Below are 40967 nucleotides of genomic sequence, written 5' to 3' on the forward strand. Positions count from 1 at the left end.
GGCAAGGACTTTGAGGAGTTCGTCAACCATCGGGGAAAACATCTGAACGCCCGAAGCGCGCGCCGTATCGGTGACACTGACATTCACCTGCCTTCTGTCAGCGTCGCTGCGCTCACGCACCAGATGCCCCATCTTCCCCAAGCGTTCCAGGACCGCGGTGGTCGCTGCTGAACTTATCGCCAATTCGGCCCCCAGGACCCCCGGCGTGATCCTCCGCCCTTCCCTTTGGGCGTCAATCAGCGCCGTCAGCGCCTCCAAATCCGTCCGATGCAAACCGTGAAGACGCCCGACCGCTCCGGCGTAACGCTCGCTTTCCCTCGTGAAGCCCTGCAACACCAGCATCAGTTCCCTGCCGGGATAGTCGGCCCCGGGGACACGGGGCATCGGATCACCGCTCGCAGCGTTGTGCCCCTGCCCTGTGGCGGCAACTGCACCAGAGGGCGGACGGAAGGACCCGGAACTTGACATACCGCCATCGTAAACCTCGAACAACCCGTCCCCGGAAGGCCGCCGCCGATCCCCTGGCTGGCATGACCCCGCTCTGCAGGCCACAAAGTGGTCAAATGCCGTGGGTAAAATAGGGCCCTCTGACAAGTGAAGGAACAACGTGATCAAAGAGCAAACGCTGGATCAAGCCCATGACCCGTCGCACGAACTGGCCGATGCTGTGGTGCAGCGCGTGTTCTACACAGTCAACACTGGAAAGTTCCCGTCATCCCCTGAATTCAGTGGCCGAAACCAAGCCTTGGCCTACGCGCTGGAACGCAGTACTGCCGGAGAATTCGGCAGCATCGTCCCGGCGCCCGTTGAGGTGGAGATCCGTGTTGAATACCTGCTTGCCTCCGGCAGGGTCACTCAAGGCATCGCGGAAGCATTCACCGTTACCGCATAAGGCACTGCTGGCCACTCCCGGCCATGGGGAGGATAATGCGGAACCACCGGACACCCTCCACCAGCGGATCAGAAGGAGCATCGTGACCACAACCAGCGAGTCTTCCGAAGCCAAAGACGACCCCCAACCGGCGGTGAAGTGGTCGGACAGACCACAACCACACGACTACCCGGCCGCCGCCTCCTACCTTTCCCTCATCGCGGGCCCCAAAGCCGTCAGCAGGGCGGTCAAGGCCCTTGAGCAGGCGGACACGGTGTCATTCAAGGCCAAAGACCTTCTGCGTGCCGCCGGCCTCCCGCTCCTGCCGGCCGATGACCCCGACGTTGCCAAGGAACTGGACCGGGCCAAGGCAGGTACGGCCCTCTCACCCTGCCTGATCATCCGCGGGAGCAAGAAAACCGGGACCACCGCCCGGATCGCCGACGGCTACCATCGCGTCTGCGCGTCATATCACCTGAGCGAAGACACCGGCGTTTCCGCGCGCATCGTCGGATTCTAGGCGCACCGATGCCGGCACGAGGCGCAACAAGACCGTCCGGACGGCGGAGGCACCCCGGGCTCTCGCTCGAGGACCATCGCATGATGCGGGACTTCAACCACCCCGGCAACGCCTCACGCCGCCTTATCAGTGAATTCCTCGGGACCTACCTCCTGGTGCTCGCCGCGGCCGGGTCCGACGTGGTGAACACGGCCACACACGGAGGGCTCGGGCACACGGCCATGGCGATGACCCCGGCGCTGACGATCATCGCCGTCGTTCTATTCATAGGCCCCATTTCCGGGGCTCACCTGAACCCCGTGGTGACTATGGCGTTCGCGCTGCGCCGGGACTTCCCTTGGCCTAGAGTTCCCGCCTATGTCCTCGTTCAGGCCGCCGGCTCAATACTGGCCTCTGCCACGCTCCTGGCCGTGTTCGGCCACCACGGCAAGGACGGGATGACCGTTCCAGGCCCGGAATTCACCGATCTTCAGGCATTGACCCTGGAGGTCCTGCTGACCGCGGGACTCGTCAGCACCGTCCTCGCCGTCGCCTCCGGGGCGCAGAACGTGGGCGCCCTGTCCGCCTTCGGAATCGCCGCATATATCGTCATGGCCAGCCTGTGGGCGGGCCCCGTCAGCGGAGCGTCAATGAACCCGGCACGGTCACTCGGTCCTGACCTGGTCGCCGGTGACTTCAACCGGTTCTGGATCTACGCCACCGGCCCCGTCGCCGGGTCCCTCCTCGCCGTCGCCATCGCGTGGGTACTGCGAGGCCGCGGTGGACAGGCCGCCGCCGAAAAAGCCGCCCAGGGTTCCCTGCCCGGCTGAGCCAGAGGTCCAGTCCTTCTTCGCTTGGTCCCGGCCCCGCTCGCACCAACGAGGACCGTTGTCATTTGACGCAAGGGATGGTGCCGCCTTGAAGGGCTCCGGTCGAATCGGCGTAAGTGCTGGTAGTGGGAGCCGGATTGCCCTGTGCAGGGCCGGCCGGTGCGGGGTTGTCCTGTGCTGGGCCGGCCGGTGCGGGCGCCGCCGGTGCAGGGCCGGCCGGTGCGGGGGTCGCGTTATCCGCGGCAGGACCGGAGGCCGCGGTGCTCGTACCGGACGCTGGCTGCGTCGCCGGCGGGGCGGGCGTGAGGAGCTCCTTAACGGTGGCTTGAACCTCGTCGATGTCAATGGTGTTGATCGAGGCGCCGTCGGGTGAGACGCCGAACCCGGTAATCGGCAGCGTGGTGAACGCGATGTTACCGCCGGTCAGGGCCGTGGCCTGCTGGGCAAGTTCAATGAGGTTGAGGTCTGCGTCGACGACGATGTTCTTACTGACCGCCTCCAGGACACCTTGCATTTTCCCGATGTCGGTGAAGGTACCGGCCTGTTTGAGCTGGTGGGAGACGGAGGTGATGAAGGCTTGCTGGCGGCGTTCGCGGTCCAGGTCGGAGAACTGGTAGTTCGGGTCGGTGGTGTCCCGGCGCTGCCGGACGAATGCCATGGCCTGCTTCGCGTCGATCTGCTGGATACCGGCTTTGAAGTCCGCACCTGAGAAGGTGTCCTGGGTGGCACGGTTGACGCATACGGTGATCGGCGCAATGGCCTGGGCCGTCTGGTAGAACGCTGCCATGGTCACTTCGATGAAGTGGTCGATGTGGACGTTGTTGCCCAGGAACTTACTCACCGTGGCGATTTCCGCCTTGCGACCAGCGTCACGGGCCGCCTGGTAGGTGCTGTCGTCGTCTGGCTTTCCGGAGTTGATGAGCGACGTTTTTTCCGCGTCAAAGCCGTAACCGTAAGCCTCCTTGATTTTCGCTTTGCCGGGACCGCCGTCCGGGATGCCCGCCACATCGACGTAGTCATCGCGCGGGATGGAAATTCCCGTTGCCTTGGACCCATCCGCCGGGATGTGGATAAGCATCAGCACGTTGGAGTTGTAACCGCCGATGCTTGCGTCCCCGGCATGAAGCGCGTCGTACATTTCGGCAGGCAGGGGGTGGCCCTGCTCATCAACGCGTGTATCGAGCCCCATCACGAGGATGTTCGTGTCCTGGGTGAGCTTGGGAACCTCCTGCCCGTTCAGCGCATCGGAACGATGAAGGTTCGCGTTGAAGTTCAGGGCTGTCCCGCCCACAAAGACAATGACCCCGACAACCAACAGGACAACTGCGAGGGCAGAGAAAAAGACGATCCGCCGACGCCGGAACTTGCGTTCCCGGTCACGCTTCAGGAGCTGCTCATACAACGAGAGCGGCCGCGGGTTGTTGGTTTCGGTCACCTGGGGTCCTTTGCTTATTGTTCTTCGGTACTTACGCTCTACGGCGTAATCATTCAGAATCCGGGACCTCGTCCGAGGTGTCCAGAATCAGGTCGTAGGCCTCACCGTCGATGAGACCTTAGTCGTATGCCTGGTCGATCTCTTCAAAGGAACCCCTGGTGTCCGCATACGGTGTGGAGTCCCACTCCGCCTGTGCTGCGGCCAATCCTTCGTTCGTCACGCCAGGCCACGCGGACAGTTCCGGGACCATCGTTGCACGGTCAATGTAACCGGCCGCGTGGCGCTCGGCAATTTCGTACGGGCCGGCACTGCTGAATCCCTCAGGGATCGGCTCCACTCCCCTGCCCTCCGCCTGGGAAAGCTGGCGCTCCGTGGGCTGCTGATCGCCATGCCCGGACCTCTTTCCGTATAACTACTGTCGTTAGCACTGCCGTCCATCACGCTTATTCTGCGAGTTCGGGCCGCAAGAGCACGTCATTATGTTGTCATTTTGACAGGACAAATAAAACCATCATAGTGTTGACAATGAGAAGTCCGCTGGCCCCCCAACCGGCGGACTTCTCTTTTGCTGGTGTCGCAGCTCAAATGAGCGGCACCGACGTGCCGTGCGCAAACAGATCGAGACCCAGATGCCAAACCTAGCCACCGTTACCTTCGGCGCCTCTCGAGGCCCCCGCGGTGGGCGCCTTGATCAACGAGGGCAAACTCGATCTCAGCACCGAAGATGAACATTTCGGAAAAGGACGAGCAGAGTCACAGCGTATGGGCGCATTCGCACATAGTCTCGATGGTGACCGAGAAGGCGTCCGGGTGGTCCGGCCGAGGAAACGGGGATGTCATGGCTGACAGAAGAGTCAAGCGCGTTGTGGTGATGATCCAGGAAAACCACACTACTGACAATTACTTCCGGGGCCTGGCCCCCTATGGGGCTAACGTTGCCTCCGACTGGCCGATTCAGGCGAACCCCCCTGTCTCGGATCAGCCGCATGACCGGCACGCGTACTACAAATGGCTCACCGGGGGGCACAAGGCGACCCACTCCCAGTTCGATACTGCCGCGGACCTTCCGTTCTACGCCTACCTGGCCCTGACCGGGGCGTTCCTGGAGAACCATTGCAGCGGCTTCGGCACGAACTCCACGCCGAACCATCTGCTGCTTGTTGGCGGCCAGTCACCGACGCTGCGCAACCCGTCCCGGACCCAACCGCCGCCTTTGTGGGACATGCCCTCGGTACCAGGGCTGGCGGACGACGCGGGCATTGGATGGGCGTGCTACACCGGCACCAGCAACTATCCCGCCGGGTTCTACAAACAGCTCAACGGCTCCAAAAACCTCATATCCAACACACACTTCGTCGCTGACGCTGCCGCCGGGAAACTGCCCGCCCTGGCCTATCTGTGGCACAACTCCCCCGAAGACGAACACCCGACCGCTGACGTCACGATAGGGATGAAAAAGATATGGGAGTCCGTTGACGCCGTCGTTAAAGCAGGCGGTTGGGACGAGACGGTGTTCCTGCTGACCTGGGATGACTGGGGCGGCTGGGATGACCACGTAGACACCCCAAACGTGGAACACACCGCGGATGGCGTGCAGCTCGCTTACGGTCCCCGCGTCCCGCTCATCATGTTCGGCGGCCCGGTCAAGCCCGGTATCGACAGTCGATGGTCCAACCATGCCAGCATTCCGAAGACCGTCATGCAGCTGCTCGGACTGGCAAAACTCGGCGTGGACAGGGTCGACAACGACCCCGGACTGGCGGACCTGATTGACCCTGCCCTACACAACGCAGCCCCGCCCGGGTATGGATCACAAATCAAGCTGCCCCCTCCGCCGCAAGCGCCGCCAAAACCTAAGCCGCTGCCCGCTCCCCCGGTGGCGACATCTTCTCCTGTCGGTCCCGTGGTGCTGCGCGACGGAGGAACACTCCCACCACCTAATGACGTCCCACTGGTGACTACAAAGCCCTGAGCGACAACTGTTGAGCAAGCAAAGCAGGATCTGAAGCCCGGTACTGGGTATGGCTCGGGGTTCCAGTCGGCAGGCTCGAAAGTGGATCTTTGTCCCCGCGGCCCTTCGGTTCCGCTCGTCGTACTTTGCCGCTTTCAATAGCCACCGTAGCCTTGGGACGCCTACCTGGCGTAGCACTCGGCCCGTTTAGCTCCGCCGGCCGTGATCAGACGCGCGGACCCAAGCCTGCAAGGGTTCGTCTCAGGCTTTGATCACGGCGCCAATGCTGGTCTCTTTGATAGGTGATCGGACGCCTTGACTGGATGAACGGTTGTCATCACTATGGGTGTCTAACCGCACCTAATTTCCGATATGGAAGGCCGCTGATGTCATCGCTCAGCTACGCACGCCGTTCTTCCCGTTTTCGTTTGCTGCTGGCGGTATTGGCTGTCGCGGTGCTTATGCTTGTTGCCGCACCGGCGGAGGCAGCCTCCACCGCGGGTCCTGGCAACGACGTGTCGTGGCCCCAGTGTGGCAAGCGGCTGCCTAAAGCCCAGACCTTCGCCATCGTTGGTGTGAACAATGGGTTGGCGAATACGACCAACCCGTGTTTGGCCGCTGAACTGTCATGGGCGGTCACTTCAAAGGGCGGGACAGGCCAGCCGCTGGTAGCCCTGTACGTGAACACCGCTAACCCCGGTACGGCCGGGTCCTGGTGGCCCAGCAGCAACTCCTATGGCGGGACAACCGTGGCCAACCCATATGGGACCTGCACCGGTTCTGCCGGGGCGGCCTGTTCATACATGTACGGTTACGCCAAAGCCTATGACGACGCGAACATCCGCGGCGTGAGCAACCCGGGCTCCTACCTCTGGTGGCTTGATGTGGAGACCAGCAACAGCTGGTCGACCGACACTACCGCGAACAGGGCCGACCTGGAGGGCATGACGGCATACTTCTCTGGCATCGGAGCCAGAACCGGCATCTACTCCACAAGTGCCCAGTGGACCCAGATCGCCGGGGCCGTGCCCACCACGAGCAGCCTTTACGCCCTGCCGAACTGGCTGGCAGGTGCGAGCTCGCTGTCGTCGGCAAAAACCAAATGCTCCGATGCCCCGCTGACAGGTGGAGGGAAAGTCACCCTCACCCAATACATCTCAGGCAGTTTCGACTACGACAATTCCTGCATCTGAGACGCACTGCCGGCCAAAATATCAGCCCGGTTGTTCCAACGGGATCTGAATATTCCCAGCGGACCGTGGCGACCTATTATCTGCACAGCAGCGTGCTCGCCATGACCGGCTGCACGCCGGCAACTATCCAGGCATTGCGGTTGGCGCTGTAGGATCGCCACCGCTGACCTGATCGCAGAAGACCCTAAACCAGCCATGGCGGCACGGGGCGCAACTAGTACCAGTACCGTCTTCCGGCGAGAGGGCGTCCGATAGCACCAAGCGCGAAAAGCACGAGGCCGATAACGGCCAGGATCCACCCGATGGTAATCAGGATTCCAATGTTGAAGATATAACCAAGGATTAGTAGAACAACTCCGAGTGAAAGCACTTTAGTCCTTACCTTTCGAAATATTCCGAGCAACCCCAAGTTGCAAGCCGGTTCCCTGCGCTCGTCCCATTCGTACCACAACGGGTTGTGGAGTGGAACAGGAAGGTTCTCAAACCACGCCGCAGCGGCACCGTGCGCGGGCTACGGGCATTCCCACAGCCGCATCCCCCGGACGGCTCGATGGCCTTTCCAGGGGATGCGGTGGTGAGCGAAAAGCTTATGAGGCCTTCACCGTGCCATGCGCTAACTCGTCCGCCTTCGCGGTCTCGATTGTCTTGGTCCTTCGCGGCCCGATCCAAACGGCGATGATCGTGATGAGTGCCTGACTGATCATGTACAGCGCTACAGGCCAGTACTGGTGGGTCGTGGCGAGCAGGAGCGTGGCCAGGACCGGTCCGATGCCCCCGGAGATTGCACTGCCGACTTCCCGTGCGGAGGCGAGTCCGGTGAAGCGGATGTGGGTCGGGAAGAGGTTGGACAGGTAGGCGCCCTGGGTTGCGGACATTCCGCGGACGGCGAATGCGTAAATGACGACGATGGCTGTGATGATGAGCGGGACTGATTTGGTGTCGATCATCCAGAAGAGCGGGAAGATGAACGCCGCGACGAAGACGGCCGAGCCGAGGTAGACCCGGGCGATGCCGATGCGGTCCGCAAGGACGCCGAATAGCGGGTAGGTGAAGAGGCTGATGAACGAGGCGAGGAAGAGGGCGTTGAGTCCGATGCTCGAATCGAGGTGCAGGAAGGTTGCGATGTAGGCCAGGACGAAGGTCTTAACGAGGTTGGTGGTGGAGTTCTCCGCGAAGCAGGCGAACATGGCCACGAACCAGCTGCGTTTGTGGGAGGCGAAGACTTCCTTGATCGGGCTCTTGGGCTTGGCCTTGGCGCGTGTGACGGCGAGGAACTCCGGGGACTCCACCACGCGCATCCGGATATAGAGGCCGATGCCGATGCCGATAACGCTGGCCAGGAACGGCAGGCGCCAGCCCCAGGCCATGAAGTCGTTCTTCGGCATGAAGTTCAGCACGGAGTAGAAGGAGGTGCCGAGCATGATGCCCAGGGCCAGGCCGGCGCCGGGGAGGCTGGTGAGCAGGGCCTGGTTCTTCTTGCTGGCGTGCTCGGAGACCATGACCTGGGCGCCGCCGAATTCCGCTCCGGCGCCCATGCCCTGGAAGATCCGCAGGATGAGCATCAGGACCGGGGCCCAAATCCCAATTTGGTCATAGGTGGGGAGCGCGCCGATGAGTGCGGTGGACACGCCCATGAGAACCAGGGTGGCCGCAAGGACGTTCTTGCGGCCGAATTTGTCGCCGAGGGCGCCGAACACGAACCCGCCCAGCGGACGGAAGAAGTAGCCGATTGCGGTGGTGGTCAGTGCGGCGACGGTTCCCAGGAGCGGGTCGAACTTGGGAAAGAACAAGGTGTTGAACACAAGCGCGGACGCGGTACCAAACAGGACGAAGTCGTACCACTCAATGGTGGTGCCGATGACTCCGGCGAGGATGGCGCGGCGGACCCATTTGGCCCGCTGTTCCGGGGTGGGTGTGACGAGGTTGGACATGGTGGTTCCTTCTACTCCGTTGTAGTGAAGAGGTGCCGGGTGGGTTATTGCTGGAGGGCCAGGCGGGGTGCCATTTCGGTGGCCTGGCGCAGGGCTTCGATCATGCTGCGAACATCGGCGATGCCTTTGCCTGCGATGTCGAACGCGGTGCCGTGGTCGACCGAGGTGCGGATCACCGGAAGTCCGACCGTGATGTTCACACCTGCTTCGATACCCAGGACCTTGACCGGGCCGTGGCCCTGGTCGTGGTACATGGCCACGATGAGGTCGTAATCGCCGCGGCCGGCGAGGAAGAAGGCTGTGTCTGCCGGGAGCGGGCCCCGTGCATCGATCCCGTCGGCCTGGAGCCGCTCGATGGCGGGGGTGATCTTCTCGGCCTCTTCGCCGTAGCCGAAGAGGCCGTTCTCACCCGCGTGGGGGTTGATGGCGCAGACACCGATTCTTGGTTGGGTCACTCCTGCGCGCTTCATGGCTTCGTCGCCGCGACGGACAGTGCGTTCCACGAGTCCGGGTTCGATCTTGCGGATCGCGTCGATGAGGCCGACGTGGGTAGTGACGTGGATGACCTTGACCTTGGGGGTGGAAAGCATCATGGAGACTTCCTTGACGCCCATGAAGTGGGCCAGGAGTTCGGTGTGGCCGGGGTAGATGTGCCCGGCCTGGTGCAGGGTGGCCTTGTTGAGCGGGGCGGTGCAGATGGCCTGGACCTGGCCGGACATGGCCAGCTCGCAGGCGATCCGGACGTAGTGGTAGGCGGCGTTCCCGGCTTCTTTGGATTCCTTGCCCCACGGCAGATCTTCGGGCAGGAGCCCGGGATCGATGACGTTCACCCGCGCGGGGGTGAAAACAGCGTCGGCGATTGCCTCGACGGTGACGACGTCGGCGCTCACGCCCAGTGCCTTGGCAGCCAGGCGCAAGCGGTGCGCGTCCCCGATCATCACGGGGCGGCTGCCGGCGTAGGCGTCCGGGTGGACCAGGGCGCCGACGCTCACTTCGGGTCCGATGCCGGCGCCGTCGCCCATGGTGACCGCGATGAAGGGCCGGTCGTCGTATTCGGTGTTCATGTGGTTCTCCGCTTGTCTTTGGTGGTTCGAATTGTCTTTGGTGGTTCGGGTGGGTCAGTGTGCCGGCAGGCCGGCGGGTCAGGAATGGTGGGATCGGATCGCCCGGTAAAGCTGGGCCAGGACGTGTTCGTCTCCGAAGCTGCCGGGTTTGGTGGCGACGAGCCTGCCATCGTCGGCCTCGCTCACGACGGCCCCGTGCTGTACGGCGGTCAGGGGCACGAGGGAGCGGATGCCCAGGGCATCAAGGACCGCCCGGGCGGTCTCGCCACCGGTGAGGATCAAATCCGCCCGGAGACCTTCCTGGCCGTCCCGGGCTTGATCCGCCTGCTGGGCCAGGAGCGCTAGGCGGGCGACGATGCCGGCCGATCGTTGGGGCTCTACCGGCGAGTCTGTGAGGGTCAGGGCGACCCGGCGTCGGTCGGCAAGGGCCGCGCGGAGCCGGGCACCGGAGTTGCCGTCGGACTCCGGGCCGTTCCCGCCCGGGTTGATAGCGATGACCTCAAAGTTCTCGGCGCTGAGGTCTTCCAGCTGCCGGCGCGCTGCCGGGGAGGCTGAGCCGATGACGGCCAGGACGGGCGCGGCGTCGAGGGCGGGCCCAGCGGCGTCGGCAGCATCCCGGGGAGAGTGCGCGGTGTGCGCAGCTTCCCGTCCAAGGTGCCGGGCGAGCACCCCGGCGATCTGGCCCGTCCCCGCGAGGGCGACCGGACGGCCGGCGGCCGCGAACTCCAGGGCGGCGAGAGCCTTGACGACGGCGTCAAGGTCGGCGTCCGTCTCGCCATCGGCAACAACAATGGCTGGGGTACTGAGCCGCAGCGTGGCCTCGAGCCAGGCGGTGAAGTCCGCGGACCTGACGTCGTCGAGCCCTGCGATGCGGACTTCGGTGTTCTTGGTGACGAGGCCGGTGATGTCGGCCGGGGGCAGGGTGGCTTCGGCTCCCCAAAGGTTCGTGGAGCCGAGGGCGGCCCCGTCGACGAACGGCTTCGCGCCGACGACCGTTCGCCCCATGACTGGCATGGCACCGGCCAGGACGACGTGGTAGCCAAGGTCCGTCAATGCCGAGAGTTCGGCTCCGATGTTCCCGCGCCACAGTGAGTCGGTCTTCTTGAACACGAGCCGATCGTCCCCCGCACCCGGCTCCCCGCAGGAGGCCTTTACTGCGGCAGCTGCCGCCGTCACGGACATGCCGCGGGAGTGCGTGTCAACGACAAGGACCTGCGCGCCTTTGTAGCCGGAACCCTGAAAGTCCGAGTCGGCCGCAAGCGCGATTCGCGCAGCGAGGCCGTGGGCGGCAAACTGCTGCCCCACTTCGGCTGCGCCGGAGAAGTCATCCGCCTGTACGAGGACTTTGGTCATGCCCTTCCTCCTTTCGACGATAGTGATGAGAGCTGTGTCACGAACAATCATGACACGACTGCGCGAAATGCGCTAGACCTATTGCTCATTTCGCGCAGAAGTGGAATAGTGAAAGACATCGAAAGGCGGATCGTCGGCGAAGTGGGCGGCAAACACTGCACATTTCGCGCGAAACGCGCAGTCTTTGGGCGGTCAGTACCCCCGCCCACCATCGGCAGGAAGTATTCATGAGTCATCACCCGGGCGACGTTGCCCCAGTGCACCTTCCCATCTCGAAGCTGGTCCTCGGGACCATGACCTTCGGCGACACTGCGGACGAGGCCACGGCCGGCCGTCTTTTCGATGAAGCCCTCGACGCCGGCCTGACGACGGTCGATACCGCCAACGGCTACGCCGGCGGGGCGAGCGAAGAGATCCTTTCCCGGCTGCTCAAGGGCCGCCGGGACGACGTCGTCCTGGCCACGAAGGCGGGCATGCCCCACCCTGACCACGGAAGCAACTCACCGCTTTCAGCCCCCGGATTGCGCCAGTGCCTTGAGGGCAGCCTCAAGCGCCTGGACGTTGAGAGCGTCGATCTGTTCTATCTCCACCAGCCGGACCGTTCGGTGCCCCTGGAGGAAACCCTCGGCGCCGTCGCCGAACTGGTCGCAGAGGGCAAGATCAAGGCCCTGGGTGTGTCGAACTTCGCCGCATGGCAAATTTCCGAACTGATCCACACCGCAGACCGGGTCGGGGCGCCCCGCCCGGTGGTGGCCCAGCAGCTCTACAACCTCCTCGCCCGGCGCGTCGAGGAAGAATACCTCGAGTTCGCCGCCACCCACGGCCTTCACACCATGGTGTACAACCCACTCGGCGGCGGGCTCCTCACCGGCAAGCACCGGTTCGAAGCCAAACCCGCAGAGGGACGCTTCGGCGATTCGCGCCTTGCCGCAATGTACACCGAACGCTACTGGGACCCGCAGATGTTCGAAGCAGTCCAAGCGCTGTCCGCGGTCGCGGAGGAGGCCGGCATCCCGCTCGTGGAGCTTTCGCTGCGCTGGCTGGCCCACCGTGACGGTGTCGGATCCATGTTGCTGGGCGGCTCAAAGGTAGAACAACTGCGTGCCAACATCGCCGCCGTCGCCAACGGTCCCCTCCCGGCTGACATCCTTGAGGCCTGCGATAAGGTCGGCACCAAGTTGCGCGGCCCGATGCCCGCCTACAACCGCTGACCCTGGCAACCCGATCGAAACGAGAGTAAAGAAGATGACAACCTCACCACAGGTCTTGGAATTCGTCAGGAAGATCCGGGCACGCGAACGCGTCGTCGGGTACTGGTCCGTGCTGGACGCACCGGCCGCCACCGAGCGCGTCGCACGCCTTGGCTACGACTACGTGGCCTTGGACGCCCAACACGGCCTGCTCGGGTACTCGGGCGTGCTCAACGGACTCATGGCCATCGACGCCAGCCAGCGCGCCGTCGGACTGGTCAGGGTCGACAGCAACAACCCGACCTCCATTGGCCGCGCGCTGGACGCCGGCGCGGCCGGGATCATCGTGCCGCTTATCGACACCGCAGCCGACGCCGCCGCAGCGGTTACAGCCGCGAAATACCCGCCCCTCGGACGCCGTTCCTACGGTCCCATGCGCTCTGCCCTGCGCGTCGGTCCCGTCCCGGCAGAGGCCAACGCCTCCACACTGGTCTTCGCCATGATCGAAACACCCGACGGCCTGGCCAACGTCAAAGAAATATGCGCCACGCCGGGCCTCGACGGCATCTATGTCGGGCCCTCCGACCTCGCCCTCGCCGTCGGCGGCGCTTTCCCCGGAGACCCCGCGATCGAAGCCGAATTCAACGAAGCACTCACCACTGTCGCTGACGCCGCGGCAGCCGCCGGCATCGCCGCCGGGATCCACACCGCCGCCGGCACCATCGCCGCGCAGCGCCTGGGGCAGGGCTACACCTTCGTCACCATCGCCTCGGACCTGACGCACCTGGAACTGGCAGCCAAGGCCCACCTTGACGCCGCAACAGCACAAGACTGAAAGACGACCATGCCCAACACCCTCGACAGCGCGTACGGGACCATCACCCGCGACGGCGTCATCCGCCACACCGACGACGCGGACTTCGCGTACCTGCCCGCCGCCACGATCCAATCACACGCCGCGAATCTGCAGACCCTTCCGGACGGGCGTCTGGGCTGTGTCTGGTTCGGTGGAACCCAGGAAGGCGTCAGCGACATCTACGTCTGGTTTTCTGCGCTCACCCCGGGTACCGGCCAGTGGTCAGATCCCGAACAGCTTTCCGACGACGCCGCCCGGTCCGAACAAAACCCGATCCTCTTCGCGCCAGGCGGCGACACGGTCTGGCTCCTGTACACGGCCCAGAAAGCCGGCAACCAGGACACCGCCGAAGTCCGCCGCCGCATCTCCACCGACAGCGGCCACACCTGGGGCCCCGCCGAAACCCTGTTCGCGGCCAACGAGGCCGGCGGGATCTTCGTCCGCCACCAGCCCCTCATCCTTCCGTCCGGCCGGTGGATCGTCCCGATCTTCCGCTGCCTCACCACCCCCGGCGAAAAATGGTCCGGCAATAACGACGACAGCGCCGTCATGATCTCCGACGACAACGGCAATACCTGGGCCGAACACCTCGTCCCCGGCAGCACCGGCTGTGTCCACATGGACATCCAGCCCCTGCCCGACGGATCGCTTCTGGCCCTCTACCGCAGCCGCTGGGCCGACCACATCTACGAATCCCGCTCCACCGACGACGGCACCACCTGGACCGAACCCGTCCCCACCGAACTACCCAACAACAACTCCTCCATCCAGTTCACGGCCTTGGCTGACGGGCGGCTCGCCCTCGTCTACAACCACCGCCGCGCCGAAGAGACCACCGAGCGTCGCCTCTCGCTCTACGACGAAATCGACGACAACGGCCTGATCGAAGCCGGATCCGAACCCACCGCCGTCGACCCCGCACCCTCTTCGTCCACAGGCCGGACCGCCTTCTGGGGCACGCCCCGTGCGCCCATGACCCTGGCCATCTCCGAGGACGGTGGCCGCACCTGGCCTATCCGCCGGAACCTGGAAGTCGGCGACGGGTACTGCCTGTCCAACAACTCCCGCGACGGGCTCAACCGCGAATTCTCCTACCCCTCCATCCACCAGGGCCCGGACGGCGAGCTGAACATCGCCTACACGTACTTCCGCCAAGCCATCAAGTACGTCAAGGTCAGCCCCCAATGGGCCTACGCCGGAACGACCACTCCCGGCGGTGACAGCGATGCCTGAGGCCAGGCACGCCGTCGTCACCGGATGCAGCTCCGGCATCGGCAAAGCCGTCGCGCTGCGCCTGCTCGACGACGGTTGGCACGTCACTGGCCTGAGCCGCACCGAAACCTCCCTCGGCGACGGGTTCTCCTGGTGGCAGGCCGACCTCGCGGATCCGGATGCCCTCGCCGAGGTAACCTCCGACCTGCCAACAGCAGACGCGTTTGTCCACGCGGCCGGGATCCAGCAGACAGGGCGCCTAGGCGAGCTGGATCCCGCTTCGCTCTCCGCCATGTTTACGGTGCACGTCGCAGCAGCCAGCATCCTTGCCGATGCCCTCGTCCCTGAGATGCCCGACGGCGGCAGGATCGTCCTCATCGGAAGCCGGACGGCAGCCGGCGCGGCGGGCAAAAGCCATTACGCCGCAACCAAGGCAGCGCTTTTAGGACTCAGCCGGTCCTGGGCCAAAGAACTCGCCCCACGCCGGATCACCGTCAACGTCGTCTCCCCCGGCCCGACGGACACACCCATGCTCTCCGATCCGGCACGGGCGCAGGTGCCTCCGGTCGCTCCTGCCCTCGGGCACCTCGTTGACCCGGACGACGTCGCCGCCCTCGTCGGCTTCCTCACTGGCCCGCACGGCCGCTCGATCACGGGCCAGGACTACATCGTCTGCGCCGGAGCCTCGCTATAGTGCACAGGCCACGGGCGCGGGACATGCACCGCTACGATGAAAGCAGGCACCAACGCGCTGCCGATGGAGTGCTTCCACTTAGACCGAAGGGGGTCCGCGTGACAACCGCGAAGGCCAGACGCGAGGAGATCTACCAGCTCGCCACCACCGCGGGGTTGACCTCGGTCGACGAGCTTGCCCAGCGGTTCCAGGTCACCGCATCGACCATCCGCAGGGACCTCGCGCTGCTGAACGACCAAGGAAAGCTCGCCCGCACCTACGGCGGCGCCCTCGCCATCGGTACACACCCCGAAGCCTCCCTGCGCCAGCGGCTCGGCGAAGCCTACGAGGAAAAACAAGCCATCGCCCGCTGGTCAGCGGCCCAGGTCCAGCCCGGCGAATCGATCCTCCTCGACGGCGGCTCCACGGTCGGTGCCGTCGCCCACGCGCTGCGCGGCCACACCAACCTCACCGTCACCACGCCCGCGCTGAACACCGTCCAGGAACTCGCCGACTCCCCCGGCATCCAGGTCGATTGCCTGGGCGGACGGTTCCGTAGCGTCAGCCAGACCTTCGTCGGCCCGCTGGCTGAGGCAGCACTGGAGCGTGTGACCTTCGACCGTGTCTTCCTCGGGGCCGACGCCGTCACGGCCGATGACGGAATCTGCGAGGCTGACCAGGCCCAGACCAGGCTCAAGGAGCTCATGGCCCGCCGCGGCACAACCGTCTACGTGCTCGCGGACTCAAGCAAACTCGGACAACGGCCTTTCCACGCATGGGTTCGCCTGCCACTCCCATGGACCCTCGTCACCGACGAAGCCGCAGATCCCCGCCAAATCGATCTCTTCCGCAATGCGGGCATCCACGTCCAAACTGTGCCCCTCGAAGACAGACTCGCCGACAACCTCGCGGTCGAACAGGCAAGCTGACCACGTTAGGGCCGCGCCCTGTCAGTGGCCGTGTGATCCACCCTCAGCATCCCGGCGCGCCTGAGCGATTCCCTGCCAGTACACCCATCGACCGGGACTCCCTCAGGAGCGGCCGACCATGGTCGGATGGATGACGAAAGTTGAGCTGCAACCAGAGAGAAACTCATGGCATCTGATACTTCCGTCATCCCTCATCGCCGAGCCCAAGATCCGAGTGGCGGCGAGCGCCACTCCGCGCACTGGGCAGGGGTCTTCGCCCTGTCGTTCGGGGCCTTCGCACTCGTCGCCTCCGAATTCATGCCGGTAAGCCTCCTCACGCCCATGGCAGCGGACTTCCAAGTCTCGGAGGGTATGGTCGGGCAAGGCATTGCGATCTCAGGGCTGTTCGCCGTATTGACGAGCTTGTCGATCTCCACCCTGGCCGGCGGTACGAACCGCAAGACGCTGCTGATCGGCCTCACAGCGCTCATGGGAGTGTCCGGCGCGCTAATCGCACTGGCCCCTGGCTTCCTGCCGTTCATGATCGGCCGGGCGCTCATCGGAGTGGTCATCGGCGGCTTCTGGTCCATGTCGGCAGCCACCGCCATGCGCCTCGTGCCGACCGCCCGGGTACCGCGCGCGCTGGCGATCGTCAACGGCGGCAACGCCCTCGCCACCGTGATGGCAGCACCCTTGGGCAGCTACCTAGGTTCCCTGATCGGCTGGCGTGGCGCATTCTTCTGCCTGGTACCGGTGTCCGCCCTCTGCCTGGTCTGGTTGTGGATCAGCCTGCCTTCCTTGCCGGTCACCCGGCGGTCGACGACGGCCCGCGACCTCGTCACGATCTTCACCGCCCTGCGTAACCGCTCCGTTGCTTGGGGCATGGCCGCCTGTGGCACCTTCTTCATGGGCCAATTCATCCTGTTCACCTATATCCGGCCATTCCTTGAGACAGTGACCCGTCTCGACGTCACCACGATTTCCCTCGTGCTGCTCGTCCTTGGGGTTACTGGATTCCTCGGCACCGTGCTGATCGGCGGATTCCTCGGACCGGGCCTGCACCGGACCTTGATCACCATCCCCGCCCTCATGGCCCTCGTCGCCGCCTCCCTGGTCCCCTTCGGCGCCTGGTTCGCCGCCGTCGTCGGCCTATTGGGCCTGTGGGGGCTGCTGGGGACCTCGGCGCCCGTCGGCTGGTGGAGCTGGGTGGCCGAAGCCATGCCCCACAACGCCGAACAAGGCGGCGGCTTGATGGTCGCGGTCGTCCAGACCTGCATTGCCCTTGGTTCGACCTTGGGCGGCCTTCTGTTCGATTCCCTCGGCTACCAAAGCACCTTCCTGGCCAGCACCGCCGTGCTACTGCTTGCTTCCCTCCTGGCAGTCGTGACCACTCGGGTCACCCCTCGAGGAACGAGCCGTTAAGCCAGCCCAGCAGAAGGTTCGCATGAGAGGTGTACCCACAGGGAATCCCTCATCTGCTCCGCCGGACGTACGGTTGACTGCATGGACAACAGATCCGAGGTCCGCGAGTACCTCATGTCACGCAGGGCGAAGCTCTCCCCCGAGCTCGCCGGGATCCCCGCCGGACCGAACCGGCGCGTGAGCGGCTTGCGCCGCTCCGAGGTCGCCATGCTCGCCGGGGTCAGCGTCGAGTACTACTCCAAGCTTGAACGCGGCGCGATTGCCGGCGCGTCGGCGTCGGTCCTCGACGCAATCTCCAGCGCCCTGCAACTCGACGACACCGAACGGGCCCACCTCCTCGACCTCGCCCGCGCAGCGGACGGAATCCCGACCTCCGGCCGTCCCCGCCGTCGCACCACCGCCAACCCGGCGACACGCCCCAGCCTTCAGTGGGCGCTGAACGCCATCACCGACGGCATCGCGTTCGTCCGCAACGCCCACCAGGACCTGCTGGCAACCAATGAGCTCGGCCGCGCCTTCTACTCCCCAGTCATCGGCGACGGCGGACGCACCCCCAACCTCGCCCGCTTCCAGTTCCTGGACCCCGCTTCACGCGAGTTCTATCCCGACTGGGAGCTCTTCGCCGAAATGTGCGTCGGAATCATGCGCGCCGAAGCTGGACGCGACCCCCACGACAAATACCTCCAAGACCTCGTCGGCGAACTCTCCACCCGGAGCGAATTGTTCCGGCGTCTCTGGGGAGCACACGACGTACGCACCCACGGGACCGGAACCAAACGCTTCAACCATCCGGTCGTCGGCGAAGTAACGGTCGCCTACGAAGAACTCGCCATTACCGCCGAGCCCGGCCACCTGCTCCTGGTCTACACAGCAGAACCCGGATCACCTTCCGCTGAGAGGCTCCGCCTTCTCGCTTCCTGGGCAGCCTCGCACAGCCCGGCAGCCCTGAGCAACGACTGACACTGTAGGGCCGTCCGCCGGGCAACGCTTCTCCCACAACTCCATGCTCCTCGGACAAAATGGAGGAAGTTAGCCCTCCCGGCCCGTGGGGTCCGCGTTTGTCCCGCTCGCAACCGCCGACGCCCCCGGCCTCGGCGGCCGACGCTTCAAGGCTTGATCGACGGTGACAGAACCAAAGTAGAAAGCCACAACGACGGAGGTAAGCGACGTGAAGCTCTTCAGCAGTTCTTCGGACGTTGTATTCACTCCTGACGCAGGACCCCAAAACACAGCCCACGATGTCAGGACGAGGTACAAAAGAACAACCGTGGCCGCGATGGCGTCGCGCATGGCGACCGCACCCGACTCCTGCCGATACGCCCGTTCATAACCCCAGATGCCGTAAAACGTGAAAACGACGAGGCAACCGAGTCCGATGATGTACCCGAGATCCTTGAAGGACCCCAAACCCGTGAAGGTGTTAAGTTCCACGATGGGCGCTGCGATAACTACCAGGATTCCGGGGACGACAACGATAACCCACATCCAAGGGAATTGCCTTGGATCCTGAACTCTTTCCGTCCGAGCGTCCCTAGCCATATGAGCCTCCGCCTGAGTATTGCAACCCGGCTGAGCGAAAGTTTCGACCCCCACTTTCAGCCTGTCAACCCCCGCGTTGACTCATCAAAATGCCCGCGTAGCTGTAGGCGAAGCATCGTCTGAGAATGCCCATGCAGCGACGTGTCTGTGGTCTCGCTTCAAAAAGGGTGACGGTCAGGCATCATGTACCCCCGTCCAAGTACCTGACCAGGTTGGGTGGACGATAGTCCGAGTCGATGTCATAGCGCTTCAAAGCGGCGTCTGCCACGCGTTCATGGTCCGGATCCTGCGGCCCGATTGGTCGTACATAGGCCGGAAGGAGCCGCCAAAACCCGCTCCGGGACTCGTGGATACGACCGGTGACATCTGGATCGACGTCGATGGTGTAGCCAGCTCCGGGTTCGATGGCTCCTTGGAAAGCTTTGGGTCGGAACGCCAGCCCGCAGGACTGGACGCGGTCGGCTATCCACATCAAGGCGAAGTCAGACAAGGAGGAATCCCGGTTCCCTCCCCCAACATCTCCATGAGTGCCTGCGAACCAGACCTGCTCGAGCTGCTGTTCACCGGCGTCATCCTGCCGGCGCCAGATACACGGAACAAACGGCTTGCGTCTTTCGTCGATGGCGAGGGCTTGGAAGGCGTGATCCACGGTGGTGGAGAGGTCCGTGTCGTGGAATTGCCAGCGGCGGTTGAATACATCGACTCCTGGGAGACCAGTAAGGGGAATCCCGAGGGCACCCACGGTATCCCAGACCGCTATGCAGCGAATGCGGGTCTCGTGGGAGTAAGAACGGCGAAACAAGGTGGCTTCGATGGCCCGGGGATTGGTGGTAGGGGTGCGATCCCTGTAGAGGGCATAGGCCTCTTGGAGGCGGCTTCGGAAACGACGGCGAAGGATGCCCGCGTTCCTGATAAGGCCTGCCGCGCTGCGTGCGGTGTAAGCGCCTCGGCTGAAGCCGAGGAGGAACAGCTCGTCCCCCGGTTGGTAGTTCTCGAGGATGAACCGGTAAGCCGCGAGAACGTCGCGGGAGAGACCTGCGCCAAAGGCGCCCCCGCCGAGGCGTTCCCTGCGGCCGGTGCCAACGCCTCTGTGGTAAAAGACCCTCTGCTCGATCTCATCGCCGGTTTGGTTGGCACCCTTGCTGTCGATCCCTAGTGCGAGTTTCGTGACGTTGGTGGGGCACGGGCGCCCGTCATCGGTTTGGTCTGGAGTCGCCCAGGTACCGTCGCAGCACACAATGAGACGTTTGTGCATTATTCCTCCTTGGGGTGAAAAATCCGACTTACCTCAATTGGATTCGACACCGCAGCCAACTCAATGGACATGCTTGCATTGAGTCGCAAGGCCCCCTGCCCCCGTCTTCCTGCCCTTCAGCCACCAAGGAGGCCTTTTCCCGGTTGCTGGTGAAACGGGTTCCGCGCGCAAAAGATCTGCCCGTGTACGTCCGTCCCGAAGACCGCTCGAAAACTTTGCGCGCAGCCTTGTCCCACGACGAAGCGTCTGCATAGCCTAGATTCCTAGATTCTCGCATCCCATCAGAATCGAAGACGCATTGCCGTCTACCGGGAACCGGGGCCCGGGACCTGCGCACCACCGCCGCGCACCACACACTCAGTAGCTCCCTCCAAGGAGTCCCCCTTGACCAGCACCAAGACCACTGCCAGAAGCGCCGTCGCCCTCATGACGGCCCTGCTGATCCTCCTCAGCCTCGTTTCGCCGCCAGCGGCGAACGCGGCGGACCCTTCCGTGAAAGTCCTAGACACCGCAAGCACTATCACCGATCCCGCATGGTTCTCAAGGGCATACCGCGCCGGATTCCGACTGTATATCATGCACTCGACAGCCTGGGGTACCTGCGACCCTTGGTCACGGACCCAGACCCAGCTCAAAATGGCCCTCGACGCCGGCCTAAAAATTGCCGTATACACGCGGGATCCCAATTGTTGGCAAGGCGGGATCAACGCGGCCGGCCCCTACGCATCCCAGCTCCAGTTCTTCGCCCCCGACGCCGAAACGGGCGGCCCACAAGTCACCCGCGCCATGGTCGACGGCGTTAAGGCCACGGGCGTGCGGCCCGTCATCTATTCCGGGTCGGGGATGTGGCCGCAACTGATGAACAACAGCACTGCCTTCTCGGACGTCCCGCTCTGGGACACCGACACCCGCAACATCAACTACAACACATGGAGAGCCAACTACCTTTCCCCTGCCCCGGTCCAATATGGGGGCTGGAACACACCTGCCACGATGCGCGTCGGCGTGCAGCAGAAATTCAACCAAAACCTCAACGGCGTCATGGTGGACCTGGACTCCTTCAACGCAACCTTCCTGAACTAAAGCCCGCCACCGCAGCCCGGATCCTTTGCCGTGCCGTCCACGGAGGAAACCCGACCCGTGTACTGCTCGTACAGCTTCACGGCCTCGTTCAAATTGATGTGGCCGGCTGCGTCGCGCCTGTTGGGCAACCGGCGGAGCCCTACCTCGCCCGAAATGGGCACCCCTGGCGGTAGGCAGCACAGTGTCCGTCATCAACGGGACCACGATGACCGGCACCATCATTGGGAGCAATTCGGCTATTGGTTCGTACGACGTTGCAGTTGCCCCGGGGAGTCACGCGGTCTACGTGACCAATAGGAGTGGCACCGTGTCCGTGATAAACGGGACCTGGCCACCGGATGGGCCATCGGTGTACCCCCGGCCAGCTCCGCGGTCACGCGGGAAAATCCCCGCGGATTCGTTCCCGATGACCGTCGGTCTGGCCGGAAGCGTCTTCGACAACCCCGCGTACGGGCTGACCGATCAAAAACCGGTCGGACTGACCCCGATGAAAGTTTTCCCCACGACGTCTTAGACCCGGCTTGGACCGGAGGGACCGGATCCCGCAACTCTGCGCCGACTCAAACGACATGGTTGTCGATAACCACCCGGCAGCGGGGCCAACCCGAATCATGTCCATGCACCCAGTTTTGCAACAGTCACGGCCATGCAAAGCGGTGGTTTTCATTCACCGGAGGCCGAGGGTCCTCGGGACGACCGCGCTGGGCTTCGGCTTTGCACGGGCGCAGACCGCCGCCCACGACTCCCTCTTATCCACTTGCACTGCTGCCAGTGTCCGCCGACGTTGCGCAGGTACCAGATGATACCGTCGACGCCGAGTTCGTCGGTGAAGTTCGCGAGGCGGATCGCCTCGCTCAGGATCGGGCTGTCCAGCTCCACTCTCCTCAACACGAACATCGCAAACTCACGCGCAAACCGAAACTCATCCAGCGCGAAGCACCCTGGTACCTGGATGACCAAGACCCGAAGAAGACGGCCGGCGGTCGCTCCAAGTGTGAGGTGATGCGTGCTTGCGTACGCTAGTCAGCCGTCGCATGTCTTTGCCCATATCGATGACCCGGTGGACGCGACCTTACTCCAGCGCGCACGCCCGTGGCGTGCACAGAACAGCAGGTTCCCAAGCTAGCGGGTCAATGGATAGTCCGCTCGAAGCTGGAGGTGCTGGTGGAGTCCTGTCGAGCGCAGCATCGGAGTTTTCTTTCCGTCTGCCCATCCTGCGAAGGGAAGAACTTTTGGCGGCACGGCCTAGCGACGTGGAAGCCGGGCAGCCAACTCCCCCGCGGCGACCTGCATCACTGGCAGTTGCGCAGTTAGTTCCTCAACACTCATCCGGACAGTTGGGGCTGTGCAGGAAATGGCTGCAACCGCTCGCCTTGCTTCATCCAGGACCGGGACCGCAACGGCTCGCGTGCCGATGTCGTTTTCTTCGTCCGTGACCGCATAACCTTGCCAGCGGACTTGGTGGATCTCCTCGCGCAGTGCCTCGCGGCTGATGATTGTTTTGGGCGTGAGGGCTGGGAGATCGATTACCTCGATGAGCCCCTCTCGGACGTCGTCGCTGGCGAAGGCCAACAGCGCCTTGCCGACGGCCGAGCAATGCAGGTAGCCGCGAAGACCAGGATTACCGGCAACCCTGAAGTTTTTGGGTCCATCGATTTTTGCAACCGTGAGAAAGCGATCAGCATCAAGAACCCCGGGACTGGACCCTTCGTGCGTCTTATCAGTCAGGGCCGACAAGATGGGCGATGCGGTCCCCTCGAAGCCCAATGCATTGGAGACGCTCAGTCCAAGCTGGAACACCCGCAGCCCCAGGCTGTATTTCTTGTTCTTCGGATCAAAGTCGCCGAACCCGGTCAGCTGCAGTGACTGCAGAATCCGGTACGTCGTACTGAACGGCAGGCCCCCCGGCGTGCCAGATCCGCTGCCGTAGTCGGGCCTGGAGGCTCACCAAGCATCACGACAAGACCCAGAGCCTTTCCTATCATGTCCGGCTTTCCGCGCCTGTGGTCGGCCACCTGCCAGTTCTGTCGATTGGTCAAGGCCATGCTGAATGCTTTCACGGCTCTCGTGATGCGGCAACGGGATCGCCCTCGTACGTGGACTAATGCCTGGAGGCTGGGCCGCTGTAGTCGAGTGCTATTTTCCCGGCCGTCTGTTTCAGTTGAGGAAGGACAGTTTTCTCGACCTCAGTTGATGATGCCCGGTGCGTCTGCAGGGAAACGTTGGCGGCCGCCACAATCTCACTTCCCCGCCGCACGGGTACTGCGACGCCGCGCAACCCTTCCTCCAGCTCCTCCGCCACCATGGACCAGCCCTTATCCTGGGCCGCTTTTACTTCGGCGCGGAGCTGTTCGACGTCACTCAGGGATCGGTTGGTGTAGCGGTGTATCTGAACGGTCTGCAAATATTTTTCGAGATCGGGTTCGGGCAACCCCCCAAGGAGCACCCGGCCCATCGACGTGGCCCAGGCAGGAAATCTCGTCCCCACCGTTATTGAGATGCGTAGCAAGCGTGGCGAGGGAACACAGGCCACGTAGACAACATCTGGGCCGTCCAGGATACACAAGGCCGTAGTCTCATTCAGCGTCGATGCAAGGGCCTTCAAATGCGGCTCGGCTACTCCCGGCAGCGTCAATCCAGTCAGGTAGGACCGGCCGATGTCCAGTGACCGGGCGGTCAGCTCGAAGGTCGGACCGTCGGCCCGAAGGTAGCCGAGATCCGCCAATGTCATCAGGAACCGCCGGGCAGAAGCTCTGGTCATATCGGTCCGGGCTGCAATTTGCGAAACGGTTAGCTGCGGGTGCTCAGGACTGAAGGCGAGCAGAACGTCGAACGCCTTCTCAACCGACTTCACAAAATAGGCTGCCTGCTCCTCCATGAGCTGTGTCGTTGTCCTCTCCGAACTTTTGGCTGGCCCGTACGGGCGCGCTGGTTTTCAGAGCCGCTCCGATCCTATCGGGCGTGCGGCGGGAGGGCTGCAAACCTCCGCTCCTTTCCCGTCTAATGTCCTCGAACGAGCTCCAAAGATTCCTGCAGCAACGCGTAAGCGCGCTTTTCCAGTCCGAGTAGGGCGACCATCGCTACTGCCTGTTCGCGGAGATGGTCCCATCCATCTATGCGTCGAACCCCAAACTCGCGCGCTCTGGCAATGCTCGCGGTCACATGCGGCGCATAAACGAAGTCGTAGACGAGCGCGCCAGGGGCGAGCCTCCCCTCACCCCAAACGGGCGCGTCCGAGGCGTTTTTTCCGATCGGGGTTGCATTAACAACGAGTGAGGCCCCGGCAGCCAGCCCCTGTGCCTCTTCCCAGCACACGGCGCGGGCATCGATCCCCAACTTCTTGGCCACCGCGAGCAACTCGTCCGTGGCGTGGGAGTCCCTGTCGGTGATTGTGACAGCGCCGACTTGCTCTCTGATAGCGACCAGAACGGCCCTGGCCGCCCCACCGGCCCCCATCAAGAGAACGTGCCGCTGGAAGCCTTCACCAACCAGCGCACGGACCGCACTGATGTCCGTGTTGTGCGCGTGGAGGGCCGAATCCCTACGAAGCAGGAGGTTGCAGGCTCCACTCATGAGGACTTCCGGAGTGGCATGGTCGGCGGTCTCGGCGGCCCAGTGCTTGTGGGGCATGGTCACGTTCGCGCCAACTACGTCCGGCTCCAGCAATCGGTTCCGAACGCAAAGGAGGTCACCGTTGAGCGGCACATCCCACGGCTCGTATGCCCAGTCCGTACCGAGGCGTTGTAGAACCGGATTCCATAGACCCGGCGACTTCGCCTGGGATGCCGCCGAGCCGATGAGGAACAGCCTGCTGAGTGCCATGGAGTTGGTCATGAGACGCCTTTCGTGGCCGAGCATTTGACAATGCATCAAGGAGAGGTTGCGAAGCGTTGTGGTACACCTCACCACCTAGTATGCTCTTCCCAACGCATTACGCACAGTTGTTCGTTATGCGAACAAACTTTGAAAAACCATCAAAGACTCCGCCTTCAGCGTGGAAGGATCCCAACACATGACAAATCTCGCAGCCGGGTCAGAGGCCCTGAAGCCCACCGGAGCCGAGCGGCAACTCAAGCGCGCCAAAAAGGCCGCCTTTGCCGCGTTCCTCGGGGGCGCCCTGGAGTACTACGACTTCTTCATCTATGCCACGGCAGCATCGCTGGTCTTCTCGAAGATCTTCTTCCCCGCCGGCGACGCCACCGTGGCGCTGATCGCCTCCTTCGCCACGTTCGGTGTCGCCTATGTCGCACGTCCGTTCGGTGCGGTCTTTTTCGGCCACCTGGGAGACAAGATCGGCCGCAAGAACACCCTCGTTCTCACCCTGGTGCTCATGGGCAGCGCAACCTTCCTGATCGGCGCCCTTCCCGACTTCAACGCCGCAGGCTACTGGGCCCCTGCGCTGCTGGTGGTGCTACGCCTGATGCAGGGCCTGTCCGCAGGGGCCGAAACGGCAGGCGCCTCGGCCCTCTCCACGGAAGAAGCACCCATGGGCCGCCGCGGCTTCTTCGCCAGCTTCTCCATGAGCGGCATCTCCGCCGGCATCGTCCTGGCATCCCTGGCCTTCCTCCCCGTCGCCGCCATGAGCGAGTCCGACCGCCTCGCCTGGGGCTGGCGCATCCCGTTCTGGCTCTCCCTCGTCGTGCTGATCGTCGCCTACCTGGTGCGGCGTTCGCTTGAGGAACCGGAGGTCTTCGAAGAAAAGCACGACCATGGTGAACTAGTGAAGCTCCCGTTCGCCAAGATGTTCCAGACGCACCCGGCACAGTTCTTCCAGGTGGCGCTGATGTCATTCGAAACAGTTACCAACACCTTCATGCAGTCCTTCGGCCTGGCGTACGCGGTCTCAGTGGGTGTCCCGGCCTCCACCATGCTGTGGGTCAGCATCCTGGGCAACGTCCTGGCGATCGCAACCCAGCCGTTGATGGCGCGAATGTCAGACACGTTCGGCCGCCGCCCGATCTTCATCGGCGGCGTGCTTGGCTCCGGAGCCATGATCTTCATCTACTTCTCGGTGATCTCCACGGCGAACGTCCCCATGATCTTCCTGACCAGTACCCTGATCACCGCAGGAACCTACGCCATGTCCAACGCCATCTACCCCGCCTGGTTCTCCGAACTCTTCAATGTCAAGGTCCGCTACTCGGGCATGGCGATCGGACTCCAAATCGGCATCCTCTGCGCCGGCTTCACCCCGCTGCTCGGCACCGCCCTGGTGGGTGCCGACAAGGCCAACTGGGGACCGGCCGCCTGGATCGTGGCCGGGTCCTCGATCCTTGCGGTGGCAGGCGCCTGGTGGGCCCGCGAAACCGCCAAAACACCGCTCCGGGAGCTGGGGAACCACGTAAACTAGCTTTTATTCGCACGGACAATGTGAACAGCGTGGCAGATGTAAAGGGCGAGGGCCTCCGGTATCGATTTGGGCTACCACATTCCTCTTGATACCCAGGAGGCCCTCGTGCTCTCCGTTACCCATGCCAACGCCGACCTCACACCGAAGGCCAGGGGAAAGCTCGCGTATTTGGCCATCGAGCTGGGATGGACGCTCCACCGGGCATCTGAGCGGTTCCGATGCTCGCCGGTGACGGCCAAGATATGGGTAGACCGGCATCGGGCCCTGGGTCAAAACGGCATGATATCAATTGCCTTGAAGTGTCTGCCAATCGCTACTCCCGGCATATGAATACCCGCGCATGCCAGTTAATGAATGGGACTGGAAGTAGGCGCGACAACCTCGCCGAAGGAGCGATTCGATTCCATCCATCGGTGCCACCGATGTGACACCGAAGCACGGTCCGAATGGTGCAGAGATCACTATCCTGGAGATCGGACTGAGCACCTGGGATCGAATTCGGAGGCGTCGCGGCGACCGACGTCGTCGTGACGGAAACAAAGCTGACAGCCCATGTGCCCAACTTGCCGCCAGGCCAGCAAGTAGGCGTGCGTGATTAGCCCTGCCGAGACGGTCACATGGTCTGGAAATTTCACCACGGGAAATTGTGCGAGGAGTCCGTGGCTGGTTTCGATTGCCACGCGGATCGGGATATCCAGTCGCCGGGCTCTGCGAGCAGACCCCAAGAAGGGAATCGCGGAACGGGCTATTTTGCCCGGTGACCGATCAGGCTAGGGTTCGAGCTCGGCGACGACCTGCTTAAGGAGATCGCGCAGAACTTGTGAACGCGGTACGAGAGTCTGCCGCCATCGACTGGACAGGTCGTCCGTTCAAGGGGATCCGGCTCTTGTTGCGCGCAAGTCATGTCGCCCGGGCTCTCTGCCGCCATGAAAGACCAGGAGCCAACACAACCAGAACCCCAACTGAGTACGGAGAGAGCCGAAGACAGATAGACACCCCAATGGGGCAGGCCAAGAGAATACCGTTCGCCCCACGCTCAGAGGCCCAAAAAGGGCCCCTGAGCTGGGAAAACGTGCCGAGGTGGGACTCGAACCGGGTTCCAGACCCCGGAAAAACTGGGAAGTATTGAAAACATGCCGAGTACGGCCCGGTCCGGCACCGGTAAGGCCGAGTCCGACGGCGAGGGTGTGCACATTGTGCACACCCTCTTTTCTATGCCCTTGCATGCTCCGGACAGGCTCAAGGAGAGCCTGGCACAGGTGGCAGTATTCACTCCCGCTGGCGCCCCGCCGTTCAGGGATGACTCCACGGTCCGGTCACATTTCACTAGTAGCTCACCTCCTTCACGCATTCATGGTTCCAACAACGAACCACTGCATGACGCCGTGCCCGGATCACGCAAACGCCACAACGCCAGCATGGGTGAACCTCGCCCGAAGGTGTGCAGGGAAACCCAGGGCCTTTGCATGTCGGGTTGGGCGGACGATCTATGAATCAGGTCCCGAACGATTGGAAATCGCCCGTCCAGCTGGCCCGTCATCGAAGACAAAACATATGCCGAAGCCACGCACAGGACTAGGCTAACTGGCGTGCCCGTCCCTCCCGGCAGGCTCATGGTTCCGAACGTGGCCGGGAAAGCCGCCCTTTGAAACTGTTAGGCAGATTTGAGGAGAGCGGTGAGCGACCCGCGAATGGCGCCTACATCGATGTCTCCGGCTCTCTCCTTTGCCAGATGTTCGGCTAGCCGCCGCGGCCACAGTACGTGGACTCCGCGGGTTGAGAATGCACCCCCGATGAGCGGCCAAGCGGCTTCGACGAAACACAGCGCCCCGGTGACCGGGACATCCGTGAGGAGGTTGCGCACCACGTCGACTTGTTTGAGGACCCCGTCGACCAATTTCGTGCAGTCGCGCCGGCCGGCGAGAAGCTTTTCGGCGCGCGGTCGAAGGATCCCGCCGTCGACCTTCAGCTCGGGCCTGCCGTTGTACCGCTTGGCGTCGATCACCCATATCCCGCTGCCGGTGATGACGATATGGTCAATGTTGGCCTTCGAACCGGGGATAAGACGGTCGTGAAGAACTGCGATGCTATCGGTGGCCAGGGAGTTGAGCCGGGTCCCGAGGCGCTCCTCACCGATGGCACCCCGTTCCCAGGCCTTGGTGCTTTGCCGCTCGTCCGAGAGTGCGACGGCGAGGCTACCCAAGCGACCCCATTTCTCGCGGAGTCTCGCCTCATCTTTGGCTGTGCGCCGCTCGTATTCGCGTCGTGCCGGCGACCCGGCGACTCCGGCTCCGGCGGGCGAGAGCTCGGCAGACGGGTGTTCGAGATCCGGAAGTAGGGTCCCGTGGCCTCGTGGGGGCACGCGGGACACAAGACCGTCTTCGTCTCGCTCTCGTACGTCGCTTCGGTCCCGGCAGGAAGAGACGCGCCGCACATCCGGCAGGTTCCGGCATAACGAAGCCGCAACTGCTTCACGAGCACGCGCCGTGCGTCATCAGCGTTGGGCAGGAGACGAGAATTCTCTTGGGCACGGGAACAGTCTGCCAACGGAAGGCCCCGATCGGAAGAACTCACGACCGTAACATGCTCAGGAGCCTTCACTTCACGCCGGCGAGGTCGTCAGCAATCTGATGCGCATCCCGGACGGAGCGGGCGAGCCGGTCCAGTTTGGTCACCACGAAGGTGCCGCCGGCGCGGCAAGCGGCCAGAGCTTCACGCAACCCCGGACGGTTCCTGTCTCGGCCGGCGAGACCGTGCTCGACATAGAGCCGTTTGGGCTCAATACCCAAAGCTGACAGGGCATCCCACTGTGCGGTGAGGTCCTGTTCCTCAGAGAGACTCTTGCGTAACCGACCAGCAGTTCAGATATGTGTAGAGCAGCGTGCCATATATGGCCCCCTCACCGGTCAGATCACCGGACTGGTCTTACGGGACAGCCCACGGCCCGGAGCCTCGAGGGTGCAGATCCACTGACGGACTGTCCGGTCGAGGACCGGCTTACGGGCACTGAGATAATGGTCATCGCGACTATGACTGGGAGATGACCCTACGATCGGACTATGACTATGCAAGAAGATGGCGCGGACAGGGTTTCCCCCGACCGTCCCGAGATCAGCCTTAAGGAGGGCCTTCTGGCGAGGGCCCAGAGGCGGTTGGCCTACGACCCGAGATGGTCGAACCGAAAGTTCTTCCGTGCAGCGAGCCATGCCATGCAAAATCAGATGCTGGCCAAGCAACTGCACGAGCGGGAGCTCTCGGCGAGCCGTGACGACCCGTCCCGGAACCTTGTAGTCCCCTCAGACGAGCGAGTCGAGCTGCCCATACTCTGGGTGACCGAGTTCTACAGCCCGAGCTACGCCTCAGGCCTCACCGAAGCGCTCCAGAGCCGCTCATGGCCTGCGGACTCATGGGGAACGCTCACGGGAGACAACTTGCAGGACCGCCTCCGCCGTGCTCGCGAAGTGAACGCATTCTCCTCTGGGCGAGTTGGAACGTTCGTCGACATCGCTTCGAAAACCCTGCCGCCGTTGGGGGGAGCCCAAAGTGAACGTCTACCCGAAGGCATCGGGCGCATTGAGGTCTGGCTCGTCACCATTGCCCCGGCCCTGACCGTAGTAGTCGCAACATGCTTCCTCGACAAGGACGGGAAAGACCGTCTGGACAACACACTGCGGGCGGATTACCAAGCCCGTCTGGAGCGTCCAGGCGGAAGGATCCGGATACGGACCAGACGTGATGAGGCTGTAGGAGCCGTCCTCCGAGAGCGAGACCGGATCCACGCTGAGGCCCGTCAGTGGCTCGTCGGTAAGGCGCCGGGAATCTTTGCAACCGAAGGCGAAGGACAGTTGCCTGTACTGGATGTGCTGCTCACCCACAGGTACGATCCACTCGCCGATTTCGACCCCAAAGATTCAGGCCTCCGATCCGCCCTCGGCCTGAGCCGCCTTGCCAACGGCAGGATTGTACTGGCGGACTCCCCGGAGTTCAGGCTCGACCAGAAGGAAGCCCTTGGCGAGGACATCTTCCGGTGGACGCTCTGCGCGAATTACAGTGCAGTCTTCCCAAACGAGACGTTCGAACACTACTGGGGTCAGACGCGTTCAGCCGAGGCGATCGCGACTGCCCTGGAAGCCGATGGGTGGGGACGATCCCTATTGATCAGACTTGCCATCAGCCAGCTCATCGATGTCAAGGTCCGTGGGATGAATCGGTCGCGCGACCTTGCCAACGGCATCCACGACGGCCGTTCGCCGGTGCGCAGCATTAAAGAGCTCCGCCGCACCGTGCTGACCAACAGCATCGACTTGGACGCCATCGCAACGGGGATTAACGAGTTCACCTCCGACCGCCGCCGCTATGAGAGGGACGTGCCACGCCTGCGGATCGAGCCGAGCGACTCGAACACACAGGAGGATGACGTTCTCTCTGGGTTGGCAAGGAGGCAGGCCGAGTCACTAAAAGACCTGCTCGAAGCAGACCGTTCGATGACCGAGCGCCTCGAAGTTGTAGCATCGCTGACGAGCTCTCTGTCAGGGATAAGGTCCCAGCGGTGGGCAGCCGCACTCAGCGTCGTCGCAATCGCGATCGCCGCGACCGCCGGCTACATCTCCTACCTCACGCTCATTGCAACTCAAGTCACTACTGGCCACTAAGTTACTGCCGGTGAAGGGCGACGCCAGCAACAGTTTGGGGCACCGCCGCTCATGATTCAGAGAGGAGTCGTGACGGATGTTCGGTAGAGGATCCCTCAGCGGGACGCTCTGCTAGCGGATCCTGGTGGGACTCAGCCTCGTGCGGCGGCCCACACGTTCTCGAGTCGGCCTTTCGCTTCCTCGAATTCAGCACCAGCCAGGATCGAGGTGTTGTCGTCGCAAAGGTACAGCTCAAGGCGATCCGAAAGATCGCTTCCCTGCGGGTCCAACTCGAGGGTGAGCACCTTCGTCCCGGGCTTGTCACCCGAGGCCGGGTTGGATGGGATGTCACCGATAGATCGCACCTGGTTCCCTGGCAGCTGTCCGGCGAGGACGTAGCCCTTCCCGAAATCGCGGGCGATACACGGCGAGGTGCTGTTCATAAGCCACGAGAAGGAAACCGGTTTATCCGGCGTTTTTGATGGACTTGTATGGCCATGAGATGTTCCTATAACAAGTCCTTTACAGCTGATCCTGTAAACGAGTTCCCAGCGGTCTCCTCGGGTGCCATGCTGAGGCTCGAACGTCACCTTCGGATGCAAGAGTGATTGGGGAAAGTCGTGGGAATTCGATACCGAGGTGGATTTCGATACCGAGATCCGTCCTGGTGGCAGGTTGGTTGGCTATATGTAATTGCGGCAACAGCCGCAATCCCTCCCCTAAGTCCTGCTCGGATGGTTGTCGTGGTTCTCATGTTTGTTGTTGTGACCGCGGCGGTAGTTGTAAAAATCATCCGGGCGCGTTCCGCTAAAAACTCTTCGGAACGTTCCGGGGGTGACCGATGGGGTCGATCACGAGCAAGCCGATGTTCGAGCGGACCGAAAGTTGGGCGTCTCCACTTGCGGCCAAAGTTGCTGCAGATGCTGTTGCTCGAGCCTTTCTGGATCGGAACGCAAGAGTTGAACAGGACGGCTGTGCGGTGAGCATTCGTCGCGGATCAAATTGGCAGTATCGGCTATGGGGAAATCTCTTTTCTGCCGGACGTCAGAACGTCCCTATTGCCCTGGTCATTGAAGCCCGGCCCGCAAGGGTCACCACATTCATAGGATGAAACATGCCAGTCCAGCGCTCAGTATTGCCGAATTGGGCAAACAACTCTCCGCTGATTTGAATGGGTAGAGCCTCCGGGAGCCCTATTGATTCGACGTCTACTGTTGCGATCAGCCGGTGCTCACCAACTCCCGGTAGCAGACTGAGATGCCCTGGGCTGGAACTCAGGCTTAGCCGCAGCTTTGAGTCTTGGCTAAAGGTCAGGTCGGCCACAGCGGTCTCTCTTTCTTCATTTTCCACAGGTCTTTCCCAGACTCTATGCGTTTTATGGATCCGGTCCTGACCAACCTCAGCCGGGGCAGAAAATAAACGCAGACCCAGGCAACTGATCACGGCCAAACTCGTTTGTGCGCCCACGGCTAGAAGGCTTCTTTGAGCCTGCGCAAGATGTTGGCGAGGAGGATGACACTATCGGCGATGATGCCGGCGTCACGTCGCGATCCGGTGGGTGAGTGCTTGACATCGTGAGCCATGGCTGATGCTTTCTTGGCCAATCCACGAAGGTGTTCGTTAGCGCCTCCCTGCAGTTCCTTGTTGGCGTAAGCCTCGATCCGGATATTGGTCTTGTCGACCGGAGGCTCGGTTTCGCCGGGCGCGAGATGCTCGTCAGCGTCATAGACAATGGCGCTCAGCGCTTCCAACACCGCTTCAGACCGATTCCCGACATCGCGGTAGTCCTGGGGGGTTGCAGCCGTGCGGAATCTCTGCCGCAGAGCCTCAATCTCCTCGTCGACAAGAGGCCAGCCAATAGCCGAGTGTGGCGATACCGATTCGGCCAGTTCTGCACGAAACTGCTGCTCCTCAGCAGTTTCCAAGGTCTCAAAAACCGGGCGGAAATACTTCTCCAGTAGGTCGCGACGAGCCTGCCATCCACCGGTTCCAGCACATCCTTCTGCAATCCAATGTGTCCGGAAAGAAGTGAAATCCCGCCATGGCACTTCGAAAGAGGTTGCGTGTCGAGAAAGAACTCGCCGGAGAGCTCTCAAGACTTCGCGAGACTCAGCATTATCGATGCGCTGACTGCCATCGGTACCAAAAGCCACGAATTGCTCGTGAACAAGTCGTGTGAGGTTGATAGCTGATGCGAGGTCGTCATCGCCAGGAATCGGGCCAGGCTCAAGCTTGTGTATGAGCTCGAGGTCTAAGACTTCCCGGGATCCAAGAAAGTCTCGAATCTCCCGGAAGTACATACTCACATGCATATTGCCTCCACGCTATCGAGCCTACTTTGTGGAAACGCACAGCTGTCGCACGCCTAATCGTGCCGTGGCGACGCCCGTAAGCCGGCTCCCCGTGATGTGCCTGCATGCGCCGAGGCTTCCGTCAGAATGGAGCCTGATTCCGCCTCGGCCGGATTCCGTATAGCCTCCCCGATATGTTGCAGCGGTGAGCGTGCCCTAACCGCTTCTACAAGCCTTACTGCAGCTTGGGCGTATTCTGGCCTCGGCCATCATCTACTCGATATCGGCCTGGCGGATAGCGAGTCGTCCACCCTCGGTGTCAGTTCTCCGGCACCATAGCAACGTGGCTAGGTATCGGATGACGGGCGTTTCGGCGCCTTTTGGCGGGGCGCAGTGGGAGCGCAAGGACGACGATCGGGAGATTGCCCGACGAGTCCTCAATCTACTGGGTGACCGGCGCATGCTCTGGAAAGACTTCTCGGTAGAGATCGAGGAACACTGCGTCGGGTCCGCTGACCACACACGCAAGGAACTCGCGAAGCTTATCGATAACCCTGAAATCGGGCCCGAGCTGATCCGGCGCGTCCAACTGCTCCAGAGGCTGTTCCGGGACTTCATGGACGAAATTGGTCCATCGGGTGACGACTGGGACCGGCGCTACCGGCCGATAGGGACCGACCCCCTGTCCATGGCGCTCGGTCGGTTACGCGGGCTAGCTGGTATCCAGATTGGGGAATTGGCGGCTGAGTACGGCCTCGAAGTGTCAGAGGAACTCGCCAGCATCGTTCCCGACCAGACAGGTTGGTTCTTCGAGAGGTTCGACGGTGCCTCAGAATGAGTGGCGACAACGACAGCATGGCGACCTCCGTTCCCGCGTCTGTCATCTTGCGGCTGACTGGCTTGCCGGGGCGGGAGAAGATCTCTGGGTAAGCGCCTAGGCCACGAAGAACGTTTCGTGCGGCGCCATAACTCCCGAGGACCTCTACTTGGGCAAAGCCGTGGCGTGATGCCTAGGCACACCCACCTCAGTTTGCTCCAGTAACGGCAGTGAGGTGGGTAGGACTGGTGGTCTTCATGGCAGCGTCACGGTTTTCATCAAGGCGTGCGGTGCCGCCCGTAACCATCTCCGGCAAACGTCCCGCGGCATCGGCATCCAACATTCAACCGCAACGCTGAGTCATGGCCTTGCCCGGGGCTGGTCCGAGTTCCCACCCGAAAGACGGGACCCTATATGGCGTCCCCGCGACGTGAAGGGGTCCACGCTGCCTCTCGTTCTGCCGCTTCATTATCGCCGGGCGGGTCCTTCGCGCAACCCAGGGCGCTTCGCCCCGGTGGCAAGCGAAAAATTTCGTTCGGCGCTCCTACGTCGCTTATTTCCTCGCGAAATTTTTCCTTCCCACCGGTCCCCCAAGTTGCACTCCGGCCCCTCATACCCGGCGCTTGGTCCCCTACCAGAACGCCACCCAACCCCAACGACACGATCACTGCCAGGCCAGATGCGTTCATGGCCAAAACGGTCATGTTGCCTAATCACGGAGCAGCGATGAACGCGTAGAGGTCCACGAACGGCGGCCCACAAAGCGAAAAAAGGAGGCTCAGCACAAACGATCCGACCCGCACCTCAGAAAAATCCCGGCGTTGCGTCTGAAGTCATGTTGCTTGCTATCGCAATGGCCATGAACGAATGGGCGGACACGAAAGCATCGCCGGGTGCATGAACGAGGACCACATGGCACAGGAAGCGGATCACAGAAAAGCGACATCCACGCGGTCGGCCTAGGTCATGTTGCTACCCGCTCGATCGGCCATGAACAAGTGAAGGACCACAAGCTGCGCGACACACGACCAGAGGAACAAGGACTAGATGCGCAACACACGATCCGAAGAAAAAGATCCGCACCGATTTCGCTCAGGTCATGTCGCAGAAGATCTCAGCCGACATGAACGAGCAGGAAAGCAACAAAGGGGCCAAGGCTAGCTGAGGGAGTGAAACCAATGCGTACGATGCGACTCTCGGAAAGGGACCGTGAAAACTATTTGGTCCAGGTCATGTGGCCCGGGCCGGGACTGCCCATGAAGGAGTGATGATCACCCCAACCCACGCTCCTGGAAGGAAAGGAAGTAGCCGGCCACAGCAACGGCCACCACCAAGACTCCATAACCGTCATCAAAAAGATGATCTGTCCCCACTCAGAGGCCCAAAAGGGCCCCTGAGCTGGGAAAACGTGCCCAAGGTGGGACTCAAACCGGGTTCCAGGCCCCGGAAACACAGGGAACTCCCGAAAACATGCCGAGTACGGCCCAGTCCGGCACCGGTACGGCCGGGTCCGACGGTATGCCTGTGCACATTGTGCACACCCCTTTCTTGCTCTTTTGTTGCACGAAGCGAACGATTGGAAGCCCGGCAGTTTGTGTGAGGGATAGGGATCCTTTGACCGGGCCCTCCTTACAGACGGAGCCTCCTATCTGGAAGTTACGTACACCTCATCAAAGGCAACCGTAGGATCGACAGGTTCACCGAAGACGCACAACCGAGGATAGGCCCAGAAGCCACAAAAACGCTCAAGAGTGCCGACCAATGCACCCGCTACCGTTTCATCCTTTGGCCGATCGTCACAGCCATCCTCTTTGCCGCCATGCTCCCTGCGGAGGATGCCGAATTGGCTGGGCAACGTGATGTTATCGACGGTGGCATTGCGTTTTGTCGTTGCACCTTGGTCTTTCGGGACATTTTCGATCCGCCGAAAACGGGTCGGCCGGCAGGCTTCGCAATACCCTCGGCAGGCCGCCACAGCTCCGTCAGCGCCGAGTTCTCAGTTGCGCCCTCCGGGCCCCCAGAGACCTTCGATAACTACACGGCTGAAAAAAGGCATTCCCCGAGAGGTAACTATCTTTGCCTGGCCTCGCCAAAGGCCGGGGCGACCGGCCTGCGGAGTACCGGAGCCGACAAGCCTTGGGTATGCCTTCAAGACCGTGCTGTCCGCATGTTGGGACGGTCCGCGTACCTGCACGCTGAGGGATCGTTTCCTGCAGGACGTCCCGCGCGTTTTTCGTCATGTCAAGGGCAAAGGCGAAAACTTCGTCTCAGGTGCCAACCCCGTATTGCTAGGTCCTGGAATTGACATATTTCAAGAACCTACCGAAATTATCCAATCGATAGGTATAATCTGGGCCGGGGGGACATACAAATCATTTGGGCCTTCCGCACATGATTCTTATCCATGTCACAGGAGGTCCCAGTCACGTGAGTATCCCCCGTCAACGCCCGCTCGTCTTTGCAATACTGGCCGTGATGTTTGCCGCATTGCTTGGCCCCATTGCTGCCGCTCCGGCGAGAGCTTCAACTACCGCTTCGATCAGCGGAACTGTCACTGTCCCGGCCGGCGTGGACGTCACGAAAGTCCTCGTGACGTTGAGCTACTCTGACGGGACGACTTGGTACTCGCCGACCAGAAACCCGGCCCCGAACGGTACCTACTCGTTTACTGGGCTACCGGCGATTACCGGCAATTTCCCGAGCCCGGGCTATAGCCTGAACTTTGACGGCCAAAACATTGTCAACGTCCAGAAGCAGTATGCATCCGGGAACCTTGCCGACGGTCAGGCCGCCATCGTGAACACGACGATGCCCGCCGGTGCGATCATTCAAGGGCGGGCCATCGTTCCAGCCGGCGAAGTTGCCAGTAATGTATCAGTGCAGGCCGGGCGGGAGTTCGTATGGTCGACGGCTACCCCTCTTGCCGCGGACGGCAGCTACAAAATCGTCGGCCTATCATACGCCCAGGTCTCCGTCCGCTTTTCCAGCCCCAAGATCCCCTACACGTTCTATCCAGGGGTTCCGCGGTATAGCTCAGCGCAGGTGCTCTCGGCCGTGCCGGGTCAAACCAGTCAGCTGGCCGACGTCAGCCTGCCCCTCGGAGCTTTCATTTCCGGCACAATCTCCCCCCCTTCGGGAACCACTCCCTCCGGCGGCTCAGGTGGTTACTACCAAATAACGGCCAATATTGCGGGCAGCATCGCGGATTTCAACAGCGGCGCATCGGCCCTGCGGCAGGCCTACGCCGGACCGGATGGATCGTACACTCTTGGTCCGATCTGGCCCGGATCGTACTTGCTCGACACAACAGGTGCAGGGACCACCTCGTCCGGCGCAAACGTCACCTTTGCCAGGCAATGGTTCAATGGAGCATTCACGCCCAGCACCGCAACTCCAGTGATCGTCGCTGCGGGACAGACCCTGACGGGGATGAACGAAACCCTCAGCGTCGGCGGATCGATCTCCGGTCTAATCTCCGCTTCCACCGCCGCCGTGGCAGCGTCACCGGGCGGCGCCACGAGCACGCTGAACGTGATGGATTCGCAGGGCTATGTCGTCCAAAGGGGATTCTCCGACTGGAGGACCCCAGGGTCCACCACTGCGAGCGGACTCGGCGCCGGCAACTATCGAGTGGCATTCAACCGTGACTACATCACATACGATTTTTACCGGCCCGATATCAGCCAGGGGTCGTCCGGAGATACCCAAAGCTCGACATCTCAATCGGTCGATGAGGCACAGTTCTACCAAGGTCTGCCTGAGTCGTCCGGGCTAGGGGCTGCTACCCCTGTGCCCGTGACGGCGGGACAAACGACGACCTTAGCCAAAACCCAACTGATCCAAGGAGGTGTGCTCACGGGGCAGGTGATGAGTCCGAACGGCAGCCCCCTGCCGTACGTCAATGTCGAAGCGTTTACTTCGGATGGTTCCTTCATAACCCGAGGCGGTTCGACCGACTCAAATGGCCGGTTCAACCTCACGGGCCTGACCACGGGCAATTACATACTCCGCGCGAACCAGAACGGGTTCGCAACCGGTCTGCCAGTGTTGTATTCGGGGAACACGACCGACCCGATGAAGGCGACCACGGTCGCGGCGGCCGTCGGGGCGACGAAGGATGTGGGCACGCTCTCGTACGCTCCGGCTGCGACACCAACGCCGACACCGACACCAACCCCGACACCAACCCCGACACCGACGCCAACGCCGACTGCCGGCATTCCGGGTGGTTCGACGCCGATCACTCCGACCCGGTTCGTGGACACGCGTCCCTCTGGGCCGGTTCCGGGCGGCGGGACGGTTTCCGTGCAGGTCGCCGGCGTGCATGGCGTCCCCGCAGATGCCGCAGCGGTTGTGCTCAACCTGACCGTGACCCAGACTGAGGCCGCCGGGTTCCTCACCGCGTACGCATCCGGGAGCGAGAAGCCCAACACCTCGAACGTGAACTACGGCCAAGGGCAGACCGTACCGAACCTGGCCGTGGTCCCGGTCGGCCCGGACGGGAAAATCACGATCGCGACCACCTCTTTCGGATCGGCACAGGTCATCGCCGACGTTTCGGCCTACTACCGCGGCGGGACACCGGCCGCGGCAGGCTCCTTCGCCCCGCTCGCACCCACCCGGTTCCTGGACACGCGAAACACCTCCGGACCGGTAAGCTCCGGAGGGACCGTCTCGTTCCAGGTCGGGGGCGTCAAAGGGATCCCCGCCAACGCCTCGGCCGTCGTGGTGAACCTGACCGTCACCCAGCCGAACTCCTTCGGGTTCCTCACCGCCTACGCCTCCGGTTCGACCAAGCCGGTCTCCTCGAACGTGAACTACGCCGGGGGCCAGACCGTGCCCAACCTCGCCGTCGTCCCCGTGGGACCGGACGGGACAGTCACGATCGCCAACACCGAATCCGGCGCTGGATCAAGCGCGCAGGTCATCGCCGACGTCTCCGGCTACTTCCTTCCCGGAACACCCGCCACCAGCGGCGCGTTCGGGCCGGTCACCCCCACCCGTGTCCTTGACACGAGGACATCCTCAGGCCCGGTCCCGGCCGGCGGCACGGTCTCCTTCCAAGCCGCCGGAGCAAACGGGGTCCCGGCCAACGCGGCCGGCGTTTGGGTCAACCTCACCGTCACGGAGACGACCTCGTTCGGATTCCTCACCGGATACGCCTCCGGAACCACCAAGCCCGGATCCTCGAACGTGAACTACGCCACCGGGCAGACCGTGCCGAACATGGCCTACCTGCCCATCGGAGCCGACGGGAAAGTCACCATCGCCAACACCGAGTCCGCACGGGGATCGACCGCGCAGATCATCGCCGACGTCTCCGGATACCAACTCAAATAACCACCCAGACCCAAACAAAACCGTGAAACAAAAGTAGGAGGGCCGGGGCCATCGGCTCTCCTACTCATTTCCGGAACACGGACTAATAGGCCATGACCGGTTTTGGGGACGGGCCGATATGCACACGGCAAATGGATTATNCAGACCCAAACAAAACCGTGAAACAAAAGTAGGAGGGCCGGGGCCATCGGCTCTCCTACTCATTTCCGGAACACGGACTAATAGGCCATGACCGGTTTTGGGGACGGGCCGATATGCACACGGCAAATGGATTATCATAGTCAATAGCCGCAGTCCTGTCCCTCATTCGCCGAGGTATTCCCAACCCAGTTCTCAATCAAACCCTCCGCGGACCCGACTAGACACAACAGATGTCTCCTATACCTGCAGCAGCCCCCTAATCCTCTAATCGGCGCTCGGCTCAGGGTCCGCATCAGGGTCGGAGTCGACCCATTCCAGCGCGCGACGAGGTTGCCCTCAGCGCGAAGCGCATCTCAACGACAAAGTACCGGTTCTGATCCATGTGGAAGAACAGCAAGTCGACATAGTAGGCGTCGCCTTCGACGCCGAAGTGGACCTGCCCTCCAAAGGAGAATCCGGGTCCGAGCTGACGCAGGGTCTCGGTGAAGGCGTTTTCGAGGTCCCGCTCTGCGACCTCCCCGGAGAGCCCAGGAAACTCAAGATATAAGAGGTTTCCGGGCCGATGAGTACTTCCCGATGCGCGAGTACGACGGTGACTACGACCGAAGTCATCGATTCCCCTCGCTCACAGGCGGTGGGCTGTACGAAGTACAGGTACTGGAAAGGTCGTCGACACCTTACGAACGTCGTTCGCATCGGCCGCATCCAGCGCATAGAACCCAGCCAGATCCTCTTCGAACGTGGGGAGTCGAGCGGATTGAAGGTCCGCGCCGGCAGCGGATTCGGTTGCCCAGCTGACGTAGCGTTCACATTTGCTTCTCAGCCTGACATCGCTTGGATTCGCGAGTACTGCCGTGATAATTTCTGCCAAGACCACGGCAGGTGTTGCCGTGGCCGCATTTTTGGGGGCTTGCATGCGTTTTCTGAAACCGACGTTCCTTGCCGTGTTGACGGTCCTGGCTTCGATCGTGGCTTCCGGGTTGTGGGTTCTCCCGGCATCCGCGACCCCGGCCCCTTCGTCGGTCGGCGCTGCAGTCCCGCAGCTAACGGCAGCCGCTTCTGATGCCGGGGCTATGGTGCCGGTAGCCCCGTTCCGTGCCCTGGACACCCGCTCCGGTGCCCCGGTCGGCCC

At 62.5% G+C, this 40967-nt stretch carries 32 protein-coding genes and 3 pseudogenes (1 of these 35 running past the window's edge); 19 read left to right on the forward strand and 16 right to left on the reverse strand.

From position 1 onward, the window contains the following. Positions 1-468: the 5' portion of a MarR family winged helix-turn-helix transcriptional regulator gene (locus L0B83_RS06820; protein WP_234757657.1), read on the reverse strand. It extends 105 nt beyond the left edge of the window; the window shows 468 of its 573 coding nt (coding positions 1-468); the start codon lies at positions 466-468; its stop codon lies beyond the left edge, outside the window. A 139-nt stretch (positions 469-607) separates the two neighbouring features. On the opposite strand from L0B83_RS06820, the gene L0B83_RS06825 reads away from it, so the two are divergent. The 3 genes from L0B83_RS06825 to L0B83_RS06835 all read left to right on the forward strand — a co-directional run bounded on the left by L0B83_RS06825 (position 608) and on the right by L0B83_RS06835 (position 2200). After that, positions 608-892: a hypothetical protein gene (locus L0B83_RS06825; RefSeq protein ID WP_234757658.1), complete on the forward strand. Its 285-nt coding sequence runs from the start codon at positions 608-610 to the stop codon at positions 890-892. Positions 893-974: 82 nt separating this feature from the next. Beyond that, on the forward strand, positions 975-1391 hold the full coding sequence (locus tag L0B83_RS06830) for a hypothetical protein (RefSeq protein WP_234757659.1): 417 nt from the start codon (positions 975-977) through the stop codon (positions 1389-1391). An 80-nt stretch (positions 1392-1471) separates the two neighbouring features. Next, positions 1472-2200: an MIP/aquaporin family protein gene (locus L0B83_RS06835; RefSeq protein ID WP_234757660.1), complete on the forward strand. Its 729-nt coding sequence runs from the start codon at positions 1472-1474 to the stop codon at positions 2198-2200. Between the two features lie 61 nt (positions 2201-2261). On the opposite strand, the gene L0B83_RS06840 is transcribed toward L0B83_RS06835, so the two are convergent. Beyond that, complete coding sequence (locus L0B83_RS06840) at positions 2262-3635, reverse strand: LCP family protein (protein WP_234757661.1); 1374 nt, start codon at positions 3633-3635, stop codon at positions 2262-2264. A 118-nt stretch (positions 3636-3753) separates the two neighbouring features. Further along, positions 3754-3972 carry a hypothetical protein gene (locus tag L0B83_RS06845; RefSeq protein WP_234757662.1) on the reverse strand — a complete coding sequence of 73 codons (219 nt, stop codon included), beginning with the start codon at positions 3970-3972 and terminating at the stop codon, positions 3754-3756. Between the two features lie 501 nt (positions 3973-4473). Here L0B83_RS06845 and L0B83_RS06850 point away from each other — a divergent pair. Together L0B83_RS06850 and L0B83_RS06855 are read left to right on the forward strand one after the other, a co-directional pair. Then, positions 4474-5607: an alkaline phosphatase family protein gene (locus L0B83_RS06850; protein ID WP_234757663.1), complete on the forward strand. Its 1134-nt coding sequence runs from the start codon at positions 4474-4476 to the stop codon at positions 5605-5607. Positions 5608-5972: 365 nt separating this feature from the next. Then, positions 5973-6779 (forward strand): glycoside hydrolase family 25 domain-containing protein, encoded by an 807-nt coding sequence (locus tag L0B83_RS06855; protein WP_234757664.1) that lies wholly within the window; start codon positions 5973-5975, stop codon positions 6777-6779. Positions 6780-7366: 587 nt separating this feature from the next. Here the strand turns inward: L0B83_RS06855 and L0B83_RS06860 are convergent. The 3 genes from L0B83_RS06860 to L0B83_RS06870 all read right to left on the reverse strand — a co-directional run bounded on the left by L0B83_RS06860 (position 7367) and on the right by L0B83_RS06870 (position 11127). After that, positions 7367-8710 carry an MFS transporter gene (locus tag L0B83_RS06860; RefSeq protein ID WP_234757665.1) on the reverse strand — a complete coding sequence of 448 codons (1344 nt, stop codon included), beginning with the start codon at positions 8708-8710 and terminating at the stop codon, positions 7367-7369. 44 nt (positions 8711-8754) lie between these two features. Continuing rightward, positions 8755-9774, reverse strand: coding sequence for a 4-hydroxythreonine-4-phosphate dehydrogenase PdxA (gene pdxA, locus L0B83_RS06865; RefSeq protein ID WP_234757666.1), 1020 nt, complete (start codon positions 9772-9774; stop codon positions 8755-8757). Positions 9775-9852: 78 nt separating this feature from the next. Continuing rightward, positions 9853-11127, reverse strand: a complete 1275-nt coding sequence (locus L0B83_RS06870) for a four-carbon acid sugar kinase family protein (RefSeq protein WP_234757667.1) — start codon at positions 11125-11127, stop codon at positions 9853-9855. 227 nt (positions 11128-11354) lie between these two features. Between L0B83_RS06870 and L0B83_RS06875 the strand changes: the two genes are divergently transcribed. The 7 genes from L0B83_RS06875 to L0B83_RS06905 all read left to right on the forward strand — a co-directional run bounded on the left by L0B83_RS06875 (position 11355) and on the right by L0B83_RS06905 (position 18348). Continuing rightward, positions 11355-12338 (forward strand): aldo/keto reductase, encoded by a 984-nt coding sequence (locus L0B83_RS06875; protein ID WP_234757668.1) that lies wholly within the window; start codon positions 11355-11357, stop codon positions 12336-12338. Positions 12339-12372: 34 nt separating this feature from the next. After that, positions 12373-13152, forward strand: coding sequence for an HpcH/HpaI aldolase family protein (locus L0B83_RS06880; RefSeq protein WP_234757669.1), 780 nt, complete (start codon positions 12373-12375; stop codon positions 13150-13152). A gap of 9 nt (positions 13153-13161) precedes the next feature. Next, positions 13162-14406: a sialidase family protein gene (locus L0B83_RS06885; RefSeq protein ID WP_234757670.1), complete on the forward strand. Its 1245-nt coding sequence runs from the start codon at positions 13162-13164 to the stop codon at positions 14404-14406. Beyond that, complete coding sequence (locus L0B83_RS06890; protein WP_234757671.1) at positions 14399-15079, forward strand: SDR family NAD(P)-dependent oxidoreductase; 681 nt, start codon at positions 14399-14401, stop codon at positions 15077-15079. Before L0B83_RS06885 ends, L0B83_RS06890 begins: the two co-directional genes overlap by 8 nt. 98 nt (positions 15080-15177) lie before the next feature. Next, positions 15178-15987, forward strand: a complete 810-nt coding sequence (locus L0B83_RS06895; protein ID WP_234757672.1) for a DeoR/GlpR family DNA-binding transcription regulator — start codon at positions 15178-15180, stop codon at positions 15985-15987. Between the two features lie 165 nt (positions 15988-16152). Next, on the forward strand, positions 16153-17388 hold the full coding sequence (locus L0B83_RS06900; RefSeq protein WP_234757673.1) for an MFS transporter: 1236 nt from the start codon (positions 16153-16155) through the stop codon (positions 17386-17388). A gap of 81 nt (positions 17389-17469) precedes the next feature. After that, complete coding sequence (locus L0B83_RS06905) at positions 17470-18348, forward strand: helix-turn-helix transcriptional regulator (protein ID WP_234757674.1); 879 nt, start codon at positions 17470-17472, stop codon at positions 18346-18348. Between the two features lie 69 nt (positions 18349-18417). Here L0B83_RS06905 and L0B83_RS06910 read toward each other — a convergent pair whose 3' ends face one another. Next, positions 18418-18873, reverse strand: a complete 456-nt coding sequence (locus L0B83_RS06910) for a hypothetical protein (RefSeq protein WP_234757675.1) — start codon at positions 18871-18873, stop codon at positions 18418-18420. A gap of 235 nt (positions 18874-19108) precedes the next feature. Next, entirely contained in the window at positions 19109-20182 is a 1074-nt protein-coding gene (locus L0B83_RS06915; protein ID WP_234757676.1) for a T6SS phospholipase effector Tle1-like catalytic domain-containing protein, read from the reverse strand. Between the two features lie 384 nt (positions 20183-20566). On the opposite strand from L0B83_RS06915, the gene L0B83_RS06920 reads away from it, so the two are divergent. Continuing rightward, positions 20567-21265, forward strand: a complete 699-nt coding sequence (locus L0B83_RS06920) for a glycoside hydrolase family 25 domain-containing protein (RefSeq protein ID WP_234757677.1) — start codon at positions 20567-20569, stop codon at positions 21263-21265. Between the two features lie 1245 nt (positions 21266-22510). Here the strand turns inward: L0B83_RS06920 and L0B83_RS19865 are convergent. The 3 genes from L0B83_RS19865 to L0B83_RS06935 form a co-directional block, all read right to left on the reverse strand. Continuing rightward, the gene (locus L0B83_RS19865) at positions 22511-23065 is read right to left on the reverse strand and encodes an IclR family transcriptional regulator (protein WP_234757678.1); all 555 of its coding nucleotides are present in this window, start codon (positions 23063-23065) and stop codon (positions 22511-22513) included. A gap of 301 nt (positions 23066-23366) precedes the next feature. Beyond that, complete coding sequence (locus L0B83_RS06930) at positions 23367-24143, reverse strand: IclR family transcriptional regulator domain-containing protein (protein ID WP_234757679.1); 777 nt, start codon at positions 24141-24143, stop codon at positions 23367-23369. A 122-nt stretch (positions 24144-24265) separates the two neighbouring features. Continuing rightward, entirely contained in the window at positions 24266-25099 is an 834-nt protein-coding gene (locus tag L0B83_RS06935; protein ID WP_234757680.1) for a shikimate dehydrogenase family protein, read from the reverse strand. 178 nt (positions 25100-25277) lie between these two features. On the opposite strand from L0B83_RS06935, the gene L0B83_RS06940 reads away from it, so the two are divergent. Both L0B83_RS06940 and L0B83_RS06945 read left to right on the forward strand, forming a co-directional pair. Next, positions 25278-26615, forward strand: a complete 1338-nt coding sequence (locus L0B83_RS06940) for an MFS transporter (RefSeq protein ID WP_234757681.1) — start codon at positions 25278-25280, stop codon at positions 26613-26615. A 105-nt stretch (positions 26616-26720) separates the two neighbouring features. Further along, positions 26721-26909, forward strand: a pseudogene (locus L0B83_RS06945) (helix-turn-helix domain-containing protein); the annotation flags it as partial. 1360 nt (positions 26910-28269) lie between these two features. On the opposite strand, the gene L0B83_RS06950 reads toward L0B83_RS06945, so the two are convergent. Together L0B83_RS06950 and L0B83_RS06955 are read right to left on the reverse strand one after the other, a co-directional pair. After that, positions 28270-28986 carry a nuclease-related domain-containing protein gene (locus L0B83_RS06950; protein WP_234757682.1) on the reverse strand — a complete coding sequence of 239 codons (717 nt, stop codon included), beginning with the start codon at positions 28984-28986 and terminating at the stop codon, positions 28270-28272. Positions 28987-29224: 238 nt separating this feature from the next. Continuing rightward, a pseudogene (locus tag L0B83_RS06955) lies at positions 29225-29484 on the reverse strand (recombinase family protein); the annotation flags it as partial. 190 nt (positions 29485-29674) lie between these two features. Here L0B83_RS06955 and L0B83_RS06960 point away from each other — a divergent pair. Further along, entirely contained in the window at positions 29675-31267 is a 1593-nt protein-coding gene (locus tag L0B83_RS06960) for a hypothetical protein (RefSeq protein WP_234757683.1), read from the forward strand. Between the two features lie 131 nt (positions 31268-31398). Here L0B83_RS06960 and L0B83_RS06965 read toward each other — a convergent pair whose 3' ends face one another. Continuing rightward, positions 31399-31689, reverse strand: coding sequence for a hypothetical protein (locus L0B83_RS06965; protein WP_234757684.1), 291 nt, complete (start codon positions 31687-31689; stop codon positions 31399-31401). 1026 nt (positions 31690-32715) lie between these two features. Continuing rightward, complete coding sequence (locus tag L0B83_RS06970; RefSeq protein ID WP_234757685.1) at positions 32716-33552, reverse strand: hypothetical protein; 837 nt, start codon at positions 33550-33552, stop codon at positions 32716-32718. 328 nt (positions 33553-33880) lie between these two features. On the opposite strand from L0B83_RS06970, the gene L0B83_RS06975 reads away from it, so the two are divergent. After that, positions 33881-34375 (forward strand): DUF6650 family protein, encoded by a 495-nt coding sequence (locus L0B83_RS06975; RefSeq protein WP_234757686.1) that lies wholly within the window; start codon positions 33881-33883, stop codon positions 34373-34375. 2406 nt (positions 34376-36781) lie between these two features. Further along, entirely contained in the window at positions 36782-39694 is a 2913-nt protein-coding gene (locus L0B83_RS19870; protein ID WP_234757687.1) for a carboxypeptidase-like regulatory domain-containing protein, read from the forward strand. A gap of 433 nt (positions 39695-40127) precedes the next feature. Here the strand turns inward: L0B83_RS19870 and L0B83_RS06985 are convergent, their stop codons facing one another. After that, a complete protein-coding gene (locus L0B83_RS06985) occupies positions 40128-40451 on the reverse strand; it encodes a PDDEXK nuclease domain-containing protein (protein WP_308193964.1) in 324 nt (107 codons plus the stop codon). A gap of 298 nt (positions 40452-40749) precedes the next feature. Here L0B83_RS06985 and L0B83_RS06990 point away from each other — a divergent pair. Continuing rightward, positions 40750-40967 (forward strand): annotated as a pseudogene (locus L0B83_RS06990) (hypothetical protein); the annotation flags it as partial.

It is taken from the genome of Arthrobacter alkaliphilus, from assembly GCF_021483235.1.
In the GTDB taxonomy this organism is placed as follows: domain Bacteria; phylum Actinomycetota; class Actinomycetes; order Actinomycetales; family Micrococcaceae; genus Arthrobacter; species Arthrobacter alkaliphilus.

Bases quoted from the DNA above. Each gene is read 5' to 3' on its own strand.
- L0B83_RS06940 (WP_234757681.1), top strand. From the start codon at position 25,278: ATGACAAATCTCGCAGCCGGGTCAGAGGCCCTGAAGCCCACCGGAGCC.
- L0B83_RS06905 (WP_234757674.1), top strand. From the start codon at position 17,470: ATGGACAACAGATCCGAGGTCCGCGAGTACCTCATGTCACGCAGGGCG.
- L0B83_RS06870 (WP_234757667.1), bottom strand. From the start codon at position 11,127: ATGACCAAAGTCCTCGTACAGGCGGATGACTTCTCCGGCGCAGCCGAA.
- L0B83_RS06965 (WP_234757684.1), bottom strand. From the start codon at position 31,689: ATGAACAGCACCTCGCCGTGTATCGCCCGCGATTTCGGGAAGGGCTAC.
- L0B83_RS06960 (WP_234757683.1), top strand. From the start codon at position 29,675: ATGACTATGCAAGAAGATGGCGCGGACAGGGTTTCCCCCGACCGTCCC.
- L0B83_RS06880 (WP_234757669.1), top strand. From the start codon at position 12,373: ATGACAACCTCACCACAGGTCTTGGAATTCGTCAGGAAGATCCGGGCA.
- L0B83_RS06900 (WP_234757673.1), top strand. From the start codon at position 16,153: ATGGCATCTGATACTTCCGTCATCCCTCATCGCCGAGCCCAAGATCCG.
- L0B83_RS06850 (WP_234757663.1), top strand. From the start codon at position 4,474: ATGGCTGACAGAAGAGTCAAGCGCGTTGTGGTGATGATCCAGGAAAAC.
- L0B83_RS06855 (WP_234757664.1), top strand. From the start codon at position 5,973: ATGTCATCGCTCAGCTACGCACGCCGTTCTTCCCGTTTTCGTTTGCTG.
- L0B83_RS06915 (WP_234757676.1), bottom strand. From the start codon at position 20,182: ATGCACAAACGTCTCATTGTGTGCTGCGACGGTACCTGGGCGACTCCA.
- pdxA (WP_234757666.1), bottom strand. From the start codon at position 9,774: ATGAACACCGAATACGACGACCGGCCCTTCATCGCGGTCACCATGGGC.
- L0B83_RS06835 (WP_234757660.1), top strand. From the start codon at position 1,472: ATGATGCGGGACTTCAACCACCCCGGCAACGCCTCACGCCGCCTTATC.
- L0B83_RS06890 (WP_234757671.1), top strand. From the start codon at position 14,399: ATGCCTGAGGCCAGGCACGCCGTCGTCACCGGATGCAGCTCCGGCATC.
- L0B83_RS06860 (WP_234757665.1), bottom strand. From the start codon at position 8,710: ATGTCCAACCTCGTCACACCCACCCCGGAACAGCGGGCCAAATGGGTC.
- L0B83_RS06885 (WP_234757670.1), top strand. From the start codon at position 13,162: ATGCCCAACACCCTCGACAGCGCGTACGGGACCATCACCCGCGACGGC.
- L0B83_RS06875 (WP_234757668.1), top strand. From the start codon at position 11,355: ATGAGTCATCACCCGGGCGACGTTGCCCCAGTGCACCTTCCCATCTCG.
- L0B83_RS06935 (WP_234757680.1), bottom strand. From the start codon at position 25,099: ATGACCAACTCCATGGCACTCAGCAGGCTGTTCCTCATCGGCTCGGCG.
- L0B83_RS06930 (WP_234757679.1), bottom strand. From the start codon at position 24,143: ATGGAGGAGCAGGCAGCCTATTTTGTGAAGTCGGTTGAGAAGGCGTTC.
- L0B83_RS06910 (WP_234757675.1), bottom strand. From the start codon at position 18,873: ATGTGGGTTATCGTTGTCGTCCCCGGAATCCTGGTAGTTATCGCAGCG.